Origin of the sequence: Bacillus cereus group sp. MYBK14-1 (assembly GCF_051916885.1) — a bacterium.
GTDB lineage: Bacteria > Bacillota > Bacilli > Bacillales > Bacillaceae_G > Bacillus_A > Bacillus_A cereus.
The window spans coordinates 57672-113469 of sequence record NZ_JBQAHM010000013.1 but is presented as its reverse complement, the minus strand read 5'-3'; the positions used below and the strand labels follow the sequence as shown (position 1 = coordinate 113469).

Below are 55798 nucleotides of genomic sequence, written 5' to 3'. Positions count from 1 at the left end.
TAGTACAGCGATAATTCCAATGATTAGTTTTTTATTCATTTATGTTCCTCCTAAAATACAATAATATTATTATATAACAATTAAACATTTATAGGTAGAAAAAAAGACACCCAAAGGTGCCTTCCCCCGACTTGAACTATCCTGTATTAATGTTGTTCCGATTGATAAATTAAATTATAAAAATAATTTGTTATACTTCCATGTACCCTAGTTGATATAATGAATAAGGCAATTATTGGTTAATTAATAGCGAACATATATTAGGGAGGTACACAAGTCATGGAACTAATAATTTTTTCATTTGTATTAGTGGTAATATTCTTTATTCTTTCGATATCTTTAAGTGAAAGGTCAGCGAATAGCAAAAGAAGTTTTAAAAGAGCTTATTAATGGTCCAGAGGGAAAAATGTTGGTAGGTTTTTTTGGAACTGGAGCAGTTATAGGAGTAATTTTTGTCATTTGGCTTTTATTGAACTGAGCATTCCAGTTACTCAGGCTGATACAAGGTGCAAGAAAATTACTGGATAATTAAAGGTACACATATATTAGGGAGGTACATAAGTAATGATAGAAATAATCGCGGCATTAGTTTCACTAGTCGTACATTTTATTAGTTATCTCTTTTCAACAGGAGAAGACAAGAAAAAGGCAAAAGCAGATTTAAAAGAAGTTGTTAATGGTACTCATGGGAAAATATTGGTAGGATTTTTCGGAGGTGCGGCAGTTACAGGGATATTTGTGGTCATTTGGTTTTTATCAGAGTAAACTTTTCAGATATTTTAGCTTATATAACGTATAGTGCAGTTATTTGTTAATTAAGAAGAAAAGCATTAGAGAAAACAAGATATTAAATAATATATAAGGATCTCGCCATTTCTGTTGGATGGTGAGTTTTTTAATGTAAAAAAGCCTACTGTATTTCTATAAAAGTATGTATCTGAGTTGATAGTTTTCGCAAATTACTTTGACTCATTAATTATTATCATTATAAAATAATATAAGGATATATTTTACTAGCAGTTATATGTTTAGGTATATCCCTTTTGTAATTATAAGGAAGAAATTCAAGTTAAGACTAAAATAATAAGTTAGGAAAACTAAACTGACGCAGCAGACAATGCAAAAACACATGAAGGTCTGTCTATTGTTGAAGAAAAGAATTACTAAAAGAAAAAGGGGATAAGTTTAAAATGAATATTAATAAATCATTTAAGGGTATCGCAATAGCAGGGTTAAGTGTTAGTTTCATGCTAGTAGGTTGCACATTAAATACATATGGACTTACACAGTCAGAGTATAGAAAAGTAGATAAGTATTATGATGCAGATAAAATGGTATCTGACCTAAAGAAATTGCACTATAGTGATGAACAGATTGAAAATCAACTAAGAAACGCATTGTCTAGAATTGATTATGAAAAGGGAAGTAAGGAAGACGAATCAAGTAGTAAAGAAAGTAAATCAAATGTATCAGACACAGAAGGCGAAAACAAGGTAAAGGTATCTGAAGAAGATTACCCTTATCGTTTGACTGAACTACACTTAGAATTCCAGTATCATTTAAAAAAATTAGAAAAGAAAACTGATGAATTATTTACAGAAGAGGGTGTCTACATAGGTGAGGTAGATTCCTTAATTAGTCACATTAGTTTGGACATAAACCGTTTTGAAAAAATCAAACCACCTAAAAAGTATCAAGACTACCAATTTTTAATACAAGAAGGGATAGAAGAGATTAGAAAACACCTAATAAAAGTAGAAGATGCAGTTAGACAGTATGATGCTCGTAAGTATGATGGTGAATATGATAAGGATAAAGCAAAAGAAAACATACAAAACGGTATGTTTGGGATAGATGATGGTGTTTCTAAATGGGAGACAGTATTTAATGGGATAAACGAGAAATACCCTGATGTAGAGCAAAAGGTAAAGGAAGAGAACCAGAAACATGCGAAAGAGGGTCATCGTGAGGAAGATTTAAACGACAAAATTAGTGGTTCAGAAGTTGATAAATACAAAGCAGCCATCGTAGAAAATACAAATAAGATGGATGAAGTTATGAGACTGATACAAGATATAGGGCATTCAGATATAAAGGATTATGAGTCAAAGAAAAGTGAAATCCAATTGAGTTTGGATATGGCAAAAATACACGTAAGAGACATCAAATACCTTGAGGCACCTAAAGGGTTAGAAGTTGAACAAAAAAAGATAAAGCAAGCAATGGATAATTACTGGAATGCTCTGCAATTACTCTCAGAGGCATTAGAAGAACAAAATGATAATAAGTTGGAACAGGCAGAAAACAAAGCAGAACAGGCAATGAAACTATTTAAAAAAGCAACTGAGAGTATTAAAAGTAAAACTAACTAATCATGAAAAGGGACATATGGCAGTAGCCCTATTGTAAATTTACAAATAAAAAAGATAAGATCGGAGATTAGGATCTTATCTTTTTACAAAGAGAAATATATTGCAAGATATCTTATTATTCAATTTCTTGTTTCCTCTAATGCTTTTCTTTTTGGTTAAACATCTATTGCGTCATAAGCAAATATGTACACTTAATTAGCCAATAATTGTCTTATAAATTATATCAGCTAGGGTAAATGTGAATGTAACATATTATTTTTATAACTTATTTTTAAAATATATATATTAAAAAAATATATCTAATAATTCCTTGGCGTACGAAATTCTTGTTATGTTGGCAGTACCCCTTCTCAGGAATTACACTTTGAATCCCAGGAATTCCTGAGAAGGGGTTTATTATAGGTATTTGGAAATCCATATTATGTTTCTTTCTAATATAAATCTATTAATCATTATAATGCATTATAAACTTCATAAAAAAAGACACCCTAAGGTGCCTTCCTGCGACTTGAACCACTGTAATTTTAATAATATTCATTTGGACTTTCATCCAAATAATATTTTACTATATTAAGTTATATTGGTGATTGAGAAATATGAATTGAATCTATTATTTTACTTTTAAGCTCTTTTCGTATTCTTTAGCTTCATCAACATTTTTAAATGTTTTTAAATCGAATATCTTTTCTCCATCAATACATACAACTAATACTCCATCTTGAGCTTGAAGAACACTACCTACATTACCTTTTCCGAGTGAAATACTAAAGGGATTCTCTACATTTAATGATTTCTTTTTAGCAAGATAATCTTTAAATGGCATACCAATGGATAGTTCGTCTTTTAAGCCTTTAATAGTGTTACCAGAAGTAGTTGTTAGTTGTTCCTTTTTTGTAGCCTCTTCTTGCTGTTTGCGTTGCTTTTCAGCCGTCTCTTGTTCGGCCTTCTCTTTTTTCACAGTCCCTTTTTCTTCAGCTTTCTTCGCTTTCTCAGCTTCCTTTTGTGCTTCTTGCTCAGCTTTAGATTCTTTGGAAGTACTTGCTGTCTCGTTAGATGAACATGCTGATAATCCCATAAATAAAGCGAAACAAGTAAGTGTTGTTAATAGTTTTTTGTTCATAGTATGTATCCCCCAGCGTTTAAAATGTAAGATTTACCTGAACTATCATAACAAATATAATCACAACTATTTTGTCATATTATGTCGAAATGAAATAAAAAAAACACCCAAAGGCGCATTCCTCCGACTTGAACTATCCTGTATAAATGCTGTTCCGATTAATAAATTAAATTATAAAAATAATTTGTTATACTTCCATGTACCCTAGTTGGTATAATGTATAAGGCAATTATTGGTTAATTAATAACGAACATATATTAGGGAGGTATACAAGTCATGGAACTAATAATTTTTTCATTTGTATTAGTGGTAATATTCTTTATTCTTTCAATAACTTTAAGTGGTAAAGGTCAGCGAATAGCAAAAGAAGTTTTAAAAGAGCTTATTAATGGTCCTGAGGGAAAAATGTTGGTAGGTTTTTTTGGAACTTTAGCAGTTATAGGAGTAATTTTTATCATTTGGTTTTTATTGAACTAAGTATTCCAGTTACTCAGGCTAATACAAGGTGCAAGAAAATTACTGGATAATTAAAGGTACATATATAATAGGAGGTACATAAGTAATGGTATTTATAATAGTGTTATTTTTCATATTTATAATCTCTATTATTCTTTCATTATTTTCAAAAGGTGAAACTCAGCAAGAAGCAAAAGAAGTTGTAAATGACATTGTTACCGATCCTAATGGGAAAACACTCTTAATCGTTGCTGTGGTATTTGTAATCGGAGGGATATTTATTGTTGGTAGTATTGTAAATAATGGCTATGAGCAACCTTCAAATCCAAGTATGCGAGACGATCGTGATCCTTTAGGATGTGCTCATTATGGTGGCGAATGGGACACTGGCGGTCTTTTTGGAGAAGCTAAATGTGTTTATAATAAAACTGATGAATCGGATAATAGATAATATACATAAAGAAAAGGCTCCCATATAAGGGTGCCTTTTCTAATAGTTTTTTAGCAGAAGCAAGAAGCTCCAACAATAATTAATAATATGAACAATACAACTAATAAAGCAAATCCTCCTGCAAAGCCACAGCCGCCACCGCAGCTACCACCAAAGCCCATAATAATTCCTCCTTTAAAGAGTAGGAGAAAAATAAGGAGTCACTCATGTATTTTAATGGATTCAAATTACTTTATGTTTTTATGGATTAAATGAGCATGGCCTTTTGAAAATAAAAAAAAGACGCCATAAAGCGCCTTCCATTTGGGTAAATAAGAAGTAAGGTTTCCATTTTAATTGAAAAAAATAGAACAGGTGCTTAGATTCTATCACGATTTATTGCTGAATGAACATGCATTATTACATATAACCATAAATACCTCTATTTTCCATTTGGTGAAATTAATTACAAATATTAACAAAATTTAAATAAATATTTCTACAAATTCAAAATATTTACAAAAATTAGATTTGCGTTACATTTGAGTTGTAAGTTGTAAAAATATTAAAGGGGGAATTATAATATGAAAACAATGAAGAAGTTTGCAGGAATCGCTTTAGCAGGTGCAATTGGACTATGTGGATTGGATTTAATGGGCACTAATCAAGTTAGTGCAGCGGAGCCAGTTACAAATGTTAAGACTTTAAACACAGAATCAAAACAAACACAATTATTACAAAGGGAAATTTTTGATGATTCTTTTTATTTATCAGGTACAAGAAATTGGCAAAATTCATTTTGGATAGATTCCGATGATGGAAGATATCTTAATGTTTGGATGAATACTTACGGTAACCAGAACCTAGGATTTAGAGTTGTCGCTCCAAATGGTAGAGTTTTTGAATCATATTCTCAAGGTAGCAATCAACAATTCCAGCAAATTAATATTTGGGAAAACGGTGACGGATATTATCAATTTACTGCACTTTCTAACAACAATTCTTCTGGAAACGTTCAATTTAGAGCCAGAGCTTTTTAAAAACAAAATAACAAATTATTTATCTTAAAATAAAATATAGTATGGAATTAATGTTTTAACATTACCTTTTCCATAATTGACTATAGAGTTTTTATAAGAAAAGACACTCATTTTTTCGAGTGTCTTTTCTCTGACTTGAACCACTTTAATTTTAATAATATGTATTGGACTCTCATTCAAGTATTATTTTTCTCAATGAATAATTGGGGTATTTTAGGAGGTTGGAAGATCTGTTACATGCTTTTCATATGGACTTTATTTTCTATACAGAAAGTATAAAAGTTTTAGAGTTATTAGGGAATCCAAGTCGGTTATCCATTGTTTGTAAATTAATAATCGATGGTTCTTTATCGATATCTGATTTAAGTAGGAAAACAAGAATACCGGAATATATGATTGTACAACACTTACGTAAATTAAACTCTGGAAATATTGTAAGTCGTGAACGTATAGGGAAAAGACTTTATTTTAGAATAAAGGATAATAAAACAATTGAGATTATTAAGGTGTTAGGGTTATTAAATTAATTACAATTACTTTACATATAAATGATATTTAAAAGGTTTCTGTTATAGTCAACCGTGCATAAGTGCAAAATCAGATATAGCGCACCTAGGGAAATAGGTGGGTTATTTTATATTGGTGAGATTGTACTAGTATGATAGAATAAGAACAACTGTATATTGTGAGGGCGGGAGGTTGCAATCCTTTCTCTGATTCTAGAGAGAAAGGAGGTGACCGAATGGATTCTTTATTTAATTTATTGTATGACGCTGCTAAGGTATTCCTTACAGTATTTGCAACAGCTTATGCGAATGAGCTGGCGAAGAAGATTAGCAGTAAACGAAATAAAAGAACCGCCCCAAATGCCGGCAAGCGAAAGGGCGGTTCTAAACGCAAAAAATAAGTTTAAGCAACCGACCACCTTGCGGTAGCAGTTACTTGAAGAGATGTTAGCGCATCTCTTCTTTTATTATATACACAAGGTATTACTGTAATACTATTACAGTAATTATATCAAACGTACATAAAAAATCAATGAGCACGTAATAGATATAATTTACAGAAGAAAAGACACCATAAGGTGCCTTTTCCCATAGTTTTTTAGCAGAAGCAACTGCATCCAATAATGATTAATAGTATAAAGAGTACAACTAGTAAAGCAAATCCTCCAACAAAACCACAGCCTTCGCCGCAACTACCACCATATCCCATAATAATAGTGCCTCCTTTAGATCAGAGGGTAAAACTAGGGTTCATTCCATGGATCTTAATGGGTTCACTTTACCTTATGTTTTTAAGAATTAATTGAGCAGGTCCTTTTGAAAATAGAGAAAAGACACCCTAAGGTGCCTTCCTCCGACTTGAACCACTTTAATTTTAATGATATGTATTGGACTTCCATCCAAATAATATTTTACCACATTAAGAAATATTGGTTGTTGAGAAAACTGCTTCAACTCAACATTTCGTTAGGTTCTAAAGTGTCTTCGAAGGAGAAGTAATTATTAAAGAGTTTGTCGCAATCTTCTTGTAGTGATGAAATATCGTCTTCTTGTTTAGTACCAATAGTAGCTCCTTCTACTATTAATTGGGTAATATATATATGTAGCACGTTAAATCTAGATGCTAATCTGTAACGTTGTTTAATATACCCATGAAGTTTTACAGAATTTTCTTGGCTTAATTTGTAACCCTCTGAGCTATATTGTTCTAGTAATGTTTTTTGTGAACTTTCAATTGTATCTAAAGTAAATTTAGCACGATTTAATCTCATGTCGATTTTTTGCTTAAGATCTATAGAGTCTGCTAAGTTTTGAAGATTTTGCTGTTCAGTATTTAATTCATCAATTCTTTCTTGTGCAATAGTTGCTATAGAATGAGAATCTTGAATAAGTCTTTCGACTTCCTCTCTCTTCCTTTTAGCTTGGTGATGCAGAATTGATACGTAAGCAAACGCCCCTGTAATAACCAAAGCTGCTATCCCAGCCACAATCGCAATAGGTTGCCACATATTAGCAATTGAGTCATTTAAAAATGAAATTTGGTGATCTTGCATTGATATTACTTTATCCTGTAATTCTTTTGTATTTTCTAGTGATTCGATCTTCGTTTGTAACTTGCTCAATTGCTCTTTAATTTGTTCGTTAGATATTGTAAATAAAGTCAGTTTCATTGTTCCTCTCCTCGTTTGTATCATTCCACAAATAAAAGCACTCATTAGAGTGCTAATGCTTATTTCAATTTATTACGAATAGCTTTTAATACTCCATCGACGTTGTAATCAGGAATATTGCTAATCGTCCTCTTTTTTGTACCCAGCATTCTCTTTATTTCTAAGTAAATAACACCTGTATTCACATTGGATAAGCCAAATAAATTTGGAGCAATATCGAAGTCTACGTTTTTAATCTCCTTGTATTTAATTACTTCAGCTTCAGCGCCTCCGAAAAATCCGCCTTTCATCATTACGAGGTAGAGATTATGTTCCCCTACAACCATAAATCCCATTTTTGTTAATTTAGGATTAGCAACTTCAAAGCAGTAGATCGCTTCTTTAGCTTTCATAACCTTCTTTAAAGCATCGAAAGCATATTTATAATATGTGCGTTCTGTTTTCGGCAGTTCTTTTGATATTTCAACCATTTCTGCAAGTGTAACTGGGTATTCAATAATGCCAAAACGTTCATCAATTTTAGTGTATTTTGGAGTAGCCATATAATATCCCCTTTAAAAATGTAAGATTTAACCCAAGCATAACAAATCCAGTTACAACTATTTTGTCATATTTTGTCGAATGAAAATAAAAAAGAGAGCCGAAGCCCTTATTAATGTCATTTTGTCACTACACTGCATTTATTAGGTATGATTAATGTTTTTGGAGGTGACGTATGTCAAAAGAAAAAGATTTACATGGTGCGGCAGTAGACCCAAGTTTAATTGGTCCTACATTACCATCTATTCCACCATTTACATTGCCAACAGGACCGACGGGACAAACGGGACCAACAGGACCAAGTCCTACTATGAGACTTCAATTACTTTATATAGCAAATTCTGGTGTTGGTGATAACACAGTAGAAATTTATGATATTTTTAATCCGATATTTCTAGTACGCGTAGGAGAGTTCAATGGTGGGAATTTAGATATGCCTGCGGGATTAATTATTATAGGTACGACTCTTTATGTATCCAATGCTGGTGATAACACAGTAGAAATTTATAATATTTCAAATCCTACAGTACCAGTACGTGTAGGAGAATTTAATGGTGGGAATTTAAATGGACCGGCGGGTTTAAAATACATAAGAAACGAATACATTTGTGAGTTTAGCTATATCTAAAGAAGTTTTTCTCGATGGACATTTATATATTTCTTCGTGCTCCCACATAGATACAGCAGATTTACTTTTTAGTCCTAGTGCGTTAATGAATTCAGATTGGCTCATGTTAACACAACAGATTGCAGAAAACGCATCAAAGATTACATACCTAGACCAAATTCTTCAATCACAAGATACTGTAACAGTCTCACAAGTTGCAGCGGATTACGGATTATCAGCGATGAAGCTTAATAAAATCCTGAAAGAAGAAAAAGTGCAGTACAAAGTGAATAATCAATGGTTACTGTACTCCCAACACCAAAACAGAGGTTATACAAGATCGAAAACGGTTGATGTAGTGCATATGGATGGTAGAAGATCATTGAAAATGAATTCTCGTTGGAAATAAAATATTCATGAAATACTAACGAAAGGTGGAATTATTTCAGAAATGGATAGGGCGGCGATGTAAATGATGGAGGAAAGCACATTATCACTGGTAATCGTATCGTCATTAATATGTTTATTGGAATACCTGGTACACCGAATAAATAGATGTCTGGGACAAAAAATGGGATGGTAACAAGATGATTAATATGAACAAAAGAAAGTCTTGTGGATCATAAGGGATTTAAGAACTAGAGTTTTGCATAACAGCACTGATAAGGTTGAGGTATATCACTCTAGCTAATGATAAAAGCCCTACAGTGTAGGGCAAGACTAAGGGTATTGAAGAATTGTCGATTCTAAAAGTAAAGGACTTCTTGGAATGTTATAAGTTTAACATAAAATCTATTAAAACATTATATAAAGATGTTACGAAATTGTGAATAAAAAAACAAAGATAAAAATTATGAAAAAAGTTGATAATCCATAGGAGCCAAAAGGGATTATGTTTGTAATAGCGTTTTTACAGAGTGAATAAGACAAGCTCTTGCTTTTCGTAATATTCGGTAATCTAATAGGGGCTCCACCTAATAGACTGGTTCCTGAGTATTACGATGCCTGAAAGCATCAAAAAAGCCCGTACAGAAGCACAGGCCAGTTGTTACACATATCGGTAACTAAATTTTAACAGATTGTTAGGTAGTTATCTATTAAAAATGAAAAAACGCTCGATGGCAACGAGCGTTGTAGAGAAAATATTCCCTAAAATTAGCTACATATATTATAACATACGTTTTCTCTCAGTAAATAAGGAGGAATGAAATATGATTGAAAATCCAATTACTTACGGTAATCATCATGACTCATCAGCAAGAGACTTTATTGAAGAATGTGAAGGTTGCAATGGAGAAATACACTTCGGTGAAAGTTACTTAGATTTTGGTGGTGATTACTTACACGCAGAAACAGAGTGCATTACGCAATATGTAATGTCTCATTCTACAGAGAAAGTGGCAGGTGAATAAGGTGGGACTACAAACCAAAATTGAAGCTGAAATTCAAATTTTAATGAATTTGGTTGAACGATATAAGCAAAGCAAAGAGCCTAACGCTGCATCAATGGTTGTAGCTTACGAATATGGATTACAAGCACTTATGCAAGTGTATGAAGTTAGTAAACAAACGGAAATAGCACCATTTTAAAAAGGGGAAATTCATATGACAACTGAAAATTACTTTTCTAAATTAGCTTAAATAGATTGCACGGAACATGTTGAAAAGAAGGGGCGTTTTAACTACTTATCATGGGCAGTTAAAAAGTAGATCCAACAGCAATATGGGAAGTAAAACGATTTAATGGAGGGCCTTACCCCAAAACAGATTGTGGTTACTTTGTAGGGGGGGAGTTAACTGTACAAGAAAATCACTAAGTCAAAGTCATCCACTATTAAACAATCAAAACAAGCCGATTGCAGAGCGTAACAGCTTTGACATTAACACAAGTATCCAGCGGTGCTTAGTAAAAGCAATTGCAATTCACGGATTAGGTTTATAAATCTATGCGAGTGAAGATTTACTAGAAATCCAAGAGGAAATAATTAATGCTCAACAAGTTAGTGCAATTAAATTAAACATAAAAAAATTAGCTACTCGTCGAAAAGTAGATGAAGACATGATTAAAGGACAATTAAGTATTAAAGAAATTGTCGAATTGACATTAAAACAAGCAGAAGAAGTACTTAAGAAATCAACAAAGTGGGTTAAAGGCAACATAGCGGTATGCGAAAGGGCGAATGCGTGATGTTTAAGATACCTGTAAGGCGTGGGTCTATGAAGGAGATGTTAATAGCAGTTCGTGATTTAGAAAAACGAGGTTATGACTATGTAACGCCAATTAAACGAATATATAGGGCAGAAAGAACCTTTTATCATGAAGGTAAGTTCAGAGGGAGAGAAAAGGTTCGGTTTACTGGCATGGAGGACAATGTGAGTTATGAGTGTTGGATGAAGAAAGTGAACTAAATGAGCAAATTACTTATACATTAACAACCGTTAATCGTTTTATTAGGATTAATAAAACGACTGTATTAAATGAAGCGATATTTTACAACAAGTTCATTATTGGTAAATAAATTAAAGAATTTCAATGAAGGCTATAACAGTTACAATGAATGGCTTAAGCAATTTCCTTTATGGTCTTCTGCTACATTACGAAGGATAATAAACAAACTTGAGAAGCAAGGGTTACTTATAAAAAGGAATTACAACAAGTTAAAAATAGATCAAACAAAATAGTAAGGTTCAATCTACTATATTTACAACAAACCTTACAGGAGTGTGTTTAGAGGGTGCTTATGATGAACGGATTGTATCGCGGATTCTCAATAACTTCAGAACGATTACTTTCAAAGAAACAAAGTATTACAGAAGAAAGACATTATCAGTTTTAAAGGGGGAATTAAAATGTGTGCATGTAACGGAACGGGAATAATTAAGAACGATATGGGTAATGGCTGCTTTCAATTTGTACCTTGTATTTGCGAAGCAGGGAATCGCAGTCCTGAAGAAGTGGATAGAAGACGTCATGCTGTTATGGCGGAGCTAAGGGAAATTCATCAATTACAACTGGAGGGGAAATGGGATGCCACGACTTGGAACGGATTTGGAAAAGGAGAATTACATAATGGCGTTGCAACAGGAAAGGTACATGAAGAAATCGCGTCGTAACTTATATATCGCTTTAGAAGAATTAGACTTAGTGTTTGATGAAAGTGAAGTGATTCAATTAAGAAAAATGTGGGATGAGGATAAAGGTATTCTCGAAATAGCAAAAGAGCTAGGAAGGCATCAACTAGAAATCGCCGCATTAATCATGGATCAGGCAGATAAGAACAAAATCAAATCGCGCCCAATGGGGTTAGGAGCATGAAACAACTAACACTAGAGGATGTAGTCGGAAGTTTTGATTATACTGCAACAAGTAAAGCGGATAAGTTTTTGAAACGTAATAGCATTATGACGTATTCAGTAGAGTTTTACGATAAAGACGAGAAATGGAAGCTCCGTTGGTTTGACGCGAAGTCCGAGGGCGCAGCTATAGAAATGGCTAAAAAGAAATACGGGAACATACAAATCATTACCACCCATATTTCAGATAGAACTTTAGAGGAGATTATGAATTTGGATTAGGAGGCATAGCGCTATGATGATAAATAGATGGCTAGAAAAGGAAGATTATCAAGCAGCCGAGAAGAACGGCATTGGCTATAACATGTTATATCGTAGGGTGTATCAAATGGGATGGGATGTTGGTAAGGCAATTAATACACCGCCTCGGAAATATCAATTTAGGGAACAAAAGTGGTTAAGAATAGCATTAGAAAATGGGGTTAAAAAGAAAACATTTTTAACTCGTGTTTATAAAGGGATGTCACCAGAGGAAGCAGCAAAAAAGCCTGTAAAGAAATTAAGAGCAACAATGGAAGATATGGTCAATTTAGCTGAAGAGAACGGTATTTCATATAGCACATTTAGTAAAAGAGTATTAAAAGGAGGATGGAGTCCACAAAGGGCAGCAACTACACCTATAAGGAGACCTAAGAAGAAAAGTAGCTAGGAGGCAACATGGACAGGAAACAAATCTATATCGATGTTTTACTACAAAAAGGAATTTATAAAGAGGAAAAGACTGGTCGACAACTTTATGAGATGACTGAACAAGAGTTGTGGAATCTAATTAAAGGAGTGTATCAAGAATGATGGAAATACAACATGATGTTTACAAAGTGACTCAATTATTAATCAAAGCAAAGGGAGGTAATTGACACTCCCACGGCTAAAGCCACAAGCTGACTAATGTCAGTGGGATTTTTACTACCAAAGGCGAAGTCTATTTCTAGTATCGCTGACGTGCAAGATTGCGGTGTGCCATCAACACTCCCTATCCAGTGCATATAGCAGATACGGCACTCATTCTCTATTACCAAACGAGTCAGATTGTGAGTTCTCAAATGTATTTTAGCGTCTTGTGCTTGACGACTCAATACATTTTACGGAGTAGAAGAATTTGTTACTTCAACCTCCTATGTATTCTGTTTTCAGAGAACAAGATTGTTTTAGAGACTTTTATTTGCCTATTATGAAAATGATACCAATTCAAATTCTTGATGTAGAGAACGTACCTTCGTTGTTTTATTTGTACATCGCATTTGACCTCACTCTCATCCCATTCCTAAAGTGGGTGCTATCGCACCGTAGTGGGGTTTCCCGTTCGGAAAATCTATAAAAGATGTGGAGTTACCAAGATATGGAAAGTTTGGTGGTGCTGGTTTTGATTTTGTAGCAGCAGAGGACACGATTATATGGCCGGGCCATACAAAGGTTGTACAAATGGGATTAGCTTTGGAGATTCCACCGGGATATGAATTGCAGCTACGCCCGCGTAGTGGTAAGACGCGTAATTCTTGGAACTGAGGATAGTGTACTTGTTGATTACATTGAATTCCCTAAAGAGGCTAGCATGCAAGCTAATGTAATTGAAAGAGGGAATCTGGTCTTCGAATCAACCGATGGTGAAAGAAAAAAGGCTAGGATTTGCTCCTAGCAAAATTAAAGAATCAACTAAAATTAAGAACTGGTTTTTCTGTGGTTTTCGAAATTCCCTTATTAAGCTAAAAACGACACTCATTCCGAAACAAATATATAACAAAATCATTATTGTTCCTGACATACTTAACACTCCTAATATATTGATAATTTAATTATATATCGAAAAGTACGTGTGTGTAAATTTTTAACAAAAAAATTATTGGAATAAAAAAATGGCTCTTACTATTACGTAAGAACCCCATAACCGAAGAAAAAAGTCGTATGTGAAACCATGCGGGAATCACAATAATATTTTAATGTTTAAATATTCAGTTGTCTATACATCGAATTAAAAAAATATTTATTTAAACGAAGGAGCCCTAGATTTAGGGATCTAGAGCTTCTTGTGTAGGTATAATTCACACAATTTATGAAAAGAAAAGAACATAATGAAGATAACATATAAATGTTTCATAAATGTATCAAAAAAGTGAAAAAATAGTTATTTGAATAGAAAATGACAGCTGGAATATTAAGATTGTATCAGCTGTCACTTAAATAAAAATTTATTTTTATTAGTAGGTTTTTAGTTGATATTTTTACTTCTTTTAGAAGAAATTGTACCAAATATTACTCCTGACATTGCTCCGATTAAAGTCATAAAAATTGCACTCCATGCTGCAAATGACATAACTACACCTCCTAAAAATAACATATTGTAACTATTTAAAGCTATTGTTTCTTAGTCTTTTTAATAGAAATGATGATTGCAACAACTGTTAAGAAAATAAGAGGAGACCAAGAAAAGAAAGACATGTAGTATCCTCCTTTAGATATTAATTTTAAATATTGTATAAACCGATTATTACATGTTTATAAATTTAATGTGTAGAATATGTAATATTGCATATTGAATTGTAGGACGTGGGGAGATGAAGACGATAGTTGAACCAAAACACCATTTTAATAGAGAACATTTAACAGGACCCGATTAGGGGGGGACGGGTCCTGTTAATGGAACGATAGATTTTTATGGGATTACCAATATATTACCATAAAAGGTAATTAAATTCCATCAGTTGGGTGTTGAGAAAGCTTTTCATAAATGCTTTATTTTACATAACAAGGCAGCTAGCTAAAGTAGCTAATTGCTCGGTTGTACAATTTTAGATGTTTCACTGGATACAGATATATGTTGTACAAAATTTACAACTATATTATAAACAAATATTAAAATATTATATATGAAAGAAAAATAAATAAAAATTTCATTTTGTTTATTTTAAAACCAAAAAAGAGCACTTTATTAAGTGCTCTCGTGACGAGATCCATTTTGTGAAGACTACTTTATTTTATAAAGAAAGGAACACAGAATATTATATGCTTTTCTTGTTAATTGAGTTTATTTTTACAGACAAAGAGCAGCTAGCAAAAGCTAACTGCTCGGTTCTCCAAGGGGGAATAAGGAGAAAATCTAATGTCATATAAATTATTGTCAGGATATTTAGTTTTATTTACGAGAGATTATATTCCGAAATTTGGATTATGATAGTCGATATTCTCCATATTGAACAGAAAAGAACTAAAAGTTCTAGTGAAATTCCAAGGGTTCTTTTCTTAGTTTTTTGAGATTCTTTTATCAAATAGCCAACAGCACTAATTGCTATAAGAATAAAAAGAATAAGTTCTAGTGTAACTGGCATTTTATCTGCTCCTAAACAAATTATTTCGTATATAACAATTATAAGATATTTATCGATCATTAGTAGTATATATTTGAAAAAAATAATCCTTTTATCATATACAACAAGGCAGTTGTTTCCGCAACCACCTTTCAGTAAAATAAAGCACTTTTTCAGGAATAAAATATGGCTGATTCTTGAAAAGGTTATAGGGTTTAATCCCATTTTTATAATTCAAGTGACGAACTTAATTTTAAGAAAGGCATGACTACATTATATGATAGCTTGTCAATAATGCTCACGAGTAAATGAGCAGTTAGCAAAAGTTAACTGCTCTATACAAGGAGATACAAAGAAAACTATTTCAAATGATTTTTGGCATACAGCCTACATATAGTATTGACGGAAAAATTATTTTAAATCCAATTTACTTAAAGTAAACATCCCTACAGATACAATGGCTGCACCTATTGTAGAACCTATCCAATCTCTCCAACTTAATGAATTTAAAGGTATATCTGTTAGATCCATAATTAAGAAGATAGCAAACATTAATACACCAAATGCTAAGCATCCCCAAAAAGTTTGTAAAGATTTAATTATCCTCTTCCGGAATTTGTTCATATAAATCATCCTTACTAATATCTTGTATTTTTATTAAAAGTGAGGAATAACAATATGATTTAACAGCAGAAGAGATTACTGGAAAATTAAGCGCATAAGTAATCAAAAGCATCCATAACGGGTGCTTTTTTCTTTGTTATATAGAAATTACACATTAAGCATACATGTATACGCATTGTTACGATACGCTAAGGAATAGTAATAAAAATATGAGACCAATAAAACCGTATAAAAACCAAAAGAATCCTAAGACGGGAAATATTTTATGGAAATTAAGCATGGTAAACCTCCTTGGGGATATAAAGGATTATAATATATCGTTGGCCTATATAGAAGGAAAAACATAAATTGGTACATATTAAACAAGGGGTAGAATAAAATGGACATTTGGATTAAAGGATTCTATATAAATAGATAGAATCTAATTATTTAGTTCACATTTTAATCCAAGGGGTACAAATTCGATGCGACGTGAAAAGGATTTGTTGAAACAATGGAAGGCAGATTTGCAAGTTATTCAAAAAGAGAAGAGACTGAAGAAGAAGGCTAAGAAAAAGAATAAGAAATATAGCATTCCGGGTAATACAGCTGACTTCATGGATGGCAAGAATACTTATCGTAAAGAGAATGGGGTATGGAAACAAAGGAATAAATAAAGTGAGGATAAATAAGTTTGATTAAGTTTATAGCAATTATCGTAGGCGCTGCCGTAATCTGGGTGGCGTCTTGTTTGTTGTTAAGGAAAGATAAGGGGTCAGATAGACTTGCAAATTGAAATATTATTAGTCTGAAACATAGACTAGTAAACAAACCATTTCTAACTTTTAATCATAGAATATGATGAATTCAATTTTTAGAGGAGGGAATCATATCTATGGGATGGAATAATAATTTTGGACATTCTCGAGATTGTAATAGATTTTGGGATGATTTAGTATTTTGCGGATGCGGTCGTAGACGCAGAAGAAACGATTTTAACAACTGTCATTGTAGACGTGACTGCGATTGTGATGAGTGTCGTCGTAGACGTGATCATGAACGCGATCGTAATCATGATCACGGTGACCATCGAGAGTGGTAAATTCTTTTGAAGGAGTGCATATCTTAATCGCACTCTTTTTTATTATGTTTTTATCATTTTAGCCAAGAAGACTCCTTCCTCAAGGAGCGTGAAGGGTCACAGCCGAGTGAGTAGGTGGGAGATGAATTGGCTTCGAACAAGGGATGGCAGTAAGCCATCTTAATTGTTCGACTTACAGAAAGCTTTACTCCACTACCTATCGAATGTACGTTTGGTATATAATAGTCATATACTTAAATGGAGGTGAATTAAATGATAATTAATAAAGCCTTTAAGTTTCGTATCTATCCAAATCAAGCACAAGCAATTCTAATTAACAAAACGATAGGTTGTTCTCGCTTTGTATTCAATCATTTCCTATCCCTATGGGATCACGTATACAAAGAGACTGGAAAAGGCTTAACATATGGTACATGCTCTGCCAAACTTCCTGCCATGAAGAAAGAGTTTGTTTGGCTCAAAGAAGTAGATAGTATTGCGATTCAGTCGTCTGTTCGCAACCTTGCGGATGCATATACACGATTTTTCAAAAAACAAAATAGTGCCCCGCGTTTCAAATCCAAGAAGAATAACGTACAATCTTACACCACAAAACAAACAAATGAAAACATAGCCGTTGTAGGGAACAAAATAAAGTTGCCGAAACTAGGCCTTGTTCGATTTGCCAAAAGCTGCAAAGTAAAGGGACGTATTGTAAATGCGACTGTTAGACGAAACCCTTCTGGCAGATATTTTGTGTCACTATTAGTTGAAACAGAAGTACAAGAACTTCCGAAAACACATTCTTACATTGGAATAGATGTAGGACTAAAAGATTTCGCTATTTTGTCAGATGGTAAACCTTATAAAAATCCGAAGTTTTTCCGATTATTAGAAGATAAGTTGGCGAAAGCGCAGCGTGTTCTTTCTAGAAGAATGAAAGGATCTTCTCGCTGTAATAAACAACGAGTAAAAGTAGCTAGAATTCATGAATACATATCAAATGCTAGGAAAGATTACTTGCACAAAATCTCAACTGAAATCATCAAAAACCACGATGTTATCGGTATAGAGGATTTGCAAGTATCGAATATGTTAAAGAATCATAAGTTAGCAAAAGCAATTAGTGAGGTATCATGGTCACAATTTCGAACAATGTTGGAATATAAAGCAAAATGGTATGGCAAACAAGTCATTGTCGTATCGAAAACATTTCCTTCCAGCCAATTATGTTCTTGTTGTGGATATCAAAATAAAGACGTTAAAAATCTAAACCTACGTGAATGGGACTGTCCTTCTTGTCGTACACACCATGATAGGGATATTAACGCAAGTATCAATATAAAGAATGAAGCGATAAGGCTTCTAACCGCAAGGACTGCGGGGTTAGCCTAATCAATTAGAGTTCGATAGAACTCTTTACTTAGGAATCCCTCACTTCTAAACAAAGTGAAAGTGGGGGTAGTTCAATAGTACTTATTAATTCGAAGAATACAGTTTCAATTTGATTTTACATCTAACAAAACAAACGAACATAATGAACGTTATTAACGTCCTGATTAGGTCTAGCTAAATAGGATAAACCTTTTAATGTCTTAATATTTAGAAATTTGATAATAATCCCCCACATAGTAAATGGGTTACTGTGTATTGCGATGCGTGGAAGCATCAAAAAAGCCCGTACAGAAGCACGGGCCAGTTGTTACACATATCGGTAACCAAATTTTAATAAACTTTCAGAAAGTTAGCTATTGAAAAATAAAAACGCTCGATGGCAACGAGCGATGTAGAGAAAACATCCCCTAAAATTAGCTACCTATATTATACCATAGGTTTTCCCTTAGTAAATAAGGAGGAATGTGAAAAAAATCAACATAAAAGACACTCTATCATGTATAAGAGATTATCTTTTATGTTGATTAGCTACCTATTTAATATGTAATTTTTCTTTTACTTTTGAAGGTAAATCGTCTTTTTGAACTTCTTCGTAGGATTTTATCTCTCTATGATTTATCTCAGTATTGTTGTCATATTTTTGATTGACATAAAGGCGGATGAAGGCATTTTCTTTAAGAGGTTTATTTCCAGGTTTTACACTTCCAAATGTAACTGTTTTTTCTATCCCATCCTTATTATAAGTAGATAAAGTATAGAATCGTTGGTTCCCTTTTATCTCACCGTTGTTTGTTATCTGTACATAATATTGTTCGGTTCCCATTCTATTTATAGTAGGTGATCTTTCGCATCCAATAGCAAAACTAGAAAATAGTGCGAGTAATACAGATATAACTAATGATTTTTTCATATAACACTCTCCTTGTTTGTGTATATAGAAAATTATAGTAAAGAGTTTATAGCGAAAAAATTGATTTTAGTGACATTAATATTACAAAACTTTAAGGAGTAGCTCATTAAGGATTTTTAATAAAATAGTTATTGTATTGAACAAAAAAACATGCACAAAAATTGTACATGTACAGTAAAAAACTATGTCTTGTCTAAGTAAATATATGCTTGGCTTATACAAACTGTGAGTATTTTCCAGTAAATTATTTGTTTATAAACAAATATAAAGAGCGTTCTAGAGAACGCTCTTCCACCCAAACTTACAATGAAAAAGAATACATAACATTGTATGCGTTTTTTTCTCTTTGTGTAGTTTTTCAACAAAAAGAGCGCTTTTAAAGGCGCTCAATGAACAAGATTTATATAAAAAAGGTGCACAAGATATGGTATGTATGCTTCTTAATCTTGGTGCAGATTTAATACAAAATCCTTATTGTAAAGAAAAAGAGATAAGTGCAGTTTTGCTTTTTCACAATTTGGATTAATGCAGTAATGAATAAACGAATGTTCATCGTGTTGTATGAGAGGTTGATCACAAGATACACATGTATATAGTGAGAGCATTTTATATACGTCCTTACAAATTATGGATTAATTTTAACGTAGTTTTAGCTGGTTGAGGAGTAAGAAAAAATCGTTATTTAAATAAAAGAAACCCCGTTTGTCTGCGGGGTTTCTAAGGGTAATCGTCAAGTAATGACGTACTCGACTAAATAACCATATCATGAATTTTTTGGTAAAAATACTGGTAAATGTGTCCAAATAGATGAGGGCATCATTTTCAACAAAAATGCTATTTTATTAGAAAAGGGGAATGAGAAATGGGTTGTGACCATCCAAATGATGAAATGTATTACTTGCCATACATAAAACAATATTACTGTAAGGAATGTGAGTCGTTTTTAATTAAGGACGATGTTAGAGAAGATTAGAATAAAAATTTCATTTTGTATTAAGTTGGAATTTAAAAAGAGCACTTAGTAAAGTGCTCTCGTGACGAACCTCATTTTATAACGACTATTTTATAAAGAAAGGAACCCAGAATATTATATGTGCTCCAGTCAATTGAGTACCTTATACAAATAAAGAGCAGCTAGTAAAAGCTAACTGCTCATGTAAGAAAATCGGAGAAAGATAACCATGTGCCCATAGTATTTACGGAATTTTTAGTTTTATTCATGTAATTACGTTACATGTTTGGCGATATAGTCCTTTATTAGTAAAAAAGCTACAAGAAGAAACATTACGTCAATCGAGAACCAAAACATATTTTTTTGAGGTTTTTTAAACTCTGATATTATGGAAAATATTAAAAATAGGGCAACGACTATTATAATACAGAGTTTAATTATATCAGACATTTATAGCACTCCTAACATTTAATCTTTTTTATTATATAGCTATTTCCAATGTTGAGGAGTTTAAAAAGTGTTTTATGAGAATTCAACAAAATAATCCTTAAAGAAATAGTAAAATTTCACGTACCTTATGTGATATAAAAAAAACAAATTCAGAAATAGGGGATTCCTTCATGGAAAGACAATTAACATTATTACCGGCTATCGATAGAGAGACAGAAAAACAGGTTCAGAAAGAAGTAGTGAAAATACTAAAGGAATACCGCGCATTGAAAACTCGCTTTAAAAATGAAGTGAAGTTAAAACACGAAGGAATTAGTTTGTTTCCAGAGATTAGAGATACGAGACATATTACTGGCGCAGGTGCTCTCTTTTTATTGAATAAATTGGACATTTGAATAGAAAACTATCTATTCTTAAAATAACCTTAATTTAACTATGGATTTAATAATACCTGAAAACTAAGTGGTATAATTTTCTAAAGGCAATCAAATAAAGTTTATTTTAGAAAAGGGGTAGAGGGAAAATGTTTCAAAAACTTAAATTTTATTTAATGAGCATATTAATTAGTGCATTTTTAGGTGGGATTATCATAGGTGCTAATTTCTTGGTCCATAACATATATAATTTAGTTGCAGGTAAAGAATATCATTTTAATATGTGGTCTTCAATTATTATATTTAGTGTTGTATTTATTTCGGGTTTCTCGTATATGTTGAAGAAGGGACCAGATATACTTGTTAATGATTAAACCAATAGCAATTTTCGTAGGCGCTGCCGTGATCTGGGTAGCACCTTGTCTATTGTTAAGGAAAAGATAAGGGGAAAACGAAAAAGAGGACAAAAGCCCTCTTTTTAATAAATACGTAAGGTTTAAGCGCAAATTGGAATCCCTAACGCTATTAAAGTCAATGCTACTTGAAGAGAAAGCTCTAATCTAGCAATTTCGATTCCAGCGACTGAGACCACTAAAAAAGGTTGTCCATTAACGAACAAAACACAACTGTCCATGCTTACACCTCCTCTCTAGCAATCTACTATAGTATATGAATCGAATGATAATATGTAATAGTTGAATTGATGGATTTAATAGAATTGATAGATTTGCCCTGTTTTACAAAACAAACGAACACAACGAACGAAAAAATACCTGAGACTATTGCCCCAGGCAAGCCTGTACGATTAGTAAAAGTAATTCTACTAATGTACTGCAATGGATACTGATTTTGAGTTTGAATTGAATTTCTATTTTCATAGTAAAACCTCCCTAAAGTGTTGTTCATATATAAAGTAGCGATAGGGTACTATTCAAATAAAAATACAGATAGTTAACAATGTGATGTTTATGCAGGGAATAAAGGTGATTAGGTGCTGAAAATGGTAGTTTTAAGCAAATATATAAAAATATGTATATTTGATAATTTTTAATAGCCGAGAAACACAGTGTTATCAACGATTTACCGAACATACAACTTCCTATAGGAATAATTATGAATATTATTTTATTTCCCATGCATACATCAAATTTGATGTGGATTTATTAAAATAAGATTCTTCTCATTGAAAAAAGGATGAAACTTTTTAAAAGTAGCTATTTTTATTTTGTATAATAAATTTAAGGCGGATTGAAAGGGGATGTTAAAATGAGAAAGATTGATGAGTCGAAAAGGCCGTTTTTTGAAACGCATGGAGAAAGCGGGACAACTTACTTTGTACATGGTTATGCGGTAGGAATAAAACAAAAAATTTACTTTGGAGAATTTAATTCATTAAAAGAAGCTAGACAATTTATTTACCGTTATGTTTACAGAAATGAGGAATAGTTTAACAAAAATGGCGATGTAAATGAATACAATAACAAAACATCAAGACCAGATGCGGAAGATGATTGGCATGAAGATGTTATTAAGAAAGAGTATAATAAATACTCTGATTTTAAAGATTGGAATAAATAAAAGTAGCAAATCCGCTGCTTTTTATTTTATACAGAATTTACTTTAAACATTTCTTATAACTAAGAATAATTATGTAAATATGAGAAACAGATTTGATTCTTGGAATGAGGGGAACGATGTGGATATAACTCAAAGTATGGCAAGAATAGTTGTTAATGGGATAAATCTTCCGTTTACTTCAGTTAGAACAACTGCATGGATTAATGGGCCTGCAAATGATTTAATTGTTACGACTAGGCAAAGAGTGAATGAGCTTTATCGTTTTATGTGGTCTCAGGTGCCAGTCACGCTAACAATGTATTTCATTCAGGGGGCGGACATAGTGAGATTTGCTAGAGTTGCAGGAGCTGATGAAAGGATAACGGGAGAATATATATATCATTTTATTTGGTGATAAGACAAACTTTAAGTAGCTTAACAGCTGCTTTTTTATTTTATAAAAAAAGAACCTGCAAACCTGCAGATTCTCCTGATAATGATTTATGGAGCAAGACCCGAAAATATAATACAATAATTCGAAAATGAGTTCAAGTAAATTAAAAGAACCCGTTGGAGTTCGGGTCCTTTCAGAAGTGATGATGTTTTCTCGGCTTAGGTACTGAGAAAATACAAAAACATAATACATCGAGATTCATAGAATTCCAAGACTAAATTAGGGATTTTTATAGGGAGGAATTGGACAAATGAAACTAAATAAACAAGAATAAACAGTTGTTGTTGGTCATTTAATCAACAATGTTATCGATTTGGAATTAGTAAAGCAGCACATCGATCCACAGAAATTAGAAAAGGCTGTATTACATAATGAGATGAATGATGATTTGATATCAAAACAGTCTCGAGGGGCTCTTATTAGAGTACTGGATAAAGCAATTGATGAGTTTTTAAAAGTTTAAATAAAATACTAATAGAGATTATCGTGAGGTGGTGGTCGTGGCACGACAACGTAGCCCAGACAGGGATAAAGCATTTGAAATATACAAAGCAAGTAAAGATGAGAAACCACTTATTAATATTGCAGCTGAGTTAAACCTTAAGCCTTCGCAAATCGGAAAGTGGAAATCACAAGATAAATAGCAAATGAATGGTAACATTACTATTGCAAAAAGGAGCATTGTAGGAACCGGTTCAGGGATTACAATGGTTCCTGAGAGTACTAGGCATCATGAAGGTTACAATTCTGTCAAAATTACAGCTACAGGCCAAACTGCTAGTAAGTGGTCTGGTATCATGCAGCGTGTCCCGGCCTGCTTTTTTTATTTTTAAAATATTACATATTATCAGGGTTTTATTTAAATTTATAAATATGTATATATTCATATTTATAGAAGGTAAAATATGGTACCATATGGGTAGTAACTAATATTTGATAGGAGTGGGAAAAATGATTAACATTAAAAAACTAGCTTCTTCTTTACTTGTAAGCGCTTTATTTGTTGTCCCTACAAGTGCAAGTGCAGCGGGCGTGTATGGCGTAGTAACTAATAAGTGGGATGCCAATAGTAGCACTATTCAAAACGCAGTACTGATTAATGACAACAAAATTTATGCTGTAAGTTCCAATGATTATGCTTTTCTTAGTACTGAAAATGGTCAAACAGAACCAAATACAATAGGAAAAGTTAGTCCTAGTTTTCCTACCAAAGGTATGGTGAAAATAGATAATAATAGAATTTTCATTGCTGGTATGCAAGGGAAATGGAAAGTTGTAGGAACAAATGGAAAAGATGTAGAGAAAGGGAAATTATCAGATCCACGTACTCCAAGATTTGTTAAAAAATTATTGAATGGAAAAATTTTGTTAGTGCATAATGATGGATATTATACACTTCTAGATACAACTTCGAAAGTGAAAGTGGCTAGAACAGGCAAGTGGCAAAATAACTGGAATATTAACGATACAGTTGAGTTTACGAATGGAAAACTTTTAATGGTAGGGGATAAAGGGAACTATCAAGTCATGTCAACTAACGATGGTAAAGTTATTGAATCAGGAGATTGGGGATTCCCTAAACATGGTATCCAATCTATTGACCAACTTACTGATGGAAAAATGTTGGCTGTAGGAGAAGGTTCAAATATCATTCTTTTTGATAAAGATGGTAAAAAGATTGATGACTCTGGAACAGTACTATCCGATAAACCAAATAAGAAGTATAAGTGGGATAAAGTAGTAGCTCTTGAAGAACAGCATGCATTAGTAATTAGTTCATCTGGTGACATTTTATTGGTTCATGTGGACGATACAAATAATATTTCAATTAAAGCGCAAACAAAAATAAATAACTATGCTCCTGATAAATCTATATTTAAAGTTAAAAATGATAGAGTGTTTGTTACGCTTACTGGAGGTAGATTTATAATTTTCCAAATAGATTTAGATTCATAAAATCATAAACGTATGTCGTAGAAATGTATAAATTCGGATATAAGTTAGACTAACATTTTAAGAATTCAACAAAAAAGCAAAATATTCTATGTAACTGTAAATGAATTATATGTATATGTAAAGTGAAAACTAAAACCGTCCAGTTTGAAGTGCACCCCAATTATTAGACACAGTCTAACAATTGGAGGTGCATTTTTTATGATTAAATTTTCTTCAACAGAGAAAATCCAAGTAGTGAAACGATATTTAGATGGTACAGAAAGTGGAAAAACAATTGCTAAATCTATAGAAGTTACTCCTAGCTTACTTCGTGAGTGGATTAGACGATATGAATCTTCAGGTGAAAATGCTTTTGAAAAATGCTATACACCCTACTCTACCAAGTATAAACTAGACGTACTTAATTATATGAATGAACACGGAATATCTATCAGAGAAACAGTGGCACTTTTCAATATTCCGTCTTATGAAACACTTCGGAAATGGAAAATAGCTTATGAAACAGGTGGATTGGATGCCCTACATTTAAAGAAAAAGGGGCGTCCTACCATGAAAGATAAAAAATAAAACCAGTAGTAGAGGATTCAATAGAAGCAGTACAAGCGGAAAATGAGCGTTTACGTATGGAAAATGCATATTTAAAAAAGTTGAATGCCTTAGTTCAAAACAAGAAACAATCACAAAACAAGACAAAGCCCAAGTAATCTATGAGTTAGGGCATGAATTTCCTGTCAAAGAGTTACTTCAACTGGCAAACATTCCACGTAGTACGTACTATTACTGAATCAAACGGTTCAATCGTCTTGATTCAAATGCGGAGGTAAAAGAACTGATTCAAGCTATTTATGATGAATATGGTGGGTGTTATGGGTATCAGCGTATTCGTGATGAACTGATGAATCGTGGACACAAAATAAATCATAAAAAAGTGTATCGCCTTATGAAAGAATTAGGGTTAAAATGTCTTGTTCGTATAAAAAAATATCGCTCTTACAAAGGGACAGTTGGGAAATTTGTGCCGAATATTTTAAATCGCAACTTCCAAGCCGATAAACCAAATGAAAAGTGGATTACAGATATTACGGAGTTTAATTTATTTGGGGAGAAGTTATAGCTAGCACCAATGTTAGATTTATTTAAGGGTGAAATTATCACGTATACAATTGGTTCAAGACCGACCTATTCACTTGTTTCAACAATGTTAGACCAAGCCTTTGAACGTATAACAGATCAAGACAAACTCCTCATTCATTCTGATCAAGGGTGGCACTATCAAATGAAACAATACCGTCATTCTCTTAAGCAATGTGGCATAACACAAAGTATGTCTCGCAAAGGAAACTGTTATGACAATGCCGTTATTGAAAATTTTTTCGGTATCATAAAATCGGAATTTCTGTATCGAAAAGAATTTGAAAGTATAACACATTTCAAACAAGAATTAGCAAAGTATATAGACTACTATAATCATAAAAGAATTAAGAGGAAATTAAAGGGTATGAGCCAGGTACAATACCGGGCTCATACCCTAGAGGCTGCCTAATGAAACGACTTGTCTAACTTTCGGGGTTCACTTCAATGTCGAGATAGCCTAATAAATTAGAGTTCAATAGAACTCTTTACTTAGGAATCCCCCTCTTTTAAACGAAGGGAAAGTGAGGGTAGTTCAAAAGAATTAAATATGAAAAAGTTAGAGGATTATCTTAGTTATTAAATAGATTCTGTCTATACTTTAAGTAGAGCCCAATTTATTAAATTTAAATAGTTTATATGTTCATATATAGAATTTTGAAGGGGGTAAATTGTAAATGATTCCAACGTCAACATATGTGGGTAAATGGGTATTAGATGACTTAACACTTGCATCAAGACCAAATCACGGGATCAAACTAAGTACATTTAAAAAGTTAGAAAAACTTTATGTAGAATACAGAGAAATGATTGAGGGAGATACTAGCTTTGAAATTACGCATTATCTGCTAGAGTTTATCAATCCACATAATCTTTTTGTAGTAAGAGATGGTTACTATATATTTGATAATAAAACAATGAAATTTATTAAAGTATCGGACGATATTCATTTTTCAAATCAAAGCTTAGCGTATTGTAATAATGGCGTTGCAGTGGATTTAATAAACGGAAAAATGCATTTTTTAGAAGGACATTATTATAAAGTTAAGACCTCATATGTTGATTTGTTAAAAGGAGAAACTATCCCTGTAATGGTACTAAGTCATTTAGATAATAATGTTGGAGTATCAGTCCCTTTGACAATGTTTAATGAGGAAAGAACTTTTAAAATTTCAGAGAGTTATATAGTGGATCTTACCTCAAAGAATTGTAACAATGAGAGTGAATTTAATGAAAAGGGAAACGTAATAAGATTTCTAAAACCTTCTATTGTGTAGTTAAGTATATATGTTAATTAAATTCATAATGAATTTAAGAGGGTGAAGTAAATTTCTTTTGAAATGTATACAGCCTTTCGAGATAAAGTAATTATAAAAGATGGATATAAAGGATTGGTGGAATTAATAAATACAGGAAGCTGGGAAGAAGCTGCTTTAAAGTTTCCATTTGTTAAAGAATATATAAAAGTTAATCATAGTAAATATATTCCATTTACAAAGAAACAGATAAATGAAGCATTTGCAGAAGATGATTTTTTATATATGAGGTGGCACATAGGAACCTGGGAAGAAGAGAATGATTATTATACAAATTTAAAAGATAATGAATGGTCATTTATAGCCAATCTCAAGAACTACAGAGATCCAGAACATAACGTGGCACCTATCATATTATTTATGAATGTGGTTTTAAAGGAAGTAGCAGCACATATTATAAGGCTGGAAGTTTGATATGGTGAGGCTGATGGACCGGAAGAATACTTTTTTATAAATAATGAATTTAAAAAGAGTAGCAGTAATTAAATATTGCTGCTTTTTATTTATACACTAGAAATTATTGTTGTTAGCGTTATATATATTCATTTATAATAGAATATGGAAAATTTTACACTGCAATAATAAAGATTTTAGTATATAAGAGCTGGGAGCAGCTCTTTTTATTTTGCTCAGAGGGAGTGTGAAAAAAACAAGTTTATGTTAGTAGCGAAGTTAAAGGATTTAATAGAAAATAAAAAATTAGAATTAGTAGAATTGGTAAATAAACATGGCTTTAGTCATACGAAAGTCCTCTATTTAAGTCAGGAAATTGATAACTTAATTAATAAATATATGATTATAAAAAAAGGAACCCTATAATAGTAGGGTTCAAAGGGAACAGATACATAAAATAAATAAAGAGAATAATTTTATTATATAAGAAATCTAATACTGTAATATTGAGAAAGTGTAAAACCTTAATTAAATATTTTGATTTGAAAAGTGATATGATTACGATTTTAAAATTAAGAACAGATTTAATAGAGAAAGCGTTTAAACTAACTCATATAAAAGAAGACAGCAACGCTAGTAAACAGGAAATTAATATTGCATTTAATTTATATGAAGAGTTACAAAAAATAAACGAACCTAAGAAATTTAAATTTTATCTTTATAATGAAAAGCAAGCCAGTGAATTCTCATCATCTGATTTCTCAAAAGACGCTAAAAAAATTACACGTTTATGGATACATCTTTGCTTTAACTTAATGATGATGGGATACGGAAAAGATTCGTATCGATAAATTTTTTAGGGGAAAATAGTTAATCATTGATATAATTAAATTTACAATATATTGAAAGGAGGAGCTCAATTTGAAGAAAACATTAATTGTTGGAGCAATATGCTTATCGCTCGCTTCTTTAACTGCATGTGGTAATGAAGAAGCATCTTCTGAAGCGAGTAAAAATGAGATTGTAATACACATACCTAAAGAAAAATCTAGAAATCTAGAACGATTTGAAACATTTTCTCAAAATGTAAAAGATAAGAAAAATGACGAGATACACATTAAAAATTATTTAATTGACGAGGAGGCCAAAGTACCGAGTGTAGACACTGTAACTTATCAGAATGAGAAATTTACTTTTATTCACAAGTACAAAAACGACAATAGAAAGGATATATGTAATAAGTTCGTTACTCCTCAAGAAACACATGGTCTTGCATATATGCTAAGAGATTGCACCCAGTCAGAAGATGGTATTATACTTCAATATACAGCGAAGGATGGTGAGGGATCACACTCCATAAAAAATAAACCTGTTGAATTTATTGAAGTTGAGGGTGATAAAAAATACATATTTGTTAAGGATTTAGAGATTGGAGACTTCTTGAATGCTATCAAATTCACTCACTTCGATACCCCAACAAATCCATCTAACATAAAAGAACCAAATTTTAAAATCAATGTTCATTATTTAAACGGAACTACCCAGACGTATCATTTGTGGATTGACAAAGATAGATCAAAAGCATTACTTATGGACCCAGAACAAATAAACCATGGACATGAAATCGATAAAATATTTGTAGATAACATAATAAAAGCATTAAAGTGAAAAATACATATCTTAATGCTCCTCGTTAAGGTGCATTTTTTCGATGGAAACATGAACTTAATTACTAAAAAATTGACCGCTCTCACAGGTGGTTTTCTTATGCGTTTATCCCAGTCATCTCGTCTAACACATTATCCTTCGGGTACAGAAAACATATTGTCAGTCTACAACTACTGTTCAATAGTCTAAAACATATTTTTAATCAAACAGATTCTGCTTTTTTCTCCTTGTGTTAAAGATAAGATTGTATTCTTTTAGCTTCTCTTTTTTTATAGATTTTTGATACGGATGTTTTTGCCCACCTCGAAAAGGAGGAATACGGGATTCAGCCCATCAAATTAAGATTTTGAGCTTCTCCTTTAACGAAAATTTTGTGTTTTTTATCGCAAAGAAGTTCATATTTATCGTTTTGGGGGCAACCTGTTTTGTTAAGCTTGATGGGCATATAGTGCTACCCCGCGCAGAGGTTTTATACTTATTTTCAATAGATAAAACTACATAAAAATAAAAAATTAGTAAAAAAGTGAAGAATCATTTGTCTAAATATATAGAATTTTTAACAAAATTTCATAATTATGTTATATAATGATGTTAATAAACCATATTTTAGGCATTACCCCCGATTGTATAGAATAAATAATTTTTCGATGAGCTAAAGTATTTTGCTAAAAGAACTTGTAGCGGGGCCTGCTACAAGTTCTTTTATGTTTTTAGTAAAGCAAAATAAGAAAAAAGGAGGGAATACAAGTATGACAAGAAATTTTAAGAAAGCAGCACTTAATTCGTTAGATGGGAAATGGGGAGTAGGTATAGGAGTATCAGCTTTATTCTATTTTGTACCAACCTTAAGTGCATCAGCAATCGCCACTTTTATGTATTTAATATTTGCACTGTTTATCGGGATAATTGGCCCGGATGTGTTATTTATTTATTCAATTGGTGGGGAACCACAAGTAGATCCAACAGCACTTGCTGTACTTATTCTAAGTTATATTGGTTTAGGTGGGGTTTGTTTCCTAATTTATAGTGTCATACAAGGTATCTTCAATTATGGATATTCTGTTTTTACTTTACACTTAGGGAAAAAAGAAGATGCTAAGGTAGACGATGTATTTTCGGGATTTAAAAAGAAGAATGTATTTAAATCAATGAAATTGGGGCTGCTGCAAGCTATTTTTCTTTTTTTATGGAGTCTCTTATTAATTGTTCCAGGTATTATTAAATTTTTTTCTTATTCCATGTCGTATTACATATTAGTAGAGAATCCTGATTATACAGCAAGTGAAGCATTGAGAGAAAGTAAAAGAATAATGAAAGGACAAAAGCTAAAGTTATTTGTTCTTTGGTTATCATTTATTGGTTGGTTTTTATTATCCGCATTTATCGGAATGTTTACATTTAATCTATCATTTATTTTTATTTCTCCTTATTACAACACAACTGTCTCACATTTTTACTTAGATTTAATTAAAAAACAGGATATTGGAGAAGCGAAGGTAAGTATATAAATAAGAAGAAAGTTTGGAATAGGTGAAATGTATAATATTCTAATAGTGGATATGCAATTAAGCATATCCTTTTTTTAATAATATATTAAAAGACTTAAGCTGCTGGATTTATCATATTTATTATAATTAGGGCAAGAATACCGCAAACGTATTGCAAGTTAGATGATAGGGTAAGGATTATGTAATGAGTCGATTCCTGATTATTTTATGATAAATTTTTATTAAATTAATACAACTTTTAATAAAAGGATGAAAATTATGGTATTTAGAGGGAAAATAATTCTTTTAGTAAAGGATAATTATGGTTGTATACATTTTTATAAAAAACAATCTAGAGAACCTGCAGAATTAACTCAATACAAAGAGTATCTTCAAAAGCTTGAAAATAAAAAAGACATTCAATTAATACAGTCTTATGTAATCAATAAAGAAAATGGGGGTAGTAAATATGTATGGTGTTCAAACATAATAAGAAAAGAGATAGATGAGAATATATCACCTAATCATCAAAAATATATAGACTATTTAGCAAAAAATAGGTCCGATATTACTTTTATTGGCCCCTATAAATCAATGAGGACTAAGGGGGTACATGTATGCTTTCGTGGGCATGAGTGGAAGGTAGCACCCATTAAGATCAAAAAGGATGGTGAAAATTGTCCTAGCTGCAGCAGAAGTTATAAAGAGTCTTATGGAGCGGAATTTATTACACATTTTCTAATTAAAAACGATATAGTTTTTATTAAAGAACTATCTCTAAAAAAACTTGGATTTGAATATGATTATCGAATGGATTTTGTTGTTTGCCAAGGTAAATATCCTCTATTTGTTATAGAATATAATGGTATACAACATTATAAATATATGAAATCTGAGTACTTTGGGGGATTTAAGGGTTCAAGAAAGCGAATGTTACGAGACATAATAAAAAAAAATTTTTGTTGGGGGATTGGACTACCAGTTGTAGATATTCTTTATAGTGAGACAAATAATCAAATAGAAGAAACTATCATATATTTTTTAAAGTTATATGAGTTAATTTAAGGATTAATACTCCTTAAAAATCTAAAAGAATGAATAAAGCCCTTGGGATAGGGCTTTATGATTTTTTTCGTACCACATTGACGGCATTCTCTTAAGAAGATGAAATCTTTAACGGAACTTTTAAATGGGGTGTTGCCGCAATTATCACAGCGACCACTGATTTTATCAGGGAACTCTTTGTATGTGTATCTTTTATTTAAATCGTACTCTTAATTTGGTTGCTTATTTTTCATTTGTTTCACCTACATATCCATCTGAATTAATAGAACTGCATTATAAAACATGAACTGTTCACATAGTTATACACAAATAAAAAATTTATTTAAGATGTTTCGCCAGACCCCTATCACACTTAACTTATCCAACATTCATTATAGTAAAGTTGTTTCTTTTTATACGTAACAAATGGTGCTATTAAAAAATTCTCCTATACTAGTCAAATGCTAATGTTTTCATTTGGTTCAACAAATAGAACTAGAGCATGGATGTTTACCACATAACTAATGATAAACTTCAAAATTTACAAATTACCCATTTATTGATGAGATATTCCTAAAATCCCATAAGATCCTTTACATGTGTAACGTTCTGTTTAGATGTTAGTATTTCAAGTAATAAAAAGGCAACATCAAAAGCTGTACCTGGATTTGAAGATGTAATAATATTTCCATCCTGAACAATTAAATCATTTTGTACGATTGCACCAAAGTTCTTTAATTGCTCTTTTCGTTTACTTGTTGGATGACTGTAAGTGGTGGCTTTTTTATTTGTAAGGATTCCGCTTTTACCGAGTGCTAAAGATGCTACACAGATACTGGCAATGGGCTTCTGTTTGGCATGGAAATGTTGAATAACATGTAAGAATTCATTACTGTATGCATCCTGATAAAAACCAGCTTCTTCAAATCCCCCTGGAATAGCTAATGCATCAAACTCGTCTAATTGAATTTCATCAACCGTTTTTTCTGGTATGACAGTAAAATTCCAGGTGCAGGTTAATTTATTTCGAAGACCAACTGTTACGACCTCGGTGGACTCATCACCCTCCCATTTATTCCAGCCTAGTACGTCAGTAAATACACTCGCTTCCACTGCTTCAAATCCGTCAGCTAATAATAAACAAATCTTTTTCATATTGAAACTCGCCTCCTTCTATCCTAATTTTATATAAAGATAGTAGGCTGATACATAAGTTGAACAAGGAAATTTGATTGTTTAGCTTTATTATATAAAGAATTTCATTTATTCTAGTTTATAAAAAAAGGTTGGATAATTTATGGATCAGATTGATAAAAAAATCGTAGAATTATTACAGTCAAATGCAAAAATTTCAATGAAGGATTTAGCAGAATCCGTTCACTTATCTTCTCCATCAGTAACTGAGCGCGTACGGAAGTTAGAGGAACAGCAAATTATTGAAGGATATCATGCACATGTTTCCCTAAAAAAATTGAATCGTCCAATTTCTGCACTTATTTTGTTTAAGACAAAGGATTGTAAATCATTAGCTAACTTTTGCTATAACCATCCAGATGTACTTGAATGTTACAGAGTAGCAGGGGAAATTAGCTATATTGTCAAAATAGCAACATATTCTGTAGAAAGTTTAGAGCAATTTATTGATGATACAATGCAATATGGTACGCCTTCAACGAATATCGTGCTATCTTCTTGTGAAAAAAAAATAATTGCTCCCTTTATTAGTGAAGAATAAAATACTGGCTTAAACCATTTCTTACTGTTTATTCAATAATCCTAAAGTCTTTAAAAATAGCCTGATGTTTCTAACCTGTGTAAATAAATTAGGGTCTCTAATCATTTTAGTGTAACTATTTTAATTAGTTTGATAGGTACGGTAAACCCTGAAGTGCCCCCCGAAAGTTAGACAAGTCGTTTCATTAGGCAGCCTCTAGGGTATAGGTCCGGTATTGTACCGGGCTCATACCCTTTAATTTTGCCTTTATTCTTTTATGATTATAGTAGTCTATATACTTTGCTAATTCTTGTTTGAAATGTGTTATACTTTCAAATTCTTTTCAATACAGAAATTTCGATTTTATGATACCGAAAAAATTTTCAATAACGGCATTGTCATAACAGTTTCCTTTGCGAGACATACTTTGTGTTATGCCACATTGCTTAAGAGAATGACGGTATTGTTTCATTTAATAGTGCCACCCTTAATCAGAATGAATAGTTGTAGATGTGTCAAAATATTTGAACAATAGCATAGAACAAGAGCATTGCTTCTTAATTAGGCAATGCTCTTGTTCTACTATGTTATTCATGTACTTTTGTTGTTTAAGTCGCATACAATCAGGTTACGGAAGCTCAAATTGTACCATAGGTACCAAACTTACTATTAATTCAGGCCGATAATGCCTCCATTTAAACAAATTTTCCTTTTCCATACTAATCACGCACCTTTTTTAGAGTTATACATATCAGTGTTCAAGATTAGGATATTACTTGAAAGAGTCTTGGAATTTTTGCAACAGAATCTTTTTATACATTAAAAATTATTTATGTTATTTAATTATATTTTTGCAATCGTGCTGTGTTATAATTCTGAAATACTGATATATCTAGTAGGACTTAAAGATTTCGGTTTATCATATGGAGTGGAAAATTAATCCATTATTTTTGAGGGTCAGGCTATGATTATTTAAACTATTATTCACACTATTATTTAGACTAAAAGAAGTACAAGGAGGAAGGTATATCTATTAAGATAGTAAGATATGCCAAATTCAAAATGAATATTAAATTTAATAAAAAAGTAGTAGCATTCACGGCAGGATTAACGGTATTATCTTCACCATTGGTATCGTTTGCAGAGGAACAACAATCAGTAAACAATAAGCAATCTACAAGCCTTCAAGTGCAAGGTAACACAGACCAACTTCAAACAACAGATGAACAGGCTTTAAAAAGTATTGAAGCTAGTTTTGAAGAGGTAGACGGACGTGGTGGAGGTACTGTCGACAATAAGAAAGTAGATAGTCTTCAACGTTCAGAAGGTATTCATGAAGAAACAGGTACATTAACTGTTCCTAACAATTCAAACAGAACAAAACGTAGTCTGTCTCCCATATTACCTAGCACTTCTAGTACAATAAACGGTGTTCCATTCACTGAATGGATTGTTCCAGCAGGTAACGATAATATTCGTCCTCAAAACTACATGAGTCCAAAGTATATTACAATTCATGAGACTGATAATACAAGTGTAGGAGCAGGTGCTAGAAACCACGCTCAATACCTATATAACCAAGCAGTAGGGAACACAGACCGAGCTGCATCGTGGCATTTTACAGTAGACGATAAAGAGATCTATCAACATCTACCATTAAACGAGAACGGATGGCACGCCGGAGACGGTGATGGTCCAGGTAATAGAGAATCTATTGCAATTGAAATCGCAGTTAACAGTGACGGAAACTACAGTAAAGCGGTAGATAACGCTAAGAAACTTGTAGCTTATTTAATGAAAGAAACTGGTGTACCGTTAAATAACATTGTAAAACACCAAAAATGGAGCGGTAAAATCTGCCCTGCTAACATGATTAATAATGGGCAATGGGATGTATTCGTAAGTAGCGTTGAGGGATATTATAATAATCTTTATCAACCAAAAGATGACATTACAGGAGGTTGGTATGAAGAAGCTATTCGAGAGTTAAATAGAAGGGGTATTATGATAGGGGAAGGAAACGGAGTTTTCGCACCCAATAGAGCGATAACAAGAGCCGAATTTGCTCAATTAATCTCTAAATCTCTAAACCTGCCAGCTGGAGATGCTTCATTTAAAGATCTAAACGATGCAAACTCAACTTTACGAGATGGTATTAAACGTGCTGCGAGTGCAGGTATCATTCAAGGTAGAGGAGATGGTTATTTTGACCCAAACACATCTATTACAAGAGAAGAATCAGCAATTATTGTAAACAAGGCTTTACAGTATAAAGGTATATGGGGACCAGTTGTAAACCTACCATTCTCAGACAAAGACCAAATTATTTATAAAGAAGACGTACAAAGACTGTATGGCCTAGGTATTGTAAGAGGTAAGGGTGACAATCAATACGACCCTAAAGGAACAACAACTCGTGGTGAAACAGCAACATTTATTCTAAATATGCTACAAGTAATTGAAAATGGTAGTGTTGAAAAGGTAATTGGAACGGCTCAAATTAATGGTATTGGGGTAAATGTTCGAAGCGGATCAGGTACAAACTATTCTATTGTTAGAAAGACAAGTAAAGGCGAAAAAGTTACAGTATATGAAGAAAAGAACGGCTGGATAAGAATTGGAACAGGTCAGTGGATTTATTATGACGCTAGTTATATTGACTATAACAGATTATAAAAGACTTAATAGTTAAAAGAATAAATCATATTTGGATATATAATTTATTCTCAGGTTGTGAAGAAGACTTTCTCCACAACCTGTTTTTTATGCCTGGCCCCCCTTTACTTACCAATACTGATAAAAAGAGGAGAAGGAAGGTTTCATTATAACGCTGGCATCGGTAAATCAATGAGATTCTTTTCTTTAATTTTCCTTTTGGAACACAGTTTTTTATTAGCTTGATGGATATGAGGTCCCGCCAGCTTTTTGGAAAAAAACACACTAAGAAAATTTTGATATTAAAAAGACTGATTTATCCATGCTTAGATTAATCAGTCTTTTAATATCAATGAATTTAATTAATCCATTCTTCAAGAATTGTTAATGTTTTATTTGTTGTATCCATCTCTATTTTGAAATCCATTGGGACAGTTAACATCGGGTGAGTATGGCAGCAATCAAATTCTGCAATAAAGGGTATGTAACTCCCCTTTAGAACCTCTAATAGAATCTCAGATGGTTTTTTATTTGTACCCAGTTATGTATGAGGATTTGGCGTGTTTTAATTTCGTTTGGGAACAATTAATTTCTTAAGTCAGTACGTATATGAGGTGCCCCCTATAAGAAAAATATCTGTCTAAATTGAAAAGTTTTTTAGTTGTAACGGTTAATTTTTTGAATTGCTTCCGTAACATTAAATGGTCAATTTTTTGTAACATACCTAAAAAATCCGTCACAGTAATGTGACGGCAACATGGAAAAGTATTAATGTACTACTATTATTATTTATTTGTAGCTTTTAAAATATTTAAAACGGTTTTGGTTGCATCTGCAATAAGTTTATCATCGTATTCAGTATCTTCTTTATCATGATTAGAGAGGATGGCAAGAACAATTGGTTTTTTATTTGGTGGCCAAATAACTGCAATATCATTCCTTGTTCCATAAGAACCTGCACCTGTTTTATCAGCTACTTCCCATCCTTTTGGTACGCCCGCACGAATTAATTTATCCCCAGTCGTATTTCTCTTCATCCAATCTACTAATAGTTCACGTTTCTCAGATGGTAGTACAGTTCCTAATGTAAAAGACTGAAGTGTCTCAGCGATTGCTTTTGGGGTACTCGTATCATGTGTTTCTCCTGGATTTACTTCATTTAATTCAGGTTCAAATCGCTCGGAATTAGTAACAGTATCACCAATTTCTCTCAAGATTTTTTCAAATGCGGATGGACCACCTAACTTTTTAAGAATTAAATTATGTGCTGTACTGTCACTATATCGAACAGAAGCATCTGCAAGTTCTTTTAATGTCATTCCTGTATCCACATGCTTTTCGGTAATTGGATTATAATTAGAAAGGTCTTCACGCGTATACGTAATCCTTTCATCAAGAGCTTCTATTGAGTTCTGACGTAAAAGAACTCCCACTGCTAATGATTTAGATGTAGAGGCAAATGCAAAACGATCATCTGATCGATAAGAAACAGTTTGATTCGTACCAGTATCCAGTGCATAAATACCAAGCTTGGCATCATATTCTTTTTCAAGTTTAGCAAAAGAATTATCACCAGTATTTTCTTGTTTAATTGGCTTTGTTTGTTTCGTTTGTTTAGGTGATTCAGATGGAGTATTACTATTGGAACAGCCTATTAGTGTTACACATGAAAGTAATACGACAGATACAATCGTAATGTTAAAGAACTTGCTTAATATGAACATAAATTTTCAACCTCTTTCAAGAATATATGGTTTTTTCCTAGGTTTTTGATACGGATGTAAGTAAAGATAGTATGGGGTAACAATACTTCTACAGCTAAAATTTTATAGCTTAAAGCACATGCAAGATGTTTATATGCTTCATACGCTATTGTTTCAGTTATTCCTTCTTCAATCTCACTTGCAATGCTTTACCTGTAAAAGGATTAAGCTTGTATCTCTTAAATACTCATCCTTCTTTTGCATCCTTTTCCTTTTCAAAATAAAAAGTCCTTTCATATTTTTGTAATACTTAAAAATAGATTTCAAACGGGATTTATTATATCTAAATTGAACATCTAATTTTAGGAACACATTTAATAGACAATCTAAGTAATAAAATTGTTCCACTTTAATTTGAGGAAGAACTTGATATTTAAATAAAATGGAAGTAAATTTTTAGCCAAAAGTTTACTTCCAAATTAGAAAAGATTAGGTCCTCAATAGGCTTACCCCAGCCATAAACCTTACGATCAAAAACAAAGGGTAATTCAACGATCAAACTCATATAAAATTTTAATCTTGTCTAAGCATCCATTAGGATATACAATTGATCATCTATTTTTCTTTACATAATCTCCAGATACAGTCCATATCAACTATAGATTCTTGCCCTATGCTAAATGTAATCAAAAAGCAAGTAGATAAAGATAATGACTAAAACATTAACTCTAGATACTTTTTTGATGAATATTACAAATAAACAGGAGGTAATGAAAAATGATTAAAACATTATTAGCAGGTGCATTTTTAAGTACAGGATTATTAGCGGGTGGTGCAATTGGTGTAGATGATGCGAAAACGGACAATTTAAAGTCAAATGAAAATTCAAATCAAGTAATTACACAGAGTGCAGATGGAACAACGTCTTCCTCACAAAACTTTGATTTACCTAAAGATGCAGTGCCAGCATCTAAAGGAGATGTAAAAACTGTTGAAAAAGCAGAAGGTACAGGTACGGATTCTCAAGAAGGAAAAATGGTAGAAACAAAAGGAGATAATTAAATAATATATAGTTATAACGAAGAGCATCCAAAAAGGGATGCTCTTTTTATATTATAGGGATTAACTAGTTTTACTCAACAAAAGCAGTAGGAGGAATTGAGGATTAGAACATAGGGTACTGTTTCTTCAAATTATGGTGTTTAGAGCAATAGTTTTGGTGGTAACGTTACAATACAAACAGTTTGTTAGAAATTTTTTGATTTACATAGACTCTAGATAGACTACATATAAACTTCAGATACTTGTTTTATGATACGAGTAATCAAACAAAAGGGGGGGTACAACAGTATTAACAGGGCACGCTTTTAAGTACAGGAGATCATTAGTAGATGGAGAAAATGTTGAAGTTGTACAGACAGATAAAAACATATTCCATATAAATAAAATGAATTGCAACAAGCTAAAAGTACGATTCTAAGAAGTTTGAGTTATAAAAAGAAAATAGATAAATTGACAAGGGAAAAGCACTTTGTGTATATCACAGGTGTTTTTTATTTTTATTTTGATTTAGGACTTGAATTAAATTTTTATACTAAAATATATGTAGGAGAAGGTGGAAGTTCATTGTACAAAATTATTTATGGAATATTAATTTTAATTTATACTTTGTATTCATTTTTTGTAAGTGATGGAAGTGAAGTAAGGTTTATTATGGTGTTAACAATAGTACTTATATTTTCTGTGGTTTTAGAAAAAGGGAATGTAAAAAACAGGATTGATTAAAGGTCGTTTTTTTTAACACTTTTTAAAGATATCTAATGTAAATTAATACAAAAGTTTACATTCATTTCATTGCAAATAGTGAGTTTCTTCTATTTCTCCATATTTCTATGAGAACACCAACAAAAGTATACATCAAAAAATAGACTTTATTAGATTTATAAAGTTGTACAGAGATAATAAAGTTATGAAAAAATGTAAGTAATTTTATTCAATAATTGGTCTATTTTGTTGAATAACAAAAAAATGAAGAAGATAATTTGCTTAATAAAAACAGATTATTTTCTTCATAGTACAATTTAAAAAATCATTTATGAAACGAGTTTTAGACCTATTGCAGCACCTAAAACCATGCCTATAAAGATAAGTCTTCTCCAGTCTTTTGATTCGCCATAAAAAACCATACCTAAAATTGCACCTCCAGAGGCACCAATTCCAGTCCAAATTGCATAAGCTGTTCCCATAGGTAGTGTTTCCATTGCGTAAGCAAGAAATATAAAACTTAATCCAAATCCCAGAATTAACAAAACTAATGATTGACAATTTCGATCTTTATGTAATTTATTTATCATAGCAACACCAAACATTTCAAAAAGACCTGCTAAGATTAAAGAAATCCATGCCATTAGGGTTCATCACCTTTCTGAACTTTGTCATCTGTAACTAATTTCAAGCCAATTACTCCAGCTAATAAAAATAAGATCAAGAGTATTTTTCCCACTTTAAATGGTTCACCAAAGAATAGGATTTCAGAAAAGACAGTTCCAGCTGTACCTAACCCAACAAAAACAGCATAAACAGTTCCCACTGGAAGCTTTCTTCCTGCCACGATCATTAAATAAAAGCTGAAAAATATAGCAATGATAGTCCCCGTCCAAGTCCAAAAGTCATCAGCATTTTTTAATCCAATAACCCAAAAAATTTCAAAGAAAGCAGCAATAAATACTTTAATCCAGTCTTTACTCATCTAAAAGACACCTCCAAATTTATTCTTACCAAAAAAAACAAAAAAAGCCTAAGAGAAAACTGTTAAACAGTTTCTCCCAGGCTTTTATCCTTTCATGACACAGTAAAGCTGTGAGTTTTCTTTCGGACAAGAACAAAATTAAATATATACACACGGGCACACATCCATCAACTTAAGGGATATTTTTAAACAAAATGTGTTTTTTTATATAATTTTTTATTATCTTTTGTATGTTTTATAAAAGTAGGCATATTAAATAAACACATTTACAGGTAACTGAAACCCTGAGCAAAACTACTAGGGTACGCCAGCATTTCGGTAAAAACCCACGCTAAGAGTATACAAAGTTTTATAAAAGAAATAGGGTGACATAGGGAACTATAGGGAAGCCAAAAGTGGCTCTAAAATAGGAATCTATAAAAAGATGCATAGGGTCATAGAAAAAGAAAAAGGCGAATCTTTTCTGAGAGTAAGGGGACACCTTTTTCTTCGCTACCGATAATGAGACGTTATGTTAACCAAATGTATATAGAATATACATGGTTCTTTGTTCAAAAGTCAGGTTGAACAAAGAACTCTAATTTAAATAATGCTTCTTATTCTTCCGTAAAGAATGCTTTTCGCTCTGTAGCAATCCAATTCTCCAAATTGTCTTGGCTACGTCGAACAAGTCGATTCACTAACACATCATGCCATACATAATCCTCTAATAAGTATATATGAACGGGGTCATCTGTATAAAAAGCAATATTACGCTTTTCAAGTGATGGTCCATAAATCATCTCTTTAGAATCTATCGATACAATAAACCAATGTTCTGTAGACAGGGTTTCTGTATAAGGTGTTATGCGATGGGCTTCTAGATTTTTAATGGGATTTTCAACATGCAGGGTAATACCTTGTATTGTAACTTTATCAGCTACTTCACATAGATCTTCTTTTAACGCTTCATACATCTCATCCCACATTGAAATGACAATACGTCGTTCTGCTTTTTTTATTAATGCCTGACAATAGCTAATGATTGTTTTATTGTCTTTTAAAGTAATGACTCGATTATCCGTTTTTTCCTCGGAAGTTTCTAGTGTTTTTAATGAATCACTGATTCCTTCATAAGTAGACTGCCATTCTGATTGCGCCTTTTGTAAAAAGATTTCAACAGGCAGAGGTGAATAGCGAGTGGTGTCATTTATTTCTTCCTTCATGACAATTCCTTTTTCTACAAGGTTACCTAAAATCTCATAAATTCGCGCTCTTGGGACACCTGAATCTTTACTTACTTGGTAGGCTGTGACAGGCCCTTGTTTAACAAGAGATACATAAGATTTAGCTTCATATTCATTGAAACCAATTTTTTTTAGCTGTTGCACTATGTAGTCCACTTTTTTCGTCCTCCGATGTTTACTTTTATATTTTAACGTTACAATAACTGTTTACATTTAGCAAATTATTAGTTACTATTCTGATAGTGACTAAAGAAAGGTTGATAATATGGATTTTTACTTAGACCCATCAGTATTAATGATTTTGATTGTTTTTGGATTTTTAGCTTCATTTATTGATTCAGTTGTAGGTGGTGGTGGACTTATTGCTTTACCAGCTTTATTATTTACAGGGCTGAATCCAGCAAGTGCAGTAGCCACGAATAAATTAGCATCGACAATGGGGTGTGTAACTAGTAATATTGTGTTTTATCGTTCTGGTAACCTGGATTTGAAATCAGGGTTTAGATTATTCCCACTCACTTTTATAGGTTCCATAATAGGTGCATGGACCGTTCATTTAATGAACCCAGAGGTACTGAAGCCATTGATGCTGATCATGCTTGGTGCTGTTGCTATTTATACGATATTCAAAAAGGATTGGGGGAGTATTTCCACTCATAAGAAATTGTCCGGTCGACACTTCATTATTTTTACTGTTTTTGTTTTTGTTATTGGTTTTTATGATGGATTTCTAGGTCCTGGCACGGGTTCATTCTTAATGTTTTCGCTTTTATTTATTGGGTATGATTTTTTAAAAGCAGCAGGTAATGCGAAGTTGCTTAATTTAGGAAGCGATATTGGTGCATTGTTAATGTTTATGTATGTAGGACAAGTAAACTATGCGTATGGTTTCATAATGGGAATTGCACAAATTGCTGGAGGGATTATCGGATCTAAATTTGCTATAAAAAAGGGAAGTGGGTATGTTCGTGCCCTTTTCATAACAGTAACTTGTTTATTATTAGCAAAAAATATTTATGATTATATTCAATAACTTCTAAAATTAACTTCCTATATCGAATTTTACGTCAACTAGCCTCTTTTGTAGAGGCTAGTTCTTTGCATAGCGTGGTTTTTATCCGTTTTGTGGCCTGTATCCATGCCATTCTAATTCTTTATTCTCTAATCTTTAAAAGGAGCATTCATCACCCAATCTGAAAACCCCATACGAAGCATAGAAGAACTCAAATTATTTGGCTGTTGCTGTGTATTTTTTAGATTGGAATCATATTTAATAAGTTCAATCATAGCTTTTTTGAAACCTAATCGAGGATAAACCTCAATTATAAAATTAAATGTTTCCTCCGGAATATCTTCTATACGTAAACCAACTACATCCATTCCCGCCCCGAAATGAACTAACGCAATCTCTGGTTGTTTTTCTTTAGCAATTTCTGAGGTGTGTAGAATAATAGCTTCACGTACCACATCAATTTTATCTTGTGAAAAACCATGGGAATGAAGGAATTTTTCTGCATGATCAGCACCTTCATATTCAAATGAATGTTTACAACATACATGCTCTGTAAGGCCAACATCATGTAAAATAGAAGCAAGATAAAATAACTCCTGATCATATTTAAATCCATATTTTTTTCCCAATGCATCACCAAAAGCATATGTTCGTAAACAATGATTATAAAGAAATTCTGGAGAAATCTCGTAAACCAATTGAGTAGCTTCTATTGCTACTTTACTATCTGGAATAATAATGTTATGCATAATTTCCTCCTTAGTTTTAATTATCTTCAATAAATTCATGTCAGATACCATTAGCATGATACGAATGTTACATGCTAACCAAATGCTAACTCTCTCACCATCTCCTTTTAGAAATTCTAATCTTATATCAAAAAAGACCGAACGGTCTCTTTTAAGGTAACTTATTATATGTTAATGTACAACTAAAACATATTACAATTTTTCAACAATAATAATGGAGGATATTATGCAAAAAGGTGAACAAACACGAAGAAACATTGTTTTAAAATCGGCAGAACTGTTTAATCAAAAAGGCTATGCTGGCTGTTCGATGAATGACATTATGGAGGCTACAGGGCTACAAAAAGGGGGGATTTATCGTAATTTTAAAAGTAAAGATGAGATTGCTTTAGAGGCATTTGAATATGCGATTGAGACTGTCTCTCAACATTTTTCTGAGGCGATATGCAATGCTAATACGACATTAGAAAAGGTTGGTGCTTTTTTTAATGTATATGAAGATGTAATAAATAACCCACCAATAAAAGGGGGGTGTCCTTTACTGAATACTGCTGTAGACAGTGATGATACGAATCTACTGTTAAGGGAAAAGGCACTTGAAGTTTTCTATACATTTCTCAATATGATTGAAGGGATTATAGTAGAAGGGATTCAGAACAAGGAGTTAAAACCGGATATCGATACAAAGGCGGTAGCTTCCTTTATTATCGCAACCCTAGAGGGAAGTATTATGGCCAGCAAGTTAGAAAGGGATAATAAACATGTTACTTATAGTAAGCAACACGTGCTGCGTTATTTGTTTATGCTAAAAATTTAGCCCGCTTTATGTTTTGAGAAACAACGGGGCTTTTGGCTTAATGGCGATGAGACTGTATTCGAAATAGAAGGATAATCTAATAAGAATAAAATCTATGCTAAATTCCATTTTTTATATGTATTTCACCTAAATTCCTTAAAAAGCTGATTAGCCCTTAGCGTTTAGGAAATCGGCTTTTTCTATGTGAAAAATTGCTTAGCATACAGGGAATCGGTTATTTATGTCCAAAATGTGTCTAAACGTAAAATTTTCTTTTTGGATATGGTGAGGCCAATTAGTTCTGAAGATGGACATGCTACAATATCTGATTACGTTAATATTTAAATCCGAAAAGGAGAAAGACCACTATTTTAGTGGTCTTTCTCCTTTTCGGATTTCCTTTGATGTAAATATTATCCATATTATTTGCGCAATCATTAAGCTGACTGCAGTTATTATGTCCGTCTTATTAATTTAATTTTTCTACAATATATCCAGAAAATGGTGAATGTTCAGGGTTTTATTTCTAAATACTCTAAATATTTACATAAATTAAAAGGTAGAATATGCTTAATTTGTACCAAAAATTTTATTGAAAAAAGGAGATGGTTATATGTTAAAAAAACTAGTTGTAGGAGCTTTAGCAGGAGCAATCGGTATTGGTGGGTTAGGAACTGTAGTTACAACGAAGGCAAGTGCAGCAGAACAAGAAGCTGTTACATTACCATCAAGTTATTTGAATAAAAATGTGGGTTTATTTATTGCACAATTTGGTAATCAAGCAAAAACTTCTGTGAGAATTTATGGCGATGAGGTAACATTTAGAGTTTGGAAATTACAAAATCCATTTAATATGGAATATTACGAAAGAATTGTATGGTCAGTAGAAAAGCCAAGTACTGTATCAGAGAAATATGGACCTAATAGATATATTACAACTGCATGGGCTCCTCCAACTGATTTGAGCGATGGAACGAATACAGTGGAAATAACTGAACGGTTAGAAGATGTACCAGAGATATACGAAGGCTTAACAGTGTATGCATATGCACAAGCTAAAAACGGGAAATTTTATTATTCTGGTGAGACCGTAGTAGAAGGTCGATAGATTGAATAATAGTTTTATGGAATCAAGCTAATTAGTATGATTTTCTCTTTATAAATTATGAGATAGTTTGTCTTAAATTTTTACATTATTTAAAAAAGAACTTGTAGAATTCCTACAAGTTCTTTTTGTTTTTCTTATTGTAATTAGGGTAGAAACTGTAGCTTTAAAATAAAGTTTGATTAAAAATATCGTGTTAATCCATATTCTACGGTAAATAAAAAGAATCCATTTTGAAAAAGATTGATCAAAATGGATTCTTATTCAGCAAATTTATGTTTCGGTTTTATAAAAAAGTCTGATTATTTTCTACCTGTGTTGCCCCATAATTGCGCCTGATTTTTGAAAAATCTATCGCCCTTTATGCTTTTGTTTAGCTTTTTGTTTTTTTATTTCCCGCTGTTTTTCTTTGAAAGCATCATCAAGCCCTTTTTAGACAGCCTCTTGTTACATTAATCAAGAATTTTCGTTTAGGCTTAGAATTTTTTTTGTAATTTCATTTCTTTCAGTACTTGTAAAAATCATTAGTTTTGGAGCTGAAGGGAGGTTGAAATTTACATGAGAATGAGATAATTCAAAAAGAAAAGTACCAATTAATTGTTTATTTTGGTTTTCAATGACAATCCAAAAGATACGTTTTTCATGATCAGGCGTTCCCCATTTTGCTTTTTCAATAGAATTTCTAAAATTTAAGCACCCAGCAATAATAAAGTCATCTTCCTTTGTTTTTTCAGCAGACTGAAAACCTGCTTTCTCAAGCTCTTTCCATGCTGGAGGAAGTAGGTTATCTAAGTACATACCATAGGTGGCATCTTCATACTTCGGAAATAATTTTTGGAGTTCCTCAATAGTATTTGCAAGAACTTCTTCCCAATGGTCCTTTAAATAGCCAGATACTTTTTGTCCTAACTCTTCAATTGACATTTCGGGTTGAATGTTTAATTTTGACACTTAGATCCCTCCATCATTTTTTATTACGTACTCCTTAATCTTATAACATTAAAGCCAATTATAAAGTTTTCAATTGTATATACTTATTTTAGAGGGGATTAAATGATAAACTTTGTAATAAATTTAATGTTGATAGGGATGAAAAAGAATGAAAAGTAATATAAGGCCTATTGATATTGCGAAAAGGTTAAATTTAAGTACTAGCACCTTAAGAAGTTACGAAACAAGGGGGATTATCCCACCCACAGAAAGGGTGGGTACAGGATATCGAATCTATACGGAGGAACATTTAGCATATTTTGAATGTATAGTAGCCATGTCACCCGGGTTTGGAATGGAGATAACAACAGCTGTATTAAAAAAACTGCAACAAAAAAATTTAAATTCTGCCCTCTGGATAATCAACGAGATACAAGCAGTCACCTATCAAGAAAAAGAGTTAGCTACTAGAATAATAAAAGACCTAAACAATATCATTGATTCTCAATCGATAGCAAATAACTTAATGACGATTGGAGAAGTAGCAAATAAAACAAAAATTTCTACCTCTACTATACGATATTGGGAAAAAGAGAGATATGTTAATTCAAAGAGAGGTGAAAATAATTATCGCTATTTTAATTCATATCAGATTATTAAAATTTTGTTAATGAAGCTTACACATAACGCTGTGTATTCACACGAAATTGTTCAATTAAAAAAATCTATTAGAGATTTGGAGGAATGCAACATTGAAGGGGCAAAAAGCATTGTCGAGGAGTGCCAACAGCATTTAAATAAACGTAATCAAGAACAGTTACATGGACTATACTTTTTGTATCGATTATGTGCAAAGTTAGGATTAAAATAACTAAGAAAATATTTAACATAGGGTAATTTTGCTCAAATCCCCGAAAAGGGGGAATAAGATTGATTCATTATAAATTTATATGTTATTTCAAAAATACAATTTAGCTATATTTGAAATATATCGATATAATTGTATACCTTTTGAAACACACTCCTTCCTACCCACATCAAAACCAATTCTCCCTATAGATTTGATAAAAACCATTATTCAATATTAGTAAAAAACAGAGTCTATTTCTCTAATATCCATCGATAAATTCTTATCATTTTCCCATTGAGAGTTATGACTCTCTCTTTTTTATTTTCGTTCGACACAATATGAAGATATACAGATGTTTATTTTGATAAGATTGTCCAGAAATATTACATTTTATATATCTTGGAGGAATTAAATTATGAGCAAAAAATTATTAATGGCTTTAGCATGCAGCGTGTTAGTTATGGGACTGGCTGCTTGTGGTTCAAATGATAAAGCAAGTACATCAGAAGAACCAAAACAAGAAACTAAAAAAGAAGATGAACAAAAGAAGTTAGATGAGCAAAAGCAGGAAGAGGAACAAAAGAAAATAGAAGAACAGAAAAAGTCTGAAGAACAAAAACAAGCTGAAGAGCAAAAACGATTAGATGAACAACGCAAACAAGAAGAGGCTCAAAGACAACAGGGAGAACAAAAGAAACAACAAGAAGCAGCTCGAGCAAAAGAACAGGAGCAACAAAAAGCTACAGCTAATACAGCACCTCAGCAAGAGAAAGTTCACTTTGCAAACTGTACAGATGCAAATAATGCTGGTTACTATGATATAACTCCAGATAGCCCAGCTTATGCTTCGCATTTAGATCGTGATGGCGATGGTGTAGCTTGTGAACGAAATAAAGGACATAAAAAATCTAGTAAAAAACATTAGATTGAAGGATAAGCACTCTTATGAGTACTTTTATTTTTTCTCAATGACCAATAATACTTCATATGGTAAAATAATATTCGGATGGAAGTCCAATACATATTATTAAAATTAAAGTGGTTAAAGTCGGAGGAAGGCACCTTAGGGTGTCTTTTCTTTATAGGGGGGCCCGCAAAATCACCATCAACTAAAAAATAAACGCCCCCAAAACGAAAAAGATGAGCTACCTTCTCAAAGTAACTACTTGTAGAGAAAGAAAAATTTCGTTTAGGGGGGACTTTAAAATCTTAGCTTGATAGCAATGGGGTCCCAACAACCAAATGACATAAAACCCACGTTAATAAATTTTATGAAAAATAAAAATCCGGTCTTCCTATATTAAAAAATATTTTACAAAGAAAAAGCTGATTTCCTTATCATAAAAAAATCAGCTTTGGAAGTAGTTATTATTTAGAGGTTAATTACTTTAAAAGTTTATCAAATGTTTTTTCAACTTTATCAGCATCCTTTGATATTGCAAACAGGATATAGTTATCTTTTGTTTTTAAGACATGTTTTTCTATTAAAAAATATTCGTCTGGAAGATAGTCTTTAAAGCTTTTTGATTGCTTTTCGATCCTATTTGAAATTTTCTTTTTAATGCCTTCTACATTTTTCACATCTTTTACTTTTATTACAGCGATTTCATCAGCTTTGATATTTGTAGGAGCGGTATATAACACAAAGCTTTCGACTTCATCCGTATTTATGTTATATAGCTTTTGAAGCTTTTTACTATCTCCTTCCTTCATTTTTTCTAGGTTAGTAACATGTTTAATTTTCTCACCTATTTCTGTAGCTGAAAGGCTATTAACGTTATCTTTTTTTCCAAAACAACCACTTAAAGATCCTAAAGTAATCGTACAAACTATAATAATAATAACGAATTTTATATTAAAAAATTTCAACAAATGTGTCATTAGTTTAAATTCTCCTTTTATTTAGTTGTTTTAAATATTTAATTTGAACAAGTATTCTAACGCTTTATATTTAATGAATACAGCCATGAACATAAATTTATTAAAGGGGTGGATAAATCTATTTATTCGGATAGATTATTAATAGATGCATCTTCAAAGAAGGTATTTCCATTATAAAGCACTAACATATCATTGATTTTATTTTTCTGTACCAACATATTTAGACTATCTGTATAGTATCTAAGATCGACTATATGGATTTCACTAAAATGTGGTATTAAAAAAGGGAGTAAAGAATTTGCATAAGAATCTTTGACAACTAATAATTTTTTTCCATTTGTATTATCAGTTGATATTTTCACTAATGGATGATTTCCATTGAAAAATACCGTGTATTTATCTTTTTTCTTGATGTTCTCCATTTCATAAAGAGAGGTAGATGTTTTATTCTCATCAATATATTCCACTTTATATTTTTTTGCTTTCTTAGGCTCATATAATTCAATACTATCAGGATCTATATTTCTAAAACCTGCTTTTGAATATAGGGATCCATAAAAACTATGTGTAATTTGTTTAATGTTGAATGCCATATTTTCATTAGGAGTAAATTTCATATTTTTACCCAGCTCTTGATAGGCATAATATGCTCCTTTGGTGGTCCAATGATGATCGGTTTTATAATATATATATTCATCCTTTTTTGAGCTCAATACAGGATATACATCTATAAAATTTATATCCTTATCTAAGGATTTTTTTACTTTATTAATATACGTAAGCTCGTCACCATGAGAAACATAATTTGGGAGTTTATTTTCCAAAATACTAATTGCTGTAGGTACTAACATGACTTGCATTTTCACATTAGGATTCGCAATATGAAGACCATTGATTGCTTCAATTTTTCCTTTTACATCTTGTTCTTCAGGCTTACTAAACTTTTGAAGTAAAAAACCATCTTTACCGATATACACACCATTATTTTCTTTCTTTCCTAGTGTGTAATCTATATCAGATTTCACATTTATCCAAAAATCCCTGAATGCAAACTGATCAGAAATATATTTTTCGTAGTTAGAAGTAAACTTTTTTTCTATTAGATTTTGAAAAGAGAAAGTTGGGAACTGTTCTAGCTTTCTATTCTCTGCATCTGAAAATGTTTTATTGGGAGTTAGTAAATTTATACTAAACATTCCCCCTATAAATAGTGACAATAACCCTGCCATTGTGTATTTGTATATTTTTTCATACTGATTCAAGTAACTCACCTCTTTCAAACTAAATACAAACTCATTGTTCTAAAGGTTTTCATTAAAACCTAAAATATAAGAATGGATTATATGTGTCATTCAATAAATAAGCAGTTGAAAGAACTACTAGTACTACATAGAAAACGGGAATGCCAATTGCACCTGGAAGCTTCAACTTTTCTTTAATATATCCAAACGCTTTTTGGGGAAATGGTGTTGAACAAATTGCTAGGACAATAAATAACATAAAATTAGTTGTTAGATAATATAGCGTTTCATTATCCAAGAAAACAGATTGATTAAACCCAAACATTGTTCCCAAGAAATTCATTGCTACTGCTAAGTTTTCAAATTCAAAAAATACCCATCCAATTAAAACAATGATAAGTGTATACACATGTCCAATAAAGCTCATTCTATTTTTAAGCCATTTTAAAAGAAATAGTTTTTCTAGTGTTACAAATAATCCAAAATATAATCCCCAAACAATAAAATTCCAATTTGCTCCATGCCACAATCCTGTTAAGAACCAAACTATCAATAAATTTCTAAGTTGTTTGATTAATCCGGTCCGATTTCCACCGAGAGGAATATACACATACTCTCTAAACCATGAACCTAATGATATGTGCCATCTACGCCAAAATTCAGTTACACTTTTTGAGATATAGGGATAGTTAAAGTTTTCTGGAAAATCAAATCCAAACATTTTACCTAACCCTTGAGCCATAGCTGAATATCCTCTAAAGTCAAAATAAATTTGGAAAGCAAAAGCAATAATCCCGATCCATGCTGTCAGGATGGTAAGTTCTGATATAGAAGTTGTTTTTACACTTGTCCAAAGAAGTCCTATATTGTTAGCTAAAAGTACCTTTAACGCAAGCCCTTTAATAAATAATTCCATCCCTTGACCAAAACGATCGAATGTTACTTTTCTTTCCTGTAATTGCTTATCGATATCACTGTACTTTACAATAGGGCCTGCAACAAGTTGAGGGAACATCGTAACATAAGTTCCAAAAGAAATAATGTTTTTTTGTGCTTGTACTTTCCCTAAATAAACATCAATTACATAAGACATTGTTTGGAAAGTATAAAAAGAAATTCCTACTGGAAGTGGTAGGGTATCAACCTCAATATTTAAGTTGAAAATCGTATTGATATTATCCACCATGAAACCGTAATATTTGAAGAAACCGAGTATCCCTAAATTTATTATTATGGAGTTAATAAATATTGCTTTTTTAATACCCTTGCGATCTCTATATTTATCTATAAGTACACCATTAGCATAGTCAAATATGGTGGAGAATATCATAATGACTATATACACAGGCTCACCCCATGCATAAAAAATGAGACTGACGATAAATAATATAAAATTTCTAAGAACTTTAGGTGATACGTAATAAATAACAAGTGCTAATGGTAAAAATAAGAAAAGAAAAATTAAACTACTAAACACCATTGTTCTTTCACCTCCTACAATAGTTTTGTCTGTGTTTTTTATTTAAAATTTACAGTTCTCACAGAAGAACTGTAAATTTTAGGTGTAAGCATTACTTAACGGAACTTTTCAATTGTTCAAGTAGTAGCTTGTAATAATCTGCTTTAAAATGTACACCATCTTGATCATGTAAATCTTTGTTTTTTTCAAAGATTGGAGATAAATCAATGTACTCTGCTTTCTCAGCTTTTGCTAATTCTTTAAGTTTCACGTTATATTCATCAATATGTTTATATTGTGGGTATTCCTGTAATACCTTATCTATAACTGGTGTAACAGATAAAAGGTGTATGCTTACATTTGGAAGTTTGTCTTTTATTTTTTGTATTAATTTTGAATAGTTTTCTATGGAAAACTTGACTGGATTTTCGATAGGTTTTCCTTCAAGATCCATAGGCATCAGTAAATCATTTGTTCCAAAGCTCATAAAAATATGTTCAGGTTTTTTTTCTACTACTTTTTTAACATCTTCCTCTATAGCCATTGCTGTAACTTTACCTTTGTCAGCAATAATGTTTTGATCATCGATTAATTCTTGATCAATCATTCCTTCGGTAATTGAATCTCCAAAGAATAGACTATTTTTAAAAATAGGTTTATACGCACTATCTTTCAATGGTTTTTCATGTGTAGCATTTTGAGCAACCTCATTTGATTTTTTTTCAGTCCCATTATTTACACAGGCTGCGGAGGACAAGGAAATGGCCCCCGTAAGTAGACAAACACATACTTTCTTTAACATTTATATTTTCCTCTCAAGTCATTATTTCGTAAGCGATGGTGTATATAACGATGCTATTTTGTTTTCAATATGAACCTTTCGTTTACGAAATATAGATTAATCATTACAGGTAAAGATAAGATGCAGATTATATTGATATAATTTAAAGAATTAACAGTTTGAAAGTTAGTTATTAAATAATTGAACAGCAGATTAATTTGTTATATTTCTGAGATTGAATATGAAATTTTATTGAGAAAATGAGTTTAATAATCAATGAAATGGTTTGGTAATGATCGATTTTAAGATAGAAAATATGAGTTGGTTTAAATAAAAAAGGAAGCGAATTCTTGCTAGTTGCAATAGTTCGCTTCCTTTTTATATTAGCTTTGTATAAACAATACACACATTAAAAGTAGTAATTTAATAATACAAAAATATTTTTGTTTATTTTAATTGATTTTTTAAATATTCCAACCAAATTGGGTAAAATTCCGTCTTAAAATGTATGCCATCCTCAACATAGAGATCTGGATTATCTTTAAATATCGGGGACAAGTCGATAAAATTCACTTGTTCTTTTTTGGCTATCATTTTAAATTCTTCGTTAAAATCATTAATATTTTTATAACGCTCTTCTTTTTGTACACGTTCTGGTGAAACTGGTGTAATCGACAGGATATTTATTTTTGTATCAGGTAATTTTCCTTTTATTTTTTGAATCAATTGAGAATATTGGATTACTGTAGACTCTTTTGTTTCAGTAAGATTACATAGCCCAAGTAGAATAAATATATTTTCTGGTTTTTGATTGGCTACTTGCTCTACATTTTTTTGAGCATCTCCAATTGATTTCCCAATACCACTTACAATATTTGTTTCGTCTAATATATCAAGATCATGAAGTCCATCTGTAATAGAATCTCCTAAAAATACACTTGTTTTAAAAATAGTTTTAAATGTAGAAGTATCTATATTAGACGAAGATGGGGACTCTTTTTCAAGGGTGATAGAAGAAGAGTCTATTTTAGGGACTGAACTAGCAATGTCTTTTCTACTATCTGGATTTCCACAAGCTGATAGGGCAATGATACCTATCAACGGGATTGTAATTTTTTTTAAAATCATATACAAATTCCTTTCTTAAAGTGCTTTTATTAGTAAAATTAGGTAACATTTTTACTGATAAAAACCAATTTTCAAAGATAATTATTTACATATTATAAACGTTGATCTTTCTGGAAATTCAGGTGGAAATGATCTGCATCATTGTATACACCAAATTCATATCCTTTCTCTTTATAAAATTTAATAATTTCAGGAAGAGTTTGTAATGTCTGTGGTTTTTCATGCATCAAAACAACTTCTATATCTTCTGTCGTTTGTTTTTTTACATTTTCTGCAATCTGAGTTGGATTATCTTTTAATTCCCAGTCATGAGAATCAATCGTCCAATCCCAGACTTTTATTCCAGATTCTACAATTTGGTTACGAATTTCTTCGCTTTTTAGACCTGGTGCGGAACCATATGGCGGGCGAACTAATCTAGGGTTTGTAGCTGTAATTTCATGTATAAGAGCTAGAGTTTCTTTCATCTCTGGTACAAATTGCCCATTTTTATATAACTTATTGCTATTATGTGTCATACTATGTGCACCAATATAATGCCCCTCTTTTATTGCTCGTTTTACATTTTCCTGAAGACTGGTATTTTGCAAATTACTTCCTTGCATGAAAAATGTTGATTTAACATTGTTCTCTTTTAATACATCCAAAAATTGCCCAGTTAATGTGCTCGGACCGTCATCAAATGTTAAGTAGACCACTTTTCCTACAGGTTTTCCATCCGGCCTTTTTTGTTTTGTCGGTGGTGTTTCACTTTTCTTTTCTTGCTGCTGCGTGTTAACTTGCTTAATCTTTTCTTGAGCTACTCCTTTGACAGGAGTGGAATTAAATTTTCCAATTAAAAAGAACATGAAACAAGCCGTTGCTAGAACAGCTCCTAGCGATATAATTGCCTTAGTTATTACACCTGTTTTGTTCTTATTTTTTGTTTTTTTCATTATTTATCTATCCTTTCTCTATTGATTTGTATATTCATTATTTATAAATTCGAACCTTTAGTTGGTTGACTCAGTATTTTCAACTGGTTCTTACAATAAATAGATTAATAGAGAGGGATAAAGATAAAATGCAGATAATGTCGAAATTAGTTAAAGAATACTCCATTGTCCTCACTTTTTAATTAAAATTTAATTCAAAGCTACAATTGTTTATATTTTTTAATTCCCTGTTGATGAATCATTATTATAAGGATTCTTTTTTTTGTATCAAAAATCTACAAAGAAAAAAGATAAGATCGGCGAACACGATCTTATCTTTAGCACAAGGAGTAAACAAAAGGATAACTATCATATTTTTATTATAGTTATCCTTTTGTTTATTTTGGATATTATAACCAAAATAAATAAGTATATCTATATCGAGAAATTTATTGCAAAATTAGTGATAAATGATTCAAAACTACAAAGTAAACTTTTACCCAAGAGTTTACTTTGTAGTTTTAAGTCTACGGCAAAGGCATAATCCCTTTGTTAGACCTTAATTCAGCTATTAGCTTATACTTAAAAGTAGGTGAATACCTTTGTTTTTATTGAATCTATATTACATTTTTAATAGAAATAAACAAAAACTTTTTCTTATAAAAATTTTGTTTTATTAAGGAAATAAAATATACTAGACTATAAATCAATTTATAGAATGAGGTATAATACATTGA

61 protein-coding genes and 17 pseudogenes (2 of these 78 only partly in view) are annotated in these 55798 nt (G+C 31.8%); 48 read left to right on the top strand and 30 right to left on the bottom strand.

Annotation, left to right across the window (positions count from 1 at the left end):
• Positions 1 to 39: the beginning of a hypothetical protein gene (locus ACTFR3_RS25395; RefSeq protein WP_078386392.1), read on the bottom strand. 597 nt of this gene lie to the left of the window's left edge; only the first 39 of its 636 coding nucleotides appear in the window; the start codon lies at positions 37 to 39; its stop codon lies beyond the left edge, outside the window.
• 240 nt (positions 40 to 279) lie between these two features.
• Here ACTFR3_RS25395 and ACTFR3_RS25390 point away from each other — a divergent pair.
• The 3 genes and pseudogenes from ACTFR3_RS25390 (at position 280) to ACTFR3_RS25380 (ending at position 2372) form a co-directional block, all read left to right on the top strand.
• A pseudogene (locus tag ACTFR3_RS25390) lies at positions 280 to 478 on the top strand (hypothetical protein).
• Between the two features lie 86 nt (positions 479 to 564).
• On the top strand, positions 565 to 765 hold the full coding sequence (locus ACTFR3_RS25385; protein ID WP_017657890.1) for a hypothetical protein: 201 nt from the start codon (positions 565 to 567) through the stop codon (positions 763 to 765).
• A 425-nt stretch (positions 766 to 1190) separates the two neighbouring features.
• The gene (locus ACTFR3_RS25380) at positions 1191 to 2372 is read left to right on the top strand and encodes a DUF7018 domain-containing (lipo)protein (protein WP_048538499.1); all 1182 of its coding nucleotides are present in this window, start codon (positions 1191 to 1193) and stop codon (positions 2370 to 2372) included.
• A 610-nt stretch (positions 2373 to 2982) separates the two neighbouring features.
• Here the strand turns inward: ACTFR3_RS25380 and ACTFR3_RS25375 are convergent.
• On the bottom strand, positions 2983 to 3492 hold the full coding sequence (locus tag ACTFR3_RS25375) for a hypothetical protein (RefSeq protein WP_440044941.1): 510 nt from the start codon (positions 3490 to 3492) through the stop codon (positions 2983 to 2985).
• Between the two features lie 276 nt (positions 3493 to 3768).
• On the opposite strand from ACTFR3_RS25375, the gene ACTFR3_RS25370 reads away from it, so the two are divergent.
• The gene (locus ACTFR3_RS25370; protein ID WP_000420155.1) at positions 3769 to 3969 is read left to right on the top strand and encodes a hypothetical protein; all 201 of its coding nucleotides are present in this window, start codon (positions 3769 to 3771) and stop codon (positions 3967 to 3969) included.
• Between the two features lie 85 nt (positions 3970 to 4054).
• Positions 4055 to 4399, top strand: coding sequence for a hypothetical protein (locus ACTFR3_RS25365; RefSeq protein ID WP_440044940.1), 345 nt, complete (start codon positions 4055 to 4057; stop codon positions 4397 to 4399).
• A gap of 50 nt (positions 4400 to 4449) precedes the next feature.
• Here the strand turns inward: ACTFR3_RS25365 and ACTFR3_RS25360 are convergent, their stop codons facing one another.
• Positions 4450 to 4560, bottom strand: coding sequence for a YjcZ family sporulation protein (locus tag ACTFR3_RS25360; RefSeq protein WP_000505681.1), 111 nt, complete (start codon positions 4558 to 4560; stop codon positions 4450 to 4452).
• 402 nt (positions 4561 to 4962) lie between these two features.
• Here ACTFR3_RS25360 and ACTFR3_RS25355 point away from each other — a divergent pair, with 402 nt between their 5' ends.
• From ACTFR3_RS25355 to ACTFR3_RS25345, 3 genes are all read left to right on the top strand, one after another.
• Positions 4963 to 5418 carry a hypothetical protein gene (locus tag ACTFR3_RS25355; RefSeq protein WP_440044939.1) on the top strand — a complete coding sequence of 152 codons (456 nt, stop codon included), beginning with the start codon at positions 4963 to 4965 and terminating at the stop codon, positions 5416 to 5418.
• 248 nt (positions 5419 to 5666) lie between these two features.
• Positions 5667 to 5945 carry an ArsR/SmtB family transcription factor gene (locus ACTFR3_RS25350; protein WP_322368735.1) on the top strand — a complete coding sequence of 93 codons (279 nt, stop codon included), beginning with the start codon at positions 5667 to 5669 and terminating at the stop codon, positions 5943 to 5945.
• Positions 5946 to 6160: 215 nt separating this feature from the next.
• A complete protein-coding gene (locus ACTFR3_RS25345) occupies positions 6161 to 6325 on the top strand; it encodes a hypothetical protein (protein WP_000377658.1) in 165 nt (54 codons plus the stop codon).
• A 197-nt stretch (positions 6326 to 6522) separates the two neighbouring features.
• Here ACTFR3_RS25345 and ACTFR3_RS25340 read toward each other — a convergent pair whose 3' ends face one another.
• The 3 genes from ACTFR3_RS25340 to ACTFR3_RS25330 form a co-directional block, all read right to left on the bottom strand.
• On the bottom strand, positions 6523 to 6633 hold the full coding sequence (locus ACTFR3_RS25340) for a YjcZ family sporulation protein (protein WP_088325598.1): 111 nt from the start codon (positions 6631 to 6633) through the stop codon (positions 6523 to 6525).
• A 241-nt stretch (positions 6634 to 6874) separates the two neighbouring features.
• The gene (locus ACTFR3_RS25335; protein ID WP_238601940.1) at positions 6875 to 7594 is read right to left on the bottom strand and encodes a hypothetical protein; all 720 of its coding nucleotides are present in this window, start codon (positions 7592 to 7594) and stop codon (positions 6875 to 6877) included.
• A gap of 59 nt (positions 7595 to 7653) precedes the next feature.
• Positions 7654 to 8136 (bottom strand): PH domain-containing protein, encoded by a 483-nt coding sequence (locus ACTFR3_RS25330; protein ID WP_440044938.1) that lies wholly within the window; start codon positions 8134 to 8136, stop codon positions 7654 to 7656.
• 230 nt (positions 8137 to 8366) lie between these two features.
• On the opposite strand from ACTFR3_RS25330, the pseudogene ACTFR3_RS25325 reads away from it, so the two are divergent.
• Positions 8367 to 8762: pseudogene (locus ACTFR3_RS25325) on the top strand (hypothetical protein); the annotation flags it as partial.
• Here the strand turns inward: ACTFR3_RS25325 and ACTFR3_RS25320 are convergent.
• Positions 8721 to 8867, bottom strand: a pseudogene (locus ACTFR3_RS25320) (XRE family transcriptional regulator); the annotation flags it as partial. The pseudogenes ACTFR3_RS25325 and ACTFR3_RS25320 sit on opposite strands and share 42 nt — an antisense overlap.
• Here ACTFR3_RS25320 and ACTFR3_RS25315 point away from each other — a divergent pair.
• The 12 genes and pseudogenes from ACTFR3_RS25315 to ACTFR3_RS25260 form a co-directional block, all read left to right on the top strand.
• A pseudogene (locus ACTFR3_RS25315) lies at positions 8863 to 9213 on the top strand (phage antirepressor KilAC domain-containing protein); the annotation flags it as partial. The pseudogenes ACTFR3_RS25320 and ACTFR3_RS25315 overlap by 5 nt on opposite strands.
• A gap of 739 nt (positions 9214 to 9952) precedes the next feature.
• Positions 9953 to 10153, top strand: a complete 201-nt coding sequence (locus ACTFR3_RS25310; protein ID WP_440044937.1) for a hypothetical protein — start codon at positions 9953 to 9955, stop codon at positions 10151 to 10153.
• Between the two features lies 1 nt (position 10154).
• Positions 10155 to 10331, top strand: a complete 177-nt coding sequence (locus ACTFR3_RS25305; protein ID WP_440044936.1) for a hypothetical protein — start codon at positions 10155 to 10157, stop codon at positions 10329 to 10331.
• Between the two features lie 51 nt (positions 10332 to 10382).
• A pseudogene (locus ACTFR3_RS25300) lies at positions 10383 to 10929 on the top strand (Sak single strand annealing protein).
• Entirely contained in the window at positions 10929 to 11150 is a 222-nt protein-coding gene (locus ACTFR3_RS25295; protein ID WP_000472844.1) for a hypothetical protein, read from the top strand. Before ACTFR3_RS25300 ends, ACTFR3_RS25295 begins: the two are co-directional and overlap by 1 nt.
• Before the next feature lie 280 nt (positions 11151 to 11430).
• Positions 11431 to 11619: pseudogene (locus ACTFR3_RS25290) on the top strand (hypothetical protein); the annotation flags it as partial.
• A complete protein-coding gene (locus ACTFR3_RS25285; RefSeq protein WP_000332347.1) occupies positions 11592 to 11855 on the top strand; it encodes a hypothetical protein in 264 nt (87 codons plus the stop codon). The pseudogene ACTFR3_RS25290 and the gene ACTFR3_RS25285, both read left to right, overlap by 28 nt.
• Positions 11770 to 12057 (top strand): hypothetical protein, encoded by a 288-nt coding sequence (locus ACTFR3_RS25280; protein WP_031313036.1) that lies wholly within the window; start codon positions 11770 to 11772, stop codon positions 12055 to 12057. Before ACTFR3_RS25285 ends, ACTFR3_RS25280 begins: the two co-directional genes overlap by 86 nt.
• Complete coding sequence (locus ACTFR3_RS25275; RefSeq protein WP_440044935.1) at positions 12054 to 12317, top strand: hypothetical protein; 264 nt, start codon at positions 12054 to 12056, stop codon at positions 12315 to 12317. The genes ACTFR3_RS25280 and ACTFR3_RS25275 overlap by 4 nt, the downstream gene beginning before the upstream one ends.
• Before the next feature lie 13 nt (positions 12318 to 12330).
• Complete coding sequence (locus tag ACTFR3_RS25270) at positions 12331 to 12744, top strand: hypothetical protein (RefSeq protein ID WP_000973344.1); 414 nt, start codon at positions 12331 to 12333, stop codon at positions 12742 to 12744.
• Between the two features lie 8 nt (positions 12745 to 12752).
• Entirely contained in the window at positions 12753 to 12887 is a 135-nt protein-coding gene (locus ACTFR3_RS25265; protein ID WP_000375383.1) for a Fur-regulated basic protein FbpA, read from the top strand.
• Between the two features lie 522 nt (positions 12888 to 13409).
• A pseudogene (locus ACTFR3_RS25260) lies at positions 13410 to 13683 on the top strand (dUTP diphosphatase); the annotation flags it as partial.
• Positions 13684 to 13689: 6 nt separating this feature from the next.
• On the opposite strand, the gene ACTFR3_RS25255 reads toward ACTFR3_RS25260, so the two are convergent.
• The 3 genes from ACTFR3_RS25255 to ACTFR3_RS25245 all read right to left on the bottom strand — a co-directional run bounded on the left by ACTFR3_RS25255 (position 13690) and on the right by ACTFR3_RS25245 (position 16021).
• The gene (locus ACTFR3_RS25255; RefSeq protein ID WP_440044934.1) at positions 13690 to 13857 is read right to left on the bottom strand and encodes a hypothetical protein; all 168 of its coding nucleotides are present in this window, start codon (positions 13855 to 13857) and stop codon (positions 13690 to 13692) included.
• Positions 13858 to 15229: 1372 nt separating this feature from the next.
• Positions 15230 to 15418, bottom strand: a complete 189-nt coding sequence (locus tag ACTFR3_RS25250; protein ID WP_071732347.1) for a hypothetical protein — start codon at positions 15416 to 15418, stop codon at positions 15230 to 15232.
• Between the two features lie 390 nt (positions 15419 to 15808).
• Positions 15809 to 16021, bottom strand: coding sequence for a hypothetical protein (locus ACTFR3_RS25245; protein WP_440044933.1), 213 nt, complete (start codon positions 16019 to 16021; stop codon positions 15809 to 15811).
• A gap of 464 nt (positions 16022 to 16485) precedes the next feature.
• On the opposite strand from ACTFR3_RS25245, the gene ACTFR3_RS25240 reads away from it, so the two are divergent.
• The 3 genes from ACTFR3_RS25240 (at position 16486) to tnpB (ending at position 18476) form a co-directional block, all read left to right on the top strand.
• Complete coding sequence (locus tag ACTFR3_RS25240; protein ID WP_001250605.1) at positions 16486 to 16677, top strand: hypothetical protein; 192 nt, start codon at positions 16486 to 16488, stop codon at positions 16675 to 16677.
• Positions 16678 to 16895: 218 nt separating this feature from the next.
• On the top strand, positions 16896 to 17102 hold the full coding sequence (locus ACTFR3_RS25235; protein WP_002094308.1) for a hypothetical protein: 207 nt from the start codon (positions 16896 to 16898) through the stop codon (positions 17100 to 17102).
• A 252-nt stretch (positions 17103 to 17354) separates the two neighbouring features.
• On the top strand, positions 17355 to 18476 hold the full coding sequence (gene tnpB / locus ACTFR3_RS25230) for an IS200/IS605 family element RNA-guided endonuclease TnpB (RefSeq protein ID WP_048538493.1): 1122 nt from the start codon (positions 17355 to 17357) through the stop codon (positions 18474 to 18476).
• A 532-nt stretch (positions 18477 to 19008) separates the two neighbouring features.
• Here the strand turns inward: tnpB and ACTFR3_RS25225 are convergent.
• Positions 19009 to 19386, bottom strand: coding sequence for a YxeA family protein (locus ACTFR3_RS25225; protein WP_017656456.1), 378 nt, complete (start codon positions 19384 to 19386; stop codon positions 19009 to 19011).
• Between the two features lie 1572 nt (positions 19387 to 20958).
• Here ACTFR3_RS25225 and ACTFR3_RS25220 point away from each other — a divergent pair.
• A pseudogene (locus ACTFR3_RS25220) lies at positions 20959 to 21141 on the top strand (hypothetical protein); the annotation flags it as partial.
• A 170-nt stretch (positions 21142 to 21311) separates the two neighbouring features.
• Complete coding sequence (locus tag ACTFR3_RS25215) at positions 21312 to 21536, top strand: hypothetical protein (protein ID WP_017656451.1); 225 nt, start codon at positions 21312 to 21314, stop codon at positions 21534 to 21536.
• Between the two features lie 122 nt (positions 21537 to 21658).
• On the opposite strand, the gene ACTFR3_RS25210 is transcribed toward ACTFR3_RS25215, so the two are convergent.
• On the bottom strand, positions 21659 to 21796 hold the full coding sequence (locus tag ACTFR3_RS25210; RefSeq protein WP_000376551.1) for a DUF3956 domain-containing protein: 138 nt from the start codon (positions 21794 to 21796) through the stop codon (positions 21659 to 21661).
• 632 nt (positions 21797 to 22428) lie between these two features.
• Between ACTFR3_RS25210 and ACTFR3_RS25205 the strand changes: the two are divergent.
• The 12 genes and pseudogenes from ACTFR3_RS25205 to ACTFR3_RS25150 all read left to right on the top strand — a co-directional run bounded on the left by ACTFR3_RS25205 (position 22429) and on the right by ACTFR3_RS25150 (position 32189).
• Positions 22429 to 22740: pseudogene (locus tag ACTFR3_RS25205) on the top strand (hypothetical protein).
• Positions 22741 to 22858: 118 nt separating this feature from the next.
• Positions 22859 to 23134 carry a hypothetical protein gene (locus ACTFR3_RS25200; RefSeq protein ID WP_017656448.1) on the top strand — a complete coding sequence of 92 codons (276 nt, stop codon included), beginning with the start codon at positions 22859 to 22861 and terminating at the stop codon, positions 23132 to 23134.
• A gap of 539 nt (positions 23135 to 23673) precedes the next feature.
• Positions 23674 to 23814: pseudogene (locus tag ACTFR3_RS25195) on the top strand (phage terminase small subunit-related protein); the annotation flags it as partial.
• A gap of 310 nt (positions 23815 to 24124) precedes the next feature.
• Positions 24125 to 25129 carry a hypothetical protein gene (locus ACTFR3_RS25190; protein ID WP_440044932.1) on the top strand — a complete coding sequence of 335 codons (1005 nt, stop codon included), beginning with the start codon at positions 24125 to 24127 and terminating at the stop codon, positions 25127 to 25129.
• Positions 25130 to 25327: 198 nt separating this feature from the next.
• A pseudogene (locus tag ACTFR3_RS25185) lies at positions 25328 to 26672 on the top strand (IS3 family transposase).
• A 265-nt stretch (positions 26673 to 26937) separates the two neighbouring features.
• The gene (locus ACTFR3_RS25180) at positions 26938 to 27537 is read left to right on the top strand and encodes a hypothetical protein (RefSeq protein ID WP_048538489.1); all 600 of its coding nucleotides are present in this window, start codon (positions 26938 to 26940) and stop codon (positions 27535 to 27537) included.
• A gap of 63 nt (positions 27538 to 27600) precedes the next feature.
• On the top strand, positions 27601 to 27990 hold the full coding sequence (locus ACTFR3_RS25175) for a hypothetical protein (protein ID WP_440044931.1): 390 nt from the start codon (positions 27601 to 27603) through the stop codon (positions 27988 to 27990).
• A gap of 243 nt (positions 27991 to 28233) precedes the next feature.
• Positions 28234 to 28395, top strand: coding sequence for an aspartyl-phosphate phosphatase Spo0E family protein (locus ACTFR3_RS25170; protein ID WP_048538488.1), 162 nt, complete (start codon positions 28234 to 28236; stop codon positions 28393 to 28395).
• A 128-nt stretch (positions 28396 to 28523) separates the two neighbouring features.
• Positions 28524 to 28820 (top strand): hypothetical protein, encoded by a 297-nt coding sequence (locus ACTFR3_RS25165; protein WP_239502861.1) that lies wholly within the window; start codon positions 28524 to 28526, stop codon positions 28818 to 28820.
• A 70-nt stretch (positions 28821 to 28890) separates the two neighbouring features.
• On the top strand, positions 28891 to 29637 hold the full coding sequence (locus tag ACTFR3_RS25160) for a DUF4362 domain-containing protein (protein ID WP_098593052.1): 747 nt from the start codon (positions 28891 to 28893) through the stop codon (positions 29635 to 29637).
• A gap of 749 nt (positions 29638 to 30386) precedes the next feature.
• Entirely contained in the window at positions 30387 to 31145 is a 759-nt protein-coding gene (locus ACTFR3_RS25155; protein WP_440044930.1) for a DUF975 family protein, read from the top strand.
• Positions 31146 to 31403: 258 nt separating this feature from the next.
• The gene (locus ACTFR3_RS25150; protein ID WP_440044929.1) at positions 31404 to 32189 is read left to right on the top strand and encodes a DUF2726 domain-containing protein; all 786 of its coding nucleotides are present in this window, start codon (positions 31404 to 31406) and stop codon (positions 32187 to 32189) included.
• Between the two features lie 56 nt (positions 32190 to 32245).
• On the opposite strand, the pseudogene ACTFR3_RS25145 reads toward ACTFR3_RS25150, so the two are convergent.
• A pseudogene (locus tag ACTFR3_RS25145) lies at positions 32246 to 32422 on the bottom strand (hypothetical protein); the annotation flags it as partial.
• A 319-nt stretch (positions 32423 to 32741) separates the two neighbouring features.
• A complete protein-coding gene (locus ACTFR3_RS25140) occupies positions 32742 to 33323 on the bottom strand; it encodes a DJ-1/PfpI family protein (protein ID WP_440044928.1) in 582 nt (193 codons plus the stop codon).
• A gap of 142 nt (positions 33324 to 33465) precedes the next feature.
• On the opposite strand from ACTFR3_RS25140, the gene ACTFR3_RS25135 reads away from it, so the two are divergent.
• A complete protein-coding gene (locus tag ACTFR3_RS25135; RefSeq protein ID WP_044585243.1) occupies positions 33466 to 33903 on the top strand; it encodes an Lrp/AsnC family transcriptional regulator in 438 nt (145 codons plus the stop codon).
• 184 nt (positions 33904 to 34087) lie between these two features.
• Here the strand turns inward: ACTFR3_RS25135 and ACTFR3_RS25130 are convergent.
• The 3 pseudogenes from ACTFR3_RS25130 to ACTFR3_RS25120 form a co-directional block, all read right to left on the bottom strand.
• Positions 34088 to 34369: pseudogene (locus ACTFR3_RS25130) on the bottom strand (IS3 family transposase); the annotation flags it as partial.
• Positions 34370 to 34375: 6 nt separating this feature from the next.
• Positions 34376 to 34510 (bottom strand): annotated as a pseudogene (locus tag ACTFR3_RS25125) (IS6 family transposase); the annotation flags it as partial.
• A pseudogene (locus ACTFR3_RS25120) lies at positions 34504 to 34600 on the bottom strand (IS6 family transposase); the annotation flags it as partial. The pseudogenes ACTFR3_RS25125 and ACTFR3_RS25120, both read right to left, overlap by 7 nt.
• A gap of 344 nt (positions 34601 to 34944) precedes the next feature.
• Here ACTFR3_RS25120 and ACTFR3_RS25115 point away from each other — a divergent pair.
• Positions 34945 to 36558 carry an S-layer homology domain-containing protein gene (locus tag ACTFR3_RS25115; RefSeq protein ID WP_440044927.1) on the top strand — a complete coding sequence of 538 codons (1614 nt, stop codon included), beginning with the start codon at positions 34945 to 34947 and terminating at the stop codon, positions 36556 to 36558.
• 337 nt (positions 36559 to 36895) lie between these two features.
• Here ACTFR3_RS25115 and ACTFR3_RS25110 read toward each other — a convergent pair.
• Positions 36896 to 37075 (bottom strand): annotated as a pseudogene (locus ACTFR3_RS25110) (LD-carboxypeptidase); the annotation flags it as partial.
• 247 nt (positions 37076 to 37322) lie between these two features.
• Positions 37323 to 38261 carry a class A beta-lactamase gene (bla, locus tag ACTFR3_RS25105; RefSeq protein WP_440044926.1) on the bottom strand — a complete coding sequence of 313 codons (939 nt, stop codon included), beginning with the start codon at positions 38259 to 38261 and terminating at the stop codon, positions 37323 to 37325.
• A gap of 756 nt (positions 38262 to 39017) precedes the next feature.
• On the opposite strand from bla, the pseudogene ACTFR3_RS25100 reads away from it, so the two are divergent.
• Both ACTFR3_RS25100 and ACTFR3_RS25095 read left to right on the top strand, forming a co-directional pair.
• A pseudogene (locus tag ACTFR3_RS25100) lies at positions 39018 to 39290 on the top strand (alpha-ketoglutarate permease); the annotation flags it as partial.
• 483 nt (positions 39291 to 39773) lie between these two features.
• Positions 39774 to 40025 carry a hypothetical protein gene (locus tag ACTFR3_RS25095; RefSeq protein ID WP_440044947.1) on the top strand — a complete coding sequence of 84 codons (252 nt, stop codon included), beginning with the start codon at positions 39774 to 39776 and terminating at the stop codon, positions 40023 to 40025.
• Positions 40026 to 40333: 308 nt separating this feature from the next.
• Here the strand turns inward: ACTFR3_RS25095 and ACTFR3_RS25090 are convergent, their stop codons facing one another.
• From ACTFR3_RS25090 to ACTFR3_RS25080, 3 genes are all read right to left on the bottom strand, one after another.
• Positions 40334 to 40648 carry a DMT family transporter gene (locus ACTFR3_RS25090; RefSeq protein ID WP_440044925.1) on the bottom strand — a complete coding sequence of 105 codons (315 nt, stop codon included), beginning with the start codon at positions 40646 to 40648 and terminating at the stop codon, positions 40334 to 40336.
• Positions 40648 to 40989, bottom strand: coding sequence for a DMT family transporter (locus tag ACTFR3_RS25085; RefSeq protein WP_440044924.1), 342 nt, complete (start codon positions 40987 to 40989; stop codon positions 40648 to 40650). Before ACTFR3_RS25085 ends, ACTFR3_RS25090 begins: the two co-directional genes overlap by 1 nt.
• Before the next feature lie 596 nt (positions 40990 to 41585).
• Complete coding sequence (locus ACTFR3_RS25080) at positions 41586 to 42371, bottom strand: TrmB family transcriptional regulator (RefSeq protein WP_439963048.1); 786 nt, start codon at positions 42369 to 42371, stop codon at positions 41586 to 41588.
• A gap of 109 nt (positions 42372 to 42480) precedes the next feature.
• On the opposite strand from ACTFR3_RS25080, the gene ACTFR3_RS25075 reads away from it, so the two are divergent.
• A complete protein-coding gene (locus ACTFR3_RS25075; protein ID WP_440044923.1) occupies positions 42481 to 43248 on the top strand; it encodes a TSUP family transporter in 768 nt (255 codons plus the stop codon).
• A gap of 128 nt (positions 43249 to 43376) precedes the next feature.
• Here the strand turns inward: ACTFR3_RS25075 and ACTFR3_RS25070 are convergent, their stop codons facing one another.
• On the bottom strand, positions 43377 to 43976 hold the full coding sequence (locus ACTFR3_RS25070) for an HD domain-containing protein (protein WP_440044922.1): 600 nt from the start codon (positions 43974 to 43976) through the stop codon (positions 43377 to 43379).
• A 226-nt stretch (positions 43977 to 44202) separates the two neighbouring features.
• Between ACTFR3_RS25070 and ACTFR3_RS25065 the strand changes: the two genes are divergently transcribed.
• Positions 44203 to 44793 carry a TetR/AcrR family transcriptional regulator gene (locus ACTFR3_RS25065; RefSeq protein ID WP_439963052.1) on the top strand — a complete coding sequence of 197 codons (591 nt, stop codon included), beginning with the start codon at positions 44203 to 44205 and terminating at the stop codon, positions 44791 to 44793.
• Positions 44794 to 45385: 592 nt separating this feature from the next.
• Complete coding sequence (locus tag ACTFR3_RS25060) at positions 45386 to 45880, top strand: hypothetical protein (RefSeq protein ID WP_439963053.1); 495 nt, start codon at positions 45386 to 45388, stop codon at positions 45878 to 45880.
• Positions 45881 to 46333: 453 nt separating this feature from the next.
• On the opposite strand, the gene ACTFR3_RS25055 is transcribed toward ACTFR3_RS25060, so the two are convergent.
• A complete protein-coding gene (locus ACTFR3_RS25055; RefSeq protein WP_440044921.1) occupies positions 46334 to 46828 on the bottom strand; it encodes a DUF6022 family protein in 495 nt (164 codons plus the stop codon).
• A gap of 148 nt (positions 46829 to 46976) precedes the next feature.
• On the opposite strand from ACTFR3_RS25055, the gene ACTFR3_RS25050 reads away from it, so the two are divergent.
• Together ACTFR3_RS25050 and ACTFR3_RS25045 are read left to right on the top strand one after the other, a co-directional pair.
• Positions 46977 to 47678: a MerR family transcriptional regulator gene (locus ACTFR3_RS25050; protein ID WP_440044920.1), complete on the top strand. Its 702-nt coding sequence runs from the start codon at positions 46977 to 46979 to the stop codon at positions 47676 to 47678.
• 394 nt (positions 47679 to 48072) lie between these two features.
• Positions 48073 to 48582 (top strand): excalibur calcium-binding domain-containing protein, encoded by a 510-nt coding sequence (locus ACTFR3_RS25045; RefSeq protein ID WP_440044919.1) that lies wholly within the window; start codon positions 48073 to 48075, stop codon positions 48580 to 48582.
• A gap of 458 nt (positions 48583 to 49040) precedes the next feature.
• Here ACTFR3_RS25045 and ACTFR3_RS25040 read toward each other — a convergent pair whose 3' ends face one another.
• The 6 genes from ACTFR3_RS25040 to ACTFR3_RS25015 all read right to left on the bottom strand — a co-directional run bounded on the left by ACTFR3_RS25040 (position 49041) and on the right by ACTFR3_RS25015 (position 55082).
• The gene (locus ACTFR3_RS25040) at positions 49041 to 49538 is read right to left on the bottom strand and encodes a DUF4358 domain-containing protein (RefSeq protein WP_440044918.1); all 498 of its coding nucleotides are present in this window, start codon (positions 49536 to 49538) and stop codon (positions 49041 to 49043) included.
• A 122-nt stretch (positions 49539 to 49660) separates the two neighbouring features.
• The gene (locus tag ACTFR3_RS25035; RefSeq protein WP_440044917.1) at positions 49661 to 50800 is read right to left on the bottom strand and encodes a DHHW family protein; all 1140 of its coding nucleotides are present in this window, start codon (positions 50798 to 50800) and stop codon (positions 49661 to 49663) included.
• Between the two features lie 52 nt (positions 50801 to 50852).
• On the bottom strand, positions 50853 to 52259 hold the full coding sequence (locus tag ACTFR3_RS25030) for an MBOAT family O-acyltransferase (RefSeq protein WP_440044916.1): 1407 nt from the start codon (positions 52257 to 52259) through the stop codon (positions 50853 to 50855).
• 91 nt (positions 52260 to 52350) lie between these two features.
• Positions 52351 to 53040 carry a GDSL-type esterase/lipase family protein gene (locus tag ACTFR3_RS25025; protein WP_440044915.1) on the bottom strand — a complete coding sequence of 230 codons (690 nt, stop codon included), beginning with the start codon at positions 53038 to 53040 and terminating at the stop codon, positions 52351 to 52353.
• Between the two features lie 426 nt (positions 53041 to 53466).
• Positions 53467 to 54147 (bottom strand): GDSL-type esterase/lipase family protein, encoded by a 681-nt coding sequence (locus ACTFR3_RS25020; protein WP_440044914.1) that lies wholly within the window; start codon positions 54145 to 54147, stop codon positions 53467 to 53469.
• A gap of 92 nt (positions 54148 to 54239) precedes the next feature.
• Positions 54240 to 55082 carry a polysaccharide deacetylase family protein gene (locus ACTFR3_RS25015; RefSeq protein WP_440044913.1) on the bottom strand — a complete coding sequence of 281 codons (843 nt, stop codon included), beginning with the start codon at positions 55080 to 55082 and terminating at the stop codon, positions 54240 to 54242.
• A 712-nt stretch (positions 55083 to 55794) separates the two neighbouring features.
• Between ACTFR3_RS25015 and ACTFR3_RS25010 the strand changes: the two genes are divergently transcribed.
• On the top strand, positions 55795 to 55798 hold the 5' end (the start) of the coding sequence (locus ACTFR3_RS25010; protein WP_440044912.1) for a peptidylprolyl isomerase. The gene runs 836 nt beyond the window's last position; only the first 4 of its 840 coding nucleotides appear in the window; the start codon lies at positions 55795 to 55797; its stop codon lies beyond the right edge, outside the window.

Excerpts from the sequence above, each read along its gene's own strand:
- ACTFR3_RS25385 (WP_017657890.1), top strand. The coding sequence starts at position 565 with ATGATAGAAATAATCGCGGCATTAGTTTCACTAGTCGTACATTTTATT.
- ACTFR3_RS25380 (WP_048538499.1), top strand. The coding sequence starts at position 1,191 with ATGAATATTAATAAATCATTTAAGGGTATCGCAATAGCAGGGTTAAGT.
- ACTFR3_RS25375 (WP_440044941.1), bottom strand. The coding sequence starts at position 3,492 with ATGAACAAAAAACTATTAACAACACTTACTTGTTTCGCTTTATTTATG.
- ACTFR3_RS25370 (WP_000420155.1), top strand. The coding sequence starts at position 3,769 with ATGGAACTAATAATTTTTTCATTTGTATTAGTGGTAATATTCTTTATT.
- ACTFR3_RS25365 (WP_440044940.1), top strand. The coding sequence starts at position 4,055 with ATGGTATTTATAATAGTGTTATTTTTCATATTTATAATCTCTATTATT.
- ACTFR3_RS25360 (WP_000505681.1), bottom strand. The coding sequence starts at position 4,560 with ATGGGCTTTGGTGGTAGCTGCGGTGGCGGCTGTGGCTTTGCAGGAGGA.
- ACTFR3_RS25355 (WP_440044939.1), top strand. The coding sequence starts at position 4,963 with ATGAAAACAATGAAGAAGTTTGCAGGAATCGCTTTAGCAGGTGCAATT.
- ACTFR3_RS25350 (WP_322368735.1), top strand. The coding sequence starts at position 5,667 with ATGGACTTTATTTTCTATACAGAAAGTATAAAAGTTTTAGAGTTATTA.
- ACTFR3_RS25345 (WP_000377658.1), top strand. The coding sequence starts at position 6,161 with ATGGATTCTTTATTTAATTTATTGTATGACGCTGCTAAGGTATTCCTT.
- ACTFR3_RS25340 (WP_088325598.1), bottom strand. The coding sequence starts at position 6,633 with ATGGGATATGGTGGTAGTTGCGGCGAAGGCTGTGGTTTTGTTGGAGGA.
- ACTFR3_RS25335 (WP_238601940.1), bottom strand. The coding sequence starts at position 7,594 with ATGAAACTGACTTTATTTACAATATCTAACGAACAAATTAAAGAGCAA.
- ACTFR3_RS25330 (WP_440044938.1), bottom strand. The coding sequence starts at position 8,136 with ATGGCTACTCCAAAATACACTAAAATTGATGAACGTTTTGGCATTATT.
- ACTFR3_RS25310 (WP_440044937.1), top strand. The coding sequence starts at position 9,953 with ATGATTGAAAATCCAATTACTTACGGTAATCATCATGACTCATCAGCA.
- ACTFR3_RS25295 (WP_000472844.1), top strand. The coding sequence starts at position 10,929 with ATGTTTAAGATACCTGTAAGGCGTGGGTCTATGAAGGAGATGTTAATA.
- ACTFR3_RS25285 (WP_000332347.1), top strand. The coding sequence starts at position 11,592 with ATGTGTGCATGTAACGGAACGGGAATAATTAAGAACGATATGGGTAAT.
- ACTFR3_RS25280 (WP_031313036.1), top strand. The coding sequence starts at position 11,770 with ATGCCACGACTTGGAACGGATTTGGAAAAGGAGAATTACATAATGGCG.
- ACTFR3_RS25275 (WP_440044935.1), top strand. The coding sequence starts at position 12,054 with ATGAAACAACTAACACTAGAGGATGTAGTCGGAAGTTTTGATTATACT.
- ACTFR3_RS25270 (WP_000973344.1), top strand. The coding sequence starts at position 12,331 with ATGATGATAAATAGATGGCTAGAAAAGGAAGATTATCAAGCAGCCGAG.
- ACTFR3_RS25265 (WP_000375383.1), top strand. The coding sequence starts at position 12,753 with ATGGACAGGAAACAAATCTATATCGATGTTTTACTACAAAAAGGAATT.
- ACTFR3_RS25255 (WP_440044934.1), bottom strand. The coding sequence starts at position 13,857 with ATGTCAGGAACAATAATGATTTTGTTATATATTTGTTTCGGAATGAGT.
- ACTFR3_RS25250 (WP_071732347.1), bottom strand. The coding sequence starts at position 15,418 with ATGCCAGTTACACTAGAACTTATTCTTTTTATTCTTATAGCAATTAGT.
- ACTFR3_RS25245 (WP_440044933.1), bottom strand. The coding sequence starts at position 16,021 with ATGAACAAATTCCGGAAGAGGATAATTAAATCTTTACAAACTTTTTGG.
- ACTFR3_RS25240 (WP_001250605.1), top strand. The coding sequence starts at position 16,486 with ATGCGACGTGAAAAGGATTTGTTGAAACAATGGAAGGCAGATTTGCAA.
- ACTFR3_RS25235 (WP_002094308.1), top strand. The coding sequence starts at position 16,896 with ATGGGATGGAATAATAATTTTGGACATTCTCGAGATTGTAATAGATTT.
- tnpB (WP_048538493.1), top strand. The coding sequence starts at position 17,355 with ATGATAATTAATAAAGCCTTTAAGTTTCGTATCTATCCAAATCAAGCA.
- ACTFR3_RS25225 (WP_017656456.1), bottom strand. The coding sequence starts at position 19,386 with ATGAAAAAATCATTAGTTATATCTGTATTACTCGCACTATTTTCTAGT.
- ACTFR3_RS25215 (WP_017656451.1), top strand. The coding sequence starts at position 21,312 with ATGTTTCAAAAACTTAAATTTTATTTAATGAGCATATTAATTAGTGCA.
- ACTFR3_RS25210 (WP_000376551.1), bottom strand. The coding sequence starts at position 21,796 with ATGGACAGTTGTGTTTTGTTCGTTAATGGACAACCTTTTTTAGTGGTC.
- ACTFR3_RS25190 (WP_440044932.1), top strand. The coding sequence starts at position 24,125 with ATGATTAACATTAAAAAACTAGCTTCTTCTTTACTTGTAAGCGCTTTA.
- ACTFR3_RS25180 (WP_048538489.1), top strand. The coding sequence starts at position 26,938 with ATGATTCCAACGTCAACATATGTGGGTAAATGGGTATTAGATGACTTA.
- ACTFR3_RS25175 (WP_440044931.1), top strand. The coding sequence starts at position 27,601 with ATGTATACAGCCTTTCGAGATAAAGTAATTATAAAAGATGGATATAAA.
- ACTFR3_RS25170 (WP_048538488.1), top strand. The coding sequence starts at position 28,234 with ATGTTAGTAGCGAAGTTAAAGGATTTAATAGAAAATAAAAAATTAGAA.
- ACTFR3_RS25165 (WP_239502861.1), top strand. The coding sequence starts at position 28,524 with ATGATTACGATTTTAAAATTAAGAACAGATTTAATAGAGAAAGCGTTT.
- ACTFR3_RS25155 (WP_440044930.1), top strand. The coding sequence starts at position 30,387 with ATGACAAGAAATTTTAAGAAAGCAGCACTTAATTCGTTAGATGGGAAA.
- ACTFR3_RS25150 (WP_440044929.1), top strand. The coding sequence starts at position 31,404 with ATGGTATTTAGAGGGAAAATAATTCTTTTAGTAAAGGATAATTATGGT.
- ACTFR3_RS25140 (WP_440044928.1), bottom strand. The coding sequence starts at position 33,323 with ATGAAAAAGATTTGTTTATTATTAGCTGACGGATTTGAAGCAGTGGAA.
- ACTFR3_RS25135 (WP_044585243.1), top strand. The coding sequence starts at position 33,466 with ATGGATCAGATTGATAAAAAAATCGTAGAATTATTACAGTCAAATGCA.
- ACTFR3_RS25115 (WP_440044927.1), top strand. The coding sequence starts at position 34,945 with ATGAATATTAAATTTAATAAAAAAGTAGTAGCATTCACGGCAGGATTA.
- bla (WP_440044926.1), bottom strand. The coding sequence starts at position 38,261 with ATGTTCATATTAAGCAAGTTCTTTAACATTACGATTGTATCTGTCGTA.
- ACTFR3_RS25090 (WP_440044925.1), bottom strand. The coding sequence starts at position 40,648 with ATGGCATGGATTTCTTTAATCTTAGCAGGTCTTTTTGAAATGTTTGGT.
- ACTFR3_RS25085 (WP_440044924.1), bottom strand. The coding sequence starts at position 40,989 with ATGAGTAAAGACTGGATTAAAGTATTTATTGCTGCTTTCTTTGAAATT.
- ACTFR3_RS25075 (WP_440044923.1), top strand. The coding sequence starts at position 42,481 with ATGGATTTTTACTTAGACCCATCAGTATTAATGATTTTGATTGTTTTT.
- ACTFR3_RS25070 (WP_440044922.1), bottom strand. The coding sequence starts at position 43,976 with ATGCATAACATTATTATTCCAGATAGTAAAGTAGCAATAGAAGCTACT.
- ACTFR3_RS25065 (WP_439963052.1), top strand. The coding sequence starts at position 44,203 with ATGCAAAAAGGTGAACAAACACGAAGAAACATTGTTTTAAAATCGGCA.
- ACTFR3_RS25060 (WP_439963053.1), top strand. The coding sequence starts at position 45,386 with ATGTTAAAAAAACTAGTTGTAGGAGCTTTAGCAGGAGCAATCGGTATT.
- ACTFR3_RS25050 (WP_440044920.1), top strand. The coding sequence starts at position 46,977 with ATGAAAAGTAATATAAGGCCTATTGATATTGCGAAAAGGTTAAATTTA.
- ACTFR3_RS25045 (WP_440044919.1), top strand. The coding sequence starts at position 48,073 with ATGAGCAAAAAATTATTAATGGCTTTAGCATGCAGCGTGTTAGTTATG.
- ACTFR3_RS25040 (WP_440044918.1), bottom strand. The coding sequence starts at position 49,538 with ATGACACATTTGTTGAAATTTTTTAATATAAAATTCGTTATTATTATT.
- ACTFR3_RS25030 (WP_440044916.1), bottom strand. The coding sequence starts at position 52,259 with ATGGTGTTTAGTAGTTTAATTTTTCTTTTCTTATTTTTACCATTAGCA.
- ACTFR3_RS25025 (WP_440044915.1), bottom strand. The coding sequence starts at position 53,040 with ATGTTAAAGAAAGTATGTGTTTGTCTACTTACGGGGGCCATTTCCTTG.
- ACTFR3_RS25020 (WP_440044914.1), bottom strand. The coding sequence starts at position 54,147 with ATGATTTTAAAAAAAATTACAATCCCGTTGATAGGTATCATTGCCCTA.
- ACTFR3_RS25015 (WP_440044913.1), bottom strand. The coding sequence starts at position 55,082 with ATGAAAAAAACAAAAAATAAGAACAAAACAGGTGTAATAACTAAGGCA.